The organism is Geodermatophilus sp. SYSU D00663 (genome assembly GCF_054050655.1).
Map to the genome: position 1 here is coordinate 1 of NZ_JBJGZT010000006.1, position 55710 is coordinate 55710.

A 55710-nucleotide genomic window follows, 5' to 3' on the forward strand; every position below is an offset into this window, starting at 1 on the left:
GGTTGCCCACGTGTTACTCACCCGTTCGCCACTCATCCCCCCGCAAGCAGGGTTCAGCGTTCGACTTGCATGTGTTAAGCACGCCGCCAGCGTTCGTCCTGAGCCAGGATCAAACTCTCCGTAGATGCATTCAATCGCCGGCCGAGAACCGAGAGCTAGCACTCTCGATGTCATCAACCAAAGGAATCCCTGCGCTCCACCACACGGTGCAGCGCCGGGGGTTTGTTACTTGGCACTGACTTTCGGCACGCTGTTGAGTTCTCAAGGAGCGGACGCGCTCGAACCCGGCCTTTCCAGGCCTTCGTTCGAGGCGGTGTCCCCACTGTAACACCGGCTCCGCAACGGTCCGGCCCCACGGGCCCTCCCGGCGGTTTCCCAGGCCTTCCGGCCCGGTCCGTTCTCGCTCGGTGCGGAGAGAACATTACACGGCCTCTGAGGGGTCGTGCACGGGGGGTCCCCGTGTCGCTCGCCACGCTGTCGGCAGGCGAGCGGACACGAGGTGCAACGACGCGCAGCGCGCCCGTCTTCCCGGCCTCGGCCGTGCTGCTGGACGCCCGCGTCAGGCCACGCCGGCGGGACGGAACTGCACGCTCACCCGCGGTCCGACCGGCCGAGTCGTCTTCGGGATGCAGTGCTCCCAGGTGCGCTGGCACGAGCCGCCCATGACCACCAGGTCCCCGTGCCCCAGCGGGAAGCGCAGGGTCTCGCCGCCCCCGCCCGCCGGACGGAGCAGCAGCGGCCGCGGCGACCCGAAGGAGACGATCGCGACCATCGTGTCCTGCGTGCGGCTGCGCCCCAGCCGGTCGCCGTGCCAGGCCACGCTGTCCCGGCCGTCCCGGTAGAGGCACATGCCGGCGGTGACGAACGGCTCGCCGAGCTCTGGTGCGTAGTGCGCGTCGAGCGCGGCGCGGGTCTCGGTCAGGAGCGGGTGCGGCAGCGTCTCGCCGCGCCCGTACCAGCGGAGCAGCCGCGGGACGGCGACCTCGCGGTCGTACATCTGCCGCCGGTCGGCCCGCCAGCCGATGTCGCCGAGCAGGACCTCGAGGACCTCGTCGGAGCCCGCGACCCAGCCGGGGAGGTGGTCGACCCACGCCCCGCGGCTGAGCACGTGCCGCCGCACCCGGCCCCGGAGCGGGGTGAGCGCGGCTTCCTCGGCGACGTCGAACATCGACGGCTGGTGCGCGAGCGTCATGCCGAGCAGGCTAGCGGCGCTCGAACGTGTGTACGAGTCCCTAGGCGGTGAGCGCCAGCGCGAAGGGCAGGACGCGGGAGGCCCCCGCGAGCCGCAGCTCCCGCCCGGCGACGGTCATCGTCCAACGCGAGTCGGCGAGGTCGTCGACGAGCAGCACCGGCACCGGCCCCAGCTCGTCCAGCCGCGACCGCAGCTCCGGCCCGACGACGACCCGCTGCCACACCCCGGCCAGCCGGAAGGCGCTGTTCCCGCCCGGGCCACCGGTCGGGCCACCGTGCGCGAGCGACAGCTCACCCAGGTACGGCAGCCGCCCCAGCCGGGCCAGGCCCTGCGCCGCCCCGGTCACGAGCCGCGGACGGCGGCGCGAGGGGACGGCGACCACCGCCGCCGGTCGCTCGGCCCAGTCCCAGGCGCCCAGCACGCGGGCGCAGGCGCGCAGCAGGTCCTCGTCCGGCGGGACGTCGGACACCGAGCGCTGCACCGGCACGTCGAAGGCGGCGTCCGGGTCCTCCTCGATGCCGGGCGCCTCGAGGTCGAGGGTCACCGTGCCACCGACGCCGTCGTCACCGAGCAGGGTGCGCAGCCGCTGGCCCCAGCCCAGGTCGGTGAGCCGGGCGACCGCCCGGCCCGGGTCGACCTGCTCGGCCGGCGCGATCTTCCCCTTCACCGCGACGCCGAGCCGGTCGGCGCCGGTGGGCCACTGGGCGCGCGGGGCGAGCTCGACGCCCGGGCGGTCCAGCGCCGCGGAGGCCGCCTCGGCCGCGCCGGCGGGGACGTCGGTCGGGTACCAGGGGCCGGCGCAGACGTCGCAGCGGCCGCAGGGAGCCGCGGTCGGGTCGTCGAGCGCCTCCTGGAGGAACGCCATGCGGCAACGTGCCTCGTCGACGGGCTTCGCGTAGGCGATCATCGCGCGCTGCTCGGCCTCCCGGGTGCGGGCGACGCGGGCGTAGCGGTCGGCGTCGTAGACCCACGGGCGGCCCGTGGACCGCCAGCCGCCCTGCACCCGCTCCACCGCGCCGTCGACGGCGAGCACCTTCAGCAGCAGCTCCAGCCGCGAGCGGCGGACGTCGGCCACGGTCTCCAGCCGGGCCACCGACCACGCCTTCCCGTCGGCCATCGCCGAGAGCACCGCCGCGGCGTGGTCCTCCCGCGGCATGGACGAGGTGGCGAACCACTGCCAGATGGCGAGGTCCTCGGGGCCGGGCAGCAGCAGCACGTCGGCGGAGTCGACGGCGCGGCCGGCGCGGCCCACCTGCTGGTAGTAGCTGACCGGCGACGACGGCGCCCCGAGGTGGACGACGAAGCCCAGGTCGGGCTTGTCGAAGCCCATGCCCAGCGCCGAGGTGGCGACCAGCGCCTTCACCCGGTTCTCCCGCAGCGCCTCCTCGGCCTCCTTGCGGTCGGCGTCGTCGAGGCGGCCGGTGTAGGCGCGCACGTCGTGCCCGGCGTCGCGCAGCAGCCCCGCCGTCTCCTCGGCCGCGGCGACGGTGAGCGTGTAGACGATGCCGCTGCCCGGCAGGTCGCCGAGGTGGGCGGCCAGCCAGGCGAGCCGCGCGCGGTCGGTGGGCAGCCGCAGCACGCCCAGGCGCAGCGAGTCGCGCGCCAGCGGGCCGCGGACCGTCGTCACCCCGGCACCGCCGGCGCCCAGCTGCTCGGCGACGTCGGCGACGACGCGCTCGTTGGCCGTGGCGGTGGTGGCGAGGACGGGCGTGCCGGCGGGCAGGGTGCCGAGCAGGTCGCGGATGCGGCGGTAGTCGGGACGGAAGTCGTGGCCCCAGTCGGAGACGCAGTGCGCCTCGTCGACGACGAGCAGGCCGCAGCGGGCGACCAGGCCGGGCAGCTGCTCCTCGCGGAAGCGCGGGTTGGTCAGCCGCTCCGGGGAGACGAGCAGGACGTCGACGTCGTCGGCGGCCAGGCGCGCGGCGACGTCGTCCCACTCGGTGGCGTTGGCGCTGGAGATCTCCACCGCGCGGATGCCGGCGCGGGCCGCGGCGGCCACCTGGTCGCGCATCAGCGCGAGCAGCGGGCTGACCAGCAGGGTGGGCCCGGCGCCGCGGCGGCGCAGCAGCGCGGTGGACACGAAGTACACCGCCGACTTGCCCCAGCCGGTGCGCTGCACGACCAGCGCCCGCTCCGACCGCTCGACCAGCGCGGCGACGGCGGCGTCCTGCCCCTCGCGGAACACCGCGTCGGGCCGGCCGGTCAGCTCGCGGAGGACGCCGAGGGCCTCGGCGGCCAGATCGGACGGGGGCGCGGCGGTGCTCATGGCCCCCGACAGTAGGTGGGTCCCCCGACAGCGGGACCGTGCGAGCGGGACCGGGGGACGACGGGCAGGATGGGGACGATGCGACCGCCGGACAACCACGTGCACACCGGGTGGTCGTGGGACACCCCGAGCAGCGTGACGATGGCGCGTGCCTGCGAGCAGGCCGTGGCGCAGGGGTTGCCGGCGATCGCCTTCACCGAGCACCTCGACTTCACCGTGTGGGGCCCCGACGACCGGGCCACCACCCTCGGCCTGGTCGACCGGCACGCCTCGCGGCACGAGCCGATCGACACCGAGGGCTACTGGGCCGAGCTGACCGAGGTCCGCGAGCGGTTCCCCGAGCTGCGCATCTGGTCCGGCGTCGAGGCCGGCGAGCCGCACCTGTTCGAGTCCAGCGTCGCCGCCCACCTGTCCGGCGCGCCGGTCGACCGGATCCTGGGGTCGCTGCACTCGCTGCACCACGAGGGCCGGCTGTACGGGGTGGGGCAACTGCTCTACTCCGACGCCGACGGGACGATGCGCCGCTACCTGGCCGAGGTCGTCGACATGGTGGAGAGCAGCGACGTCTTCCAGGTGCTCGCGCACGTGGACTTCCCGCGGCGGTACTGGCCCGGCGGGGCGCACCGGTACGTGGAGAAGGACTACGAGGAGGAGTACCGGGCGGTGTTCCGGGCGCTGGCCGGGACCGGTCGGGCGCTCGAGGTGAACACGAGCAGCCCGCTGGCGTCGGTCGACCAGCTGCGCTGGTTCCGCGAGGAGGGCGGCGAGGCGGTCAGCTTCGGCAGCGACGCCCACCAGCCCGGCGCGGTGGGCCAGCGCTTCGACCTCGCCGTCGACGTCGTCGAGGCCGCCGGGTTCCGGCCCGGGCGGGACCGCTTCGACTTCTGGCGCCGCTGAGGCTCAGCCGGCCGCCCGGTCGAGGGCGGCGCGATAGACCCGGGGGAGCGCGACAGGGGCGATCAGGCCCTGGGCCAGCAGCACCGCCCGCCCGCGCAGCCCGCGGCCGCCGCTGTGGCGCCACGTCACGTCGACGTGGCTGCCGCCGTCGTCCCGCGGGGTGATCCGGACCTCGCCGGTGCCGCGGTCGCAGTGGTCGCTGTCCAGCAGCGTCCAGGTGACCCGGTCCGGGTCCGGCCACTCGTAGCGCAGCAGCACCCAGAACGGGACGCCCGCGCTGCCCTCGCGCAGCACGGCCCAGCCCTCGCCCTGCTCGCGGACCTCGTACCTCGCCGGGTCGAGGGTCTTCGACCACACCTCCAGCCGCCGGTCGCCGACGTCGGTGAACGCCTCGCGGACCTGGGCCGGGGTGGCGCGGGTGTCGAAGCCGAAGTGGACCCGCATCGCCGTCTCCCTCCTGGCGGCCCCCGCTCCTGCCCGGATGGTCCCGCGATCGGGGACCGCGCGAGGGGTAGGAGGTCCCGGCAACTACTTCACCGCTAAGAGAAACGCCGCTAGGGTCGCCGGGGTGACGTCCCGCCGCGTGGTGATCGCCCTCGGGGGCAACGCCATGACCGGTGCCGACGGCTCGGCCACCCCGGAGGCCCAGCGGAACGCGATCCGCGAGGCGGCCGGCCACGTCGCCGAGGTGGTGGCCGCCGGGGTCGAGGTGGTGCTCACCCACGGCAACGGCCCGCAGGTGGGCAACCTGCTGGTCAAGAACGAGCTCGCCGCGCACGTCGTGCCGCCGGTGCCGCTGGACTGGAACGTCGCGCAGACCCAGGCCACCATCGCCTTCACCGTCGCCGACGAGCTGGACGCGGCCCTGGCCGCCCGGGGGCTGCCCCAGCGCACCGCCGGGCTGGTCACGCGCACCCTGGTCGACGCGGACGACCCGCACTTCCGCGAGCCGTCGAAGCCGGTCGGCCGCTTCCTCCCGCGCGAGGAGGCCGAGCGGTTCGTCTCCCTCGGCCAGGTCTGGGAGGACCGCGGCCCGCGGGGCTGGCGGCGGGTGGTCGCCTCGCCCGAGCCGCGGTCGGTCGTCGACTCCCCCGCGATCCACGCCCTCGCCGCGGCCGGCTTCGTCGTCGTCTGCGCCGGTGGCGGGGGCATCCCGGTGACCGACGACGGTGGGGACGGCGCCGCCCTGCGGGGCGTCGAGGCCGTCATCGACAAGGACCTCACCGCCGCCGTCCTGGCGCGCGACCTGGAGGCCGACACCCTGGTGATCGCCACCGACGTCGCGAACGTGATGGTCGACTTCGGGACGCCGTCCCAGCGCCCGCTCGGCCGGGTCACGGTGGCCGAGCTCCGCGCGCACGCCGGGGAGGGCCAGTTCGCCCGGGGCTCCATGGGCCCCAAGGTCGAGGCCGTCCTGCGCTTCGTGGAGGGCGGCGGCCAGCGCGCCGTCGTCACCTCGCTCGAGAACATCGCCGACGCCGTCACCGGGGACGCCGTCGGCACCGTGGTCACCGCTGCATAGAGACCGCTGCACAGAGAACGTGCTCACCGCCGCACAGAGAAGCAGAAGGACCCTCCTGCCCCCACCGCTCGCACGCTCGCGGCGGGACCCTGCAGGAGGGCCGAACCCCGACAACGAAGGAGTAGTGGTCCCGTGCCCGCACCGATCGAGGTCCGCAAGGTCCCGCTGCACAACGTGAGCGACGCCAGCGAGCTGGCCAAGCTCATCGACGACGGCGTCATGGAGGCCGACCGGGTCGTCGCCGTCATCGGCAAGACCGAGGGCAACGGCGGCGTCAACGACTACACCCGGATCATCGCCGACCGCGCCTTCCGCGAGGTGCTGCTGGAGAAGGGCAGCCGGTCGAAGGAGGAGGTCGCCGAGATCCCGATCGTGTGGTCCGGCGGCACCGACGGCGTGATCAGCCCGCACGCGACGATCTTCGCGACGCTGCCCGAGGACGCCGTCGAGAAGACCGACGAGCCGCGGCTGACCGTGGGCTACGCGATGAGCGACGTCATCCTCCCCGAGGACATCGGCCGCATCGCGATGGTGGAGAAGGTCGCCGAGGGCGTGCGCCGCGCGATGGAGGCCGCCGGGATCACCGACCCGGCCGACGTCCACTACGTGCAGACCAAGACGCCGCTGCTCACCATCGAGACCATCCGCGACGCGAAGAACCGCGGCAAGGACACCTACTACGACGAGCCGCACGGCTCGATGGACCTGTCCAACGGCACGACGGCGCTGGGCATCGCGGTGGCGCTCGGCGAGATCGAGATGCCCGAGCAGGAGCAGGTCATGCGCGACCTGTCCCTGTACAGCGCCGTCGCCTCGTGCTCGTCGGGCGTGGAGCTCGACCGGGCGCAGATCGTCGTCGTCGGCAACGCGCGCGGGCACGGCGGGAACTACCGCATCGGCCACTCGGTGATGAAGGACGCCCTGGACCAGGACGGCATCTGGGACGCCATCCGCCAGGCCGGCCTCGACCTGCCCGAGCGCCCGCACGTCAGCGACCTCGGCGACCGGCTGGTCAACGTCTTCCTCAAGTGCGAGGCCGACCCGACCGGCTACGTCCGCGGCCGGCGCAACGCGATGCTCGACGACTCCGACGTCTTCTGGCACCGGCAGATCAAGGCGACCGTCGGGGGCGTCGCGGCGTCGGTGACCGGCGACCCGGCGGTGTTCGTGTCCGTGGCAGCGGTGCACCAGGGCCCGTCGGGCGGCGGCCCGGTCGCGGCGATCGTCAGGGCCTGAGGCCGGCGCGGGACCCGCGGGGCGCTCCCCCGCGGGTCCCGCTCACGGCAGGATCGCGTCGACGCAACCGCCGTCGACGCGCAGCGCGCCGCCCGTGGTGGCCGAGGCCGGCGGCGAGGCGTGAACCGCCCCTGCGCCTCCTTCCAGGGCAGGTCGCGGCCGACCGGCGACGATGCCCCGGGACGAGCCGGTGACGACCGCGGTGCGGCCGGAGAGGTCGATGCGCACGGGACTCCCCGGATCTCGGCGTCGGCCCACCCGCCGGGGGACGGCTCCCCGACGACGACGTCGCGGATCACCGCCCGTCCTCGGCCGCACCGACCCCGGCGGCGGTCCGGGGACGGCAGCCGGGGTCATCCGTCGAGGACGGCCAGGAAGGCCGGCGGGACGGCGTCGACCAGCCACACGCCGTTGGCCGACCGGGTGAACACCGCCCCGGTGGCGGCCAGCCCCGCCGCGTCGACGCGGAGGACGGCGGCGCGGCCCCGGCGCTCCCCGACCGTCCGGGCGGTCGCCTCGTCGGGGCTCAGGTGCACCGCGTGCCGGCGGCCCGGCCGCAGCCCCTCGGTGAGGATCGACGGCAGGTGGCGCACCGGGGTGCCGTGGAACAGCACGGCCGGCGGCGACTCGGCCGCGTACCCGAGCGCGACCGGCACGCTGTGCCCCTGGCTGGCGCGGATGCGGGTGCCGCCCGGGTCGTAGGCGAACCGCCGCTTGTCGTTCCCGGCGACGACGCGGTCGAGGTCCCCGCGGGTCAGCGGCGTGCCGTGCGCGGCGAGAGCGGCCAGCAGCACGTCGACGTCGACCCAGCCGGCCTCGTCGAGGGAGATGCCGACGCTGTCGGGCCGGTGCCGCAGGACGTAGGACAACCGCTTGCTCACCCCGACGACGTCCACGGGTCAGCGGTGCCCCGGGACCGGCCCCGGTGCACCGTGACCGGCCCGTGATCTACCCGTTTCCCCTGGAAGGGGGCAGGGTAGAGGCGCATCCTGATCATTCGACGAGTGAAGTGGGCCTTCCATGGACACGGATCATCGCGAGGGTCACGGGGGACTCGTGGGCGCCGTCCGGGGCGCGTTGGAGCAGTTCATGGCTCTGACGGGCCTCGAACCCGTCGCCACCACCGGCGTGCGCCGGGACGGCGACGGGTGGTCCGTGCTGGTCGACGTCGTCGAGCTCGAGCGCATCCCCACCACGACGAGCGTCATGGCGACCTACCGGGTCGACATGGACGGCTCCGGCACGCTGACCGGGTTCGAGCGGCTGCGCCGCTTCAGCCGGGGCCAGGTGGACCAGGCATGAGCGGCCCCGTCGCCCGCCGGCAGGTCGGCGTCGGCAGCGGAGCGCTCGGCCGGCAGCCCGACTCACTGGCCGACGTGCTCGAGCGGGTGCTCGACAAGGGCATCGTCATCGCCGGCGACATCGTCGTGAACATCCTCGACATCGAGCTGCTGACCCTGAAGCTGCGCCTGTTCGTGTCCTCCGCGGAGACCGCCCGCGAGATGGGCCTGGACTGGTGGAGCCACGACCCGTTCTTCTCCGGCCGGCCCGCGCCGGCCGTCGAGGGCGGCGAGCGCGACGACGGCGAGCGCGACGACGGCGAGCGCGAGGACGGCGAGGTCGCCGCGCTGCGGGCGCGCGTCGCCGAGCTGGAGGACCTGGTCCGCCGGCAGGGCCTCGAGGCCGGCCCGGCGGCCTCGGACGAGGCGACGGACGGGGCGCCGGAGCGGCGGGGAGCCGAGCAGCCGTGACCGGCCCCGACGTCCCCGACCGCCTCACCCGGGTGGCCCGCGAGCTGGGCCCCGACGTGCTGGCGGACGCGGTCGTCCGGGGCCGTGAACTGGCGGTCGAGCGGCTGGCCGGCCTGGTCGCCGACGCCCTGGTGGCGGAGGTCCTCGCCGGCCGGGCCGCGGGTGCGGCCCCCGCGCCGGCCCCGGCCGCACGCCCGGAGCCCGCCGCGCCGCCCGAGCCGGCCCCGCCTCCCGTGCCCCCGCCCCGGACCGACGCGGCCCCGCTGCCGGGCGAGGTGCTGTACGCCTTCGCGCTGGCCCCCGCCGACCTCCCGGTGCCCGCGGACCCGCCCGGCGCCCCCCACGGCGGGCGTCCCCTCGAACTGGTCACCGACGGCGACCTCGGCCTGCTCGTGCGCCGCGTGCCGCGGGCCGACCTGGAGGTCGACCCCGACGACCTGTCCGAGGGCGGGCGGCTGGCGCTGCTGGCCCGCGGCCACGACGCCGTCGTCCGGGCCGCCGTCGCCGCCGGTCCGGTGCTGCCGCTGCGGCTCGGCACCGCCGTCCCCGACGAGACGGCCGCCCGCCGCCTCCTGGCCGAGCACGCCGCCGTGGCCCGCGAGCAGCTGACCCGCATCGGCGACGCCCGCGAGTGGGGTGTCCGGCTGGTCCGCCCGGCCGGCGGCGAGGAGGCCGCCGACGGCGGGTCCCGGCCCGACCGGGAGGAGCTGACCGGCACCGCGTACCTGGCCCGGCGCCGGCAGGCGCTGCGCGAGCGGGAGGAGGCCGCCCGCGACGCCGCCCGGGCGGCCGACCGGCTCGAGCAGGCGCTGGACCCGCACGTCCGGGAGTGCCTGCACCGCGGCGCCGCGCCGGCATCCGGGCTGCTGCTCGACCTCGCCTGCCTGGTGGTGCCGGACGCGGAGGAGGCGTTCCTCGCCGCGGTCGGGGACCTCCGGACCGAGCTCGAGGACGACGGACTCGCGCTGGAGGTCAGCGGCCCCTGGCCGCCGTACTCCTTCGCCGCGCTGACCGCGGAGGGCCACGGTGGCTGAGCGGACCGGCATCCTCGGCGGGGACACCCGGGGCACGAGCCTGGTCGAGCTGCTCGACCGGGTGCTGCAGCGCGGCGCCTACGTCGGCGGGGACGTCGTCATCACCCTGGCCGGCATCGACCTGGTCCGGCTGGACCTGCGCCTGCTGCTCACCGCCGTCCAGCCCCGGGAGCCGCAGCCGGCCGGCACGGAGGCCCTCCGGTGACCGGCCCCGACCTCCCGCCACCGCGGCGGAGGGGACCGTCCGGCGCCGCCCGCCGCCTCGAGGGCAGCGGCGAGGAGGTCGGCCGCTCGCTGGGGCGGCTGGTCGTGTCCCTGCTGGAGGTCGTCCGCCAGGTCGTCGAGCGCCAGGCGCTGCGGCGGGTGGACGCCGGCGACCTCACCGACGCCCAGGTCGAGCAGCTCGGCCGGGCGCTGATCGACCTGGAGGCCACCTTCGACGAGCTGATCGACGCGTTCGGCGTCGTCCCCGAGGACCTGTACCTGCCCCTCGACCTCACCGCGCTGGCGCGCGGTGGCACCACGGGCACCCGAGCACGGCCCCCTGACCCCGACCCGAGCAGGAGACAGCCATGACCATGTCCACGTCCTCCGTCAACCGCGCCCCCCGGCCCAGCGGCCTCGCGGACGTCCTCGACGTCGTCCTCGACAAGGGCATCGTCATCGACGCGTACGTGCGCGTGGCGCTGGTGGGCATCGAGTTGCTCACCATCGACGCGCGGATCGTCATCGCCAGCGTCGACACCTACCTGCGCTTCGCCGAGGCGGTCAACCGGCTGGACCTGCAGCCGCAGGACCAGGTCGCGGGCCTGCCGGGCCTCATCCGCGAGGTCACCCAGGGCGGGTCCCGGGCGAAGACGAAAGGAGCCCTGAGCGGAGCGCGGGAGACCGCCCAGGACGTCATCGGCTCCCTCACCGGCCGCGACCGCGACCGCGAGGAGGGCGACGGCGGCTCGCGCGGCGGCGGCGAGCGCGGTGCCCCGGCGTCGCGGCGGCCGCAGAACCGGAGCTGACGGTGCTGCTCGTCCACGGCGTCGTCCGCGAGTCCGACGCCCCCGCCGTCGGCCGGGTGCCGCCCGGCCGGCTGCAGCAGCCGCGCGCCGTCGTCGCCGGTCCGCTGGCGGCGGTGGTGTCCGACGCGCCGGACGGCGACCTGGTGGGCGACGACGCCGTCGCGCACCTCGACCTGCTGGTGGCCCTGGTCGTGACCGTCCCGGTGCTGCCGCTGCCGTTCGGGACCGTCGCGCCCGACGAGGACGCCGTCCGGGCCGAGGTGCTCGAGCCGTCGGCGGACGAGCTGGCCCAGCGCCTGGCCGCCGTGGCCGACCTGGTCGAGCTGCGGCTGGACCTCGACTTCGACACCGACGCCTCGGTCGCCGCGGTGAGCCGCGACGACCCGGACATCGCGCGGCTCGCCGCGCGCGCCCGGGTGCCGGGGGCCTCGCTGGCCGACCGGATGGCGGTGGGCGAGGCCGTGGCCGCGCGCGTCGCCGACCTGCAGGCCGAGCTCGCCGCCACCTGGACGCAGGAGCTGTCCGGGGTGGCCGAGCAGTCGCGCGAACTGCACGTCGACGACCAGGTGTCGCGGACGGCGTACCTGGTCCGGCGCGACCGGCTCGACGACGCCGACGCCGCGGTCGCCCGGCTGCGGGAGGCCGCCGCCGGCAGCGCGAGCGTCGAGTACGTGGGCCCGATGCCCGTCTACAGCTTCCTGGACGACGTGGTCGTGGGTTCGCAGCCCGCACCCCGTTCGCGATGGGGGTGGTGAGGGAAAGCAGCACACCGTCGGTACGGGGGCCGGCGGCAGTCGATCGACCATGTGCACCGGGGACCGGGTCCCTGGTGGGAGAAGAGGACCACTGTGACCGAGAGTCCCACCCCGTCCGTGCTCAAGCTGGGGGCCGCCACGCTCGGTGGCTACCTGCTGGGCCGCATGAAGAAGGGCCGGGCCGCACTCAGTTTCGCCATGTGGGTCGCCGGCTCGCAGTCCGCCCTGGACCCCAAGCGCCTCCTGCGTGAGGCACTCCTGTCCGTCGCCAGCAGCAACGAGGCCAAGGAGCTGCTGACCCAGCTGCGCGGTCCCCTGCTCCAGGCCGGCAGGAGCGCGGCGACGGCCACCTTCGACACCCAGCTCGCGGCGCTGACCAAGGCGCTGGAGCAGCGCACGGCCGCCCTGAACGAGAAGGCCGGGAAGGCCGCCGACACCGTGGGCGAGGCGGCGCTCAAGGCCACCGACACCGCCGGCGAGGCCGCTTCCACGGCCACCGACACCGCCGGCAAGGCGGCCGGCGCCGCGGGCGGCGCCGCGGGCGGCGCGGCCGAGTCGGGCACCGGCGTGCTGCGCCGTGGCCTCCGGGCGATCACCGGCAAGGGCAAGGGCCAGGAGGAGGACACCGCCGAGGACTCCGGCAAGGCCGGTGACGAGGACACCGCCGGGTCCGCGGACCAGGACACCGAGGACCAGGACACCGCGGACCAGGACACCGAGGACCAGGACACCGAGGACCAGGACACCGAGGACCAGGACACCGAGGCGGACGAGTCCGAGGACGCCGGGGTCGCGGAGGACACCGGCGAGTCCGAGACCGCGTCCGACGAGGACCAGGCGGAGTCCGACGAGGACGAGGCCGACGAGGACGAGGACGAGGCGGAGGACGAGGCGGAGGACGAGGCGGACGAGGACCTCACCGCCGAGGACGACACCGCCGACGAGGACGCCGAGTCCGACGAGGACGACTACGAGGACGACGAGGACGCCTACGACGACGAGGAGGGCGACGAGGACGAGGCGGAGGACGAGGCGGAGGACGAGGCGGACGAGGACCTCACCGCCGAGGACGACACCTCCGACGAGGACGAGGAGTCCGACGAGGACGAGGCCGAGGGCGACACCGGCCTCACCGCGGAGGGCGACAGCTCCGACGAGGACGAGGAGTCCGACGAGGCCACGGCCGAGGACGCCACGTCCACGGAGGACGAGGGCGAGGACGAGGGCGAGGACGAGGGCGACAGCGAGGACCGCACCCCCGACCCCGGCCACGCCGACGTCGACGTCGACCCGGGCCAGGCCGGTGGCTCGCCGGGTGATGACACCGCCGAGTCGGACAGCACCGAGTCGGACGACGCCGATTCGGACGACGCCGAGTCGGACGACGCCGGCACCGGCGAGGACGAGGCCCCGCAGGAGACCCCGCTGCCGCCGCGCCGTGGGGCCCGGCGTCCGCAGAGCCGCCAGGAGGGTGGCCGGGCCCGCGGGGCCAAGGGCGACCGGGGGCAGCAGCCCGCCGATGCCCCCCGCCGACGGTCCCGGCAGACCGGCGAGGCCGCGTCCGGCGGCGGCCAGGAGGCCGCCGGCCGTGACGAGGGCCGCCAGAACGAGGCCGAGCCGGCACGCCGCGCCCGGCCGCAGGGCCGCTCACCCCGTCGTCCGCGCACGGAAGGAACCCGGGCATGACCAGCACGGAGAACCAGGAGAACCAGGACACCGGCGGCGGCGGTGGCGGAGGTGGCGGGGGCCTGCTCGGCGGGCTCGCCAGCAACCCCGTGATCGGCCGCCTCGGTGACGCGGCGAAGGACTACGCCAAGGCCCGCGCCACCGACGCGGTGAAGTCGCTCGGCAGCAAGGTCGGCGGCGTCACCGACAACCTCAAGGAGAAGGCCGAGGGCGGCGGCTTCGTCGCCCCCGCCGCCACCGGGGCCATCTCCCGGCTGGCCGAGGGCGACAGCCCGGTCAAGGCGGTGCTCGGCGGCGTGGGCTCCGGCATCAAGGAGAAGATCAAGGGCGTCTTCCGCAAGGGCGGCGGGGCCGGCGGCAACAAGAAGTTCGTCAACATCGTCGAGGACGTCTACGTCGGCGTCCCGGTGAACGTCGCCTACGACCAGTGGACGCAGTACCAGGAGTTCGCCAGCTTCATGAAGGGCGTCGACTCGGTCGACCAGGCCGACGAGGTGTCCAGCAACTGGCGGGTGAAGGTGTTCAAGTCCCGGCGGAACTGGAAGGCCACCGTCACCGAGCAGATCCCGGACCGGCGGATCGTCTGGACCACCGAGGGCGCCAAGGGCACGACCAAGGGCGTCATCACGTTCCACCCGCTCGCCGACGACCTCACGCAGGTCCTGCTGGTCATGGAGTACTACCCGCAGGGCCTGTTCGAGAAGACCGGCAACATCTGGCGGGCCCAGGGTCGCCGCGCCCGGCTGGACCTCAAGCACTTCCGGCGCTTCATCATGATGCGCGGCGAGGCCACCGGCAGCTGGCGTGGCGAGATCCGGGACGGCGAGGTGGTCCGCGGACCCGACGAGCCGGAGCCGGACGAGACCGGTGCCGAGTCCCCGGAAGAGGCCGAGGACCAGGACGAGACCGGCTACGACGAGGAAGCCGGGTACGACGAGGAGGAAGCCGGCGAGGAGGAGGCCGGCGAGGAGGGCGCTGAGGAGGAGCCCGAGGAGGAGGAGGCTCCCGAGGAGGCCCCGGAGGAGGCTCCCGAGGAGGAGCCGGTCCCCGCGGGGGCATCCTCCGGCGACGGATCCGGGGGCGGCGCGCCCCCGCGGCGACGGGCGCGGCGGGCAGCACCCGCCGGGACCCGCTGAGAGAAGGCGACGGTGTCGCAGACCGAGAACGGCGAGGTCCCCGCGTCCCTGCGTGAGGCGGCGATCTCGCTCAGCGTCCGGGAGGAGGTCCTCGACGTCCTCCTGGAGAAGATCGAGACCGACCACTACCCGTCGGCGACGATGATGGACGACGTCGAGGCGCTCCTCACGCCGTGGCGCAAGCAGGAGTACGCGGAGATCCTGCTGGACAAGATCCGCCAGGACCGGTTCCCCAGCCGGTCGCTGATCCAGCGGCTGGTCCGCCTGTCCAGCTGAACCGACCGTCACCGGCCGGCGTCGGGGCCCTCACGGCACCCGGCGCCGGCCGGTGGCGTCTCCGCGCTCAGGAGGGTCCGCGGAACCACGACCCCGGCGGGTGGAGCCGGGCGCGCGCCGGCCGGTTAGCGTCGGGGCACGCCGACGGACCGGAGAGGTGCGGATGATCGACAAACGGGTCGGGTCACTGGCCGACGCCGTCGCGGGCATCGAGGACGGCGCGACCGTGCTCATCGGCGGGTTCGGCGCCTCCGGCGTCCCGGTGGAGCTGGTGCACGCGCTGCTCGACCAGGGGACCACCGACCTCACCGTCGTCACCAACAACGCCGGCTCCGGCGAGACCGACGTCGCGGCGCTGCTGCGCGAGGGGCGGGTGCGCAAGATCGTCTGCTCCTACCCGCGCTCGGCCGGCTCGGTCTGGTTCGAGGAGCGCTGGCGCGCCGGCGAGGTGGAGCTCGAGCTGGTCCCGCAGGGCACGCTCAGCGAGCGGATGCGCGCGGCGGCCGCGGGCCTCGGCGGGTTCTTCACCCCGACCGGTGCCGACACCCGCCTCGCCGAGGGCAAGGAGGTGCGGGTGATCGACGGCCGCCGGCACGTCTTCGAGGAGCCCCTGCCCGGCGACGTCGCCCTGGTCCGGGCCGCGCGCGCCGACCGCTGGGGCAACCTCGTCTACCGCACCGCCGCGCGGAACTTCGGCCCGACGATGGCCGCGGCGGCCGCGCTGACCGTCGTCCAGGTGGACGAGTTCGTGGAGCTGGGTGCGCTGGACCCGGAGGTGATCGTGACGCCGGGGATCTTCGTGGACCGCGTCGTGGAGGTGGGCAGGGCGTGAGGCTGGACACGCGGGACGTCGCACGGCGGATCGCCCGGGACATCCCCGACGGCGCCTACGTGAACCTCGGCATCGGCCTGCCCACGCTGGTCGCCGACTGCGTCGGGGACGACCGGGAGGTCGTCTACCACTCGGAGAACGGGATCCTCGGCATGGGTCCCGCCCCGGCACCGGGCGAGGAGGACCCCGAGCTGATCAACGCCGGCAAGCAGCCGGTGACCCTCCTGCCCGGCGGGGCGTTCTTCCACCACACCGACGCGTTCCTCATGATGCGCGGCGGCCACGTCGACCTGACCGTGCTCGGCGCCTTCCAGGTCTCCGAGCACGGCGACCTCGCCAACTGGGCCACCGACGACGCCTCGCACCCGCCGGCGGTCGGCGGCGCGATGGACCTCGCCGTCGGCGCGAAGCGGGTGCTGGTGATGACGACGCACACGACGAAGGCCGGCGAGCCCAAGCTCGTGCCGCGCTGCACCTACCCGCTCACCGCCGCCGGCGTGGTCGACCGCGTCTACACCGACCTCGCCGTCCTCGACGTCACCGCCGAGGGGTTCCTCGTGCGCGAGATGGTGGCCGGGCTCGGCCGCGACGACCTGCAGGGCGCCACGGCCGCCCGGCTGTCCTTCGCCGACGACGTCGGGGTGCTGGTGCCGGGTCAGCGGGAGTAGTACTCCACGACCAGCTGCTCCTCGCACACCACCGGGACCTCCTCGCGGGCGGGCACGCGCTCCACCCGGGCGGTGAGGTCGGCCAGCCGCACCTCGAGGTAGGCCGGGGCGGTGGCGTGCGCGCCGGACGCGGCGACCTGGAACGGCTCCCGGGTCCGCGACCCCTCGGCGATCGAGATCCAGTCGCCCGGGCGCAGCCGGTAGGACGGGCGGTCCACCCGGCGGCCGTTGACCAGCACGTGCCGGTGGGTGACGAACTGGCGGGCCTGGTAGATGGTCCGCGCGAACCCGGCCCGCAGCACCGTGGCGTCCAGCCGCGACTCGAGGTCCTGGATCAGCGCCTCGCCGGTCTTGCCGCCGGTGCGCCGGGCCCGGTCGAACGCCCGGCGCAGCTGGGTCTCGCTGACGTCGTACTGCGCCCGCAGCCGCTGCTTCTCCAGCAGCCGGGTCGAGTAGTCGCTCTGCTGCTTGCGCTTGCGGCCGTGCTCGCCCGGCGGGTACGGGCGGCGCTCGAAGTAGCTCACGGCCTTCGGGGTGAGCGGCAGGCCGAGCCGGCGGCTGAGCCGGACCTTGGGGCGCGGGGTGTTCAACGGGACCTCCGTCGTCGAGTTAGGTTAGGTTCACCTTACCCCCATCCCGACACCCGAGGTGATCGATGACCGCCGGCCCCTCCTCCCGCGCCGGTTCGGGCACCACCGGCATCCCGCAGCCCTCCCCCGCCGAGCGCGCCCGCACGGTGGCCGCCCGGGCCTCGGCGGCGCTGCACGCGGTCGGCGTCGGCGCGGTCGAGGTCACGGTCACCGGGACGACGGCGTCCGGGCAGGTGCTCGTCGTCGTCCCCGCGGACGGGCGCCTGGCGACGGCGCTGCGGACCTCGCCCCTGGGCGACCTGCCGGCGCGGCTGACCGTCACCGACCGCACGCCCTTCCCGGTGCAGCACCCGGTGCGCGGGCAGGTGGAGCTGTCCGGCTGGCTGACCCCGGTGCACCCGGCCGGCGTGCAGGCGGCCCTGCTCGACCTCGCCGACGTCCGCCCCTCGGACGCGCTGCTCGACGTCGGCCTGGGCGCGGTGCTGCTGCGCCTGGACCTCGCCGAGGTGCTGCTCACCGACGCCGGGACGTCGTCGGAGGTCGAGCCCGAGGAGTTCGCGGACGCGCGGCCGGACCCGGTGAGCGCCGACGAGTCCGGCCTCGCCACCGTGCACGCCGGTGCGCTGGACACCCTGCGCGGCCGGGTGCGGGCCTGGGCCGGCCCGCGCGACGACGTCCGCCTGCTCGGGCTGGACCGGCACGGGGTGCGGTTCCGCGTCGAGGCGCGGCACTCCTGCCACGACCTGCGCGTGCCGTTCCGGGCCCCGCTGACCGGCGGGGAGGGCCTGGCCGCCGCGCTGGACACCCTGCTCGCCTGCGGCCCGGCCTAGCGGTCCCGCGGGATCTCCGGTCAGCGGCGGGCGAACCAGCTGTCCTCCGGGATCTCCGGTGGGGAGGGCGGCAGGTCGGGGCCGCGCCGTCGAGGGGGCTCCCAGGGCCACAGCGTGACCGCCCGGTCGGCGGCCTCGCGGATCGCCGTCCCGTCGAGCACCGTGCTGGTCTCCGGGACACCGAGCTCCGGGCACCGCACGACCACCGTCAGCGGCCCGGCCGGCGGCGGCGGGGACAACCACCAGGAGTGGTCGACGGAGTTCTCACTGCCCGAGCCGCTCCCCTGGGTGAGGACGACGTCCCCGCCCTGCCCGGGCTCGCCGACGTTGTCCACCCGCGTGCCGTCGGCCAGCTCGAGCCCCAGGAGCAGCGGTGGTACGCCGGGCCGCCAGAGCACCTCGTGGAGCTCGGCCCCGGACAGGCTCCCCGGCCGGATCCGGACGCCGAGGTCGAACGCCAGGCCCGTCGAGTAGACCTGCATCCCCAACAGGGCCACCACGGCGTCGTCGGTGCGGGCGAGCAGCACGTTCTGCGGCAGGGCCACCGGCAGCTCGTTCTGCGGCGCACCCGTCCGTCGCAGGGCGTCGTCGTCCGGTCCGTCGTCCGGCCGGGCGCTGGTCCCCATGCGCCGCAGCCTGGCCGGTCCCCGCCGGGCCCGGCACGCGGGACCCGGGTCAGGCCGCGGTCGCGGCGCGGGCCTCCTCGGCGAGGGCGGCCAGTGCCTGCTCGAAGCACTCCCGCGGCGGCTGCACGAGGCCCGCGCCCACCTGACCCGTGCCGGCCACCCGCCCGGCCATGCCGGTGTTGATCTGCGGCAGCCAGCCGGTGCGGGCCACGGCGAGGACGTCGATGCCGGTCGGGGCGCCGCGGAAGCCGAGGATGGGGATGGCCATCGCCGGGTTCTCGGCCAGGGTGAGCTGGTACATCCGCTCGGTGGTGGCCAGCGCGTCGGGCACGGTGCCCCCGACGAACCGCACGATCGCCGGCGCGGCGGCCATCGAGAACCCGCCGACGCCGTAGGTCTCCATGATCGCGGAGTCGCCGATGTCGGGGTTGGCGTCCTCGGGGCCGTAGTCGCCGAGGAACAGGCCGACCGGCGTCTGCGCGGGGCCGGTGAACCAGCGGTCGCCGGTGCCGGCGGTCTGCACGCCGAACTCGGTGCCGTTGCGCGCCATGACGGTGACCAGCGTCGAGCCCGGGACGTCGCGGGCGGCGTCCATCGCCAGCTTCGCCGCCGGCATGCCGAGGTTGAGGAAGAAGTGCTCGTTGCCGCCGATGAAGCGCAGCGCCGCCGCGACGTCGTCCGACGGTGCGTCGAGGGCGACCAGCGCCGGGGACAGCTCGCGCAGGGTCATCAGCGATCCGGCGCGGTTGCGGTTGTGCCCCTCGTCGCCCATCTGCAGCATCTGCGCGAGCACGGCCTTGACGTCCAGCGGCTCGGCCATCGAGCGCACCGCGCGGGCCAGCAGCGGGCCGAGGACGTCGCGCATCCAGGCCAGCCGGGTGAGCACCTCCTCGCCGAAGGCGCCCATCCGCAGCACCTTGCCCAGGCCCTCGTTGAGGTTGCAGTAGGCCCAGCCGCCGCCCACCGGGTCCTCCAGGCACCACGCCCACATCGACGGCGAGGTCACCCCGGCCATCGGGCCGACGGCGGAGCGGTGGTGGCACGGCTCGAGCTCCACGCCGCCGGACGCGAGCAGCGCCTCGGCGTCGGCCACCGTGGACGCCCAGCCCTCGAACAGGCAGGCGCCGATCAGCGCCCCGCGCATCGGCCCCGACGCCGCCTCCCAGGTCAGCGGCGGGCCGGAGTGGAGCAGCGTGCGCCCCTCGAGGCCGAGCACCTCCCGGGCCGGGCGGACGTCGACCAGCACCGACCCGGCGGCGAGCACCCGCTCGACCGCCGTCCGGTTGGCCGCCGCCCGTCGCGGGTCCAGCGCCAGCGCGGCGAGGTCGCCGGCGTCGCCGAAGCCGGGTGGCCGCCAGTCGACGTCGGCCACCGACGCCCCCTGGGCGCGCAGCGCGCCGGAGAAGACGTCGACACCCGCGGCCACCACCGCCGGCGGGCCGTCCAGCAGACCACCCAGGCTCATCGCTGCGCTCCCAGCAGGTCGAGGGCGTACCGCGTGGCCGCGGCGTTGGAGGCGAAGACCGCGGCACCGGCCGCGGCGAGGGCGTCGGCCTGCCGGCTCCAGCCCTGGGGGTCGGCCTCGGTGCCGACCAGCGCGACCACCACCGGCAGGTGCGCGCGCTCGCGCGCGGCGGCCAGCGCCGGGGCGAGGGCCGCCGCCGGGTCGGCGTCGGCGCCGTGGCCGAGGACGACGTCGAGCAGCAGCACGGCGGGCTCGCCCGAGGCGGCCAGCCGCTCGATCGCCTCCAGCCGCAGCGTCGGGTCGATCATCGGGTGGGCGCGGCCGACGGTGAGGGCGTCGTCGCCGAAGTCGACGACGACGTGGCCGCGGGCGGACAGGTCCGTCCCGAGGTCCAGCTCGGGCCGCAGCGGGGTGTTGGACCGGACGTCGCCGAGCACGGGGGCGGCGAGGAGCATCGCCTCGTCGGCCAGCGTGCCGCCGGAGTAGAGGCCCTTGAGCACCGCCCCGGGCAGCGCGGCCTCCGCCGGGCCGGGCCGCGAGGGCCAGACGGGGACGTCGAGGCCCATGTCGGTCAGCAGCGCCTCGACGGCGGCGGTGAGGTCCGGCGTCTCCGGCGACAGGGCGGCCGACCGGACCGGCGTGGACAGCCCCGCGGCGGCCCGCTCCACGGCCTCGGCCACCGACGGCGCCGGCGGCTTGGAGACCACGAGCACCCGCTCGGTGGCCGGGTCGGCGTCCAGCGCCGCCAGCGCGTCGAGGGTGGCCAGGCCGCCGACGGCCTCGGACAGGTCGCGCCCGCCGACGCCGATCACGTGCGAGACGCCGACGCCGGCCGCGTCGAGCAGGCAGGACACCTGCTGCGCGCCGGTCCCCGACGCCGCGACGACGCCGACCGGCCCGGGGCGCACCACGTTGGCGAAGCCGAGCGCGACGCCGGACACGATCGCGGTGCCGCAGTCGGGGCCCATGACCAGGACGCCGGCGGCGTGCGCGGCGCGCTTGAGCGCGACCTCCTGCTCGACCGGGACGCCGTCGGAGAAGACCAGCACGCTGCGGCCGGCCGCGATCGCGTCGGCGGCCTCGAGCGCGGCGTACTGCCCGGGGACGCTCACGATCGCCAGTGCCGGGGTCCCCGGCTCGAGGTCGTCGAGGCCGGCGCCGATCGTGCGGGCCGGCTGGGCGTCGGCGGTGGCGCGGGAGCGCTCGCGCTCGGCCAGGGCGGCGTCGACGGCGGCCACCGCGGCGGCCAGCGCGTCGTCGTCCACGGCCCGGACGGCGATGAGCAACTGGTCGGGCGCGGGGGTCTCCGCGGGCGCCAGCCCCATGCCCGCGGCGAGCTCGACGTTGAGCGGCGTGGCCATGGCGACGAGGACGGCGGTCACCCCCTCCCGGGCGCCGACGTCGCGGCTGACCTGCATCAACCGCACCGAGTCGGCGTAGACGCCGCTGCGCAGGGAGACGTGCCGGACGCCCTCTCCGGGGCCTGGATCGCTCACCCCGCCGACCGTACCGGGAGATCCCTCAGCGGTGAGATATCGGCGGCGCAACGATCTTGTTTCCGGTCGAACATTTAGCGCTGAGGCACTTTCGCGCCCGCGTGTCGCGTGACACTGTGACGGCCTCCCGGGGGTGGCGGCACCTCCCGGCCCGCATCGGCTGTGCCTCGCGAGGAGGACCCCATGGCGTTCGGTTGGAAGCTCTACGGCGACGGCAAGACGCCGCCGCTGGGCGAGGCCGTCGCGCCCGACGAGCGGCTGTCGTGGCCCCGCACCATCGGCATCGGCGCCCAGCACGTCGTCGCGATGTTCGGGGCGACCTTCGTCTTCCCGATCGTCATGGGGCTCGACCCCAACCTCGCGATCATGATGAGCGGGATCGCGACGATCATCTTCCTGCTCATCGTGAACGGGAAGGTGCCGAGCTACCTGGGCACGAGCGCCTCGTTCGTCGGCGGCGTCGTCGCCGTCCGGGCGCAGGGCGGCGACTCCGGCGACGTCGTCGGCGCGATCCTGGTCTCCGGCGTCGTGCTGGCGCTGGTCGGCGTGCTCATCCACTTCGCCGGGGTCCGGTTCCTGCACGCGATCCTGCCGCCGGCGGTGACCGGCGCGGTCGTGCTCCTGATCGGCTTCAACCTGGCCCCGGTGGTCGCCGGCATCTACTGGCCCCAGGACCAGTGGGTGGCGCTGGCCACGATGGCCTTCGTCATCGTCGCCTCGCTGCTGCTGCGCGGCTTCTGGGCCCGCATCTCGATCCTGCTCGGGCTGGTCTTCGGCTACCTGCTGTCGATCCTGCTCGACGCGACCGCCGGCCAGATCACCTCGCCCGACGGCACCGGCGAGGTCGTCACCCGCGACCGGATCAACTTCGACACCGTCGGCCAGGCCGACTGGTTCGGCCTGCCGGACTTCACCGCGCCCAGCTTCTCCCTGAACTTCAGCCTCCTGGTGCTGCCCGCCGTCATCGCGCTGGTCGCGGAGAACGCCGGCCACGTCAAGGCGGTCGCCGAGATGACCAAGCGCGACCTCGACCCCTACATGGGCCGCGCGATCGCCGCCGACGGTGTCGCCACCGTCGTGGCCTCCTCGGTCGGCGGCTCCCCGACGACCACGTACGCCGAGAACATCGGCGTCATGGCCGCCACCCGCGTCTACTCGACGGCGGCCTACTACGTGGCGGCCCTCGTGGCGATCCTGCTCGGCCTCTGCCCGAAGTTCGGCGCCCTGATCAACATCATCCCGGGCGGCGTGCTCGGCGGGATCACCGTCGTCCTCTACGGGATGATCGGCCTGCTCGGCGCGAAGATCTGGAAGGAGAACCGGGTCGACTTCGCCAACCCGATCAACCTGGTGCCGCTCGCCGCGGGCATCATCATCGCCATCGGCAACGTGAACCTGCAGATCACCGACACCTTCTCGCTGGGCGGCATCGCCCTGGGCACCATCGTGGCGGTGCTCGGGTGGCACGTGGCCCGTGCCCTCGCGCCGGCCGAGATGAAGGCGGCGCTCGTCGCCGAGCGGGAGTACGCCGGCGGCACGGGTCCCGCGCTCGGCCACGCCGGGGCGCACGACTACACCCCCGGGGCCCGCGAGTACAGCGCCGACCCGTCGTCGGTCGACCAGGTGGGCCGCCCCGGCACCGACCGACGCAGGGACATGCTCGAGAAGTGAAGCCCGCACCCTTCCGCTACGCCGACCCCCGGTCCCTCGACGAGGCACTCGACGTCCTGGCCGCCGAACCCGGCGCCAAGGTGCTCGCCGGCGGGCAGTCGCTGCTGCCGCTGCTGGCGATGCGCCTGGCGGCGCCGGCCACGCTGGTCGACGTCAACCGGGTGCCCGGCCTCGACGCCGTCGAGGCGACCGGGGACGGCGTGCGGGTGGGAGCCCTGGTCCGGCACGCGCACCTGCTCCGCGACGGCGCCGCCGCCCGGGTCCAGCCGCTGCTGGCCCGGGCGACGGCGAACGTCGCCCACCCGGCCATCCGCAACCGCGGCACGACGGTCGGCTCGATCGCGCACGCCGACCCCTCCGGCGAGATGACCTCGGTGCTCGCCCTCACCGGCGGCTCGGTGACCGTGGCGACGCCCTCGGGCCGGGAGACCGTCGGCTGGCGGGACCTGTTCGTCGGGCCGCTGGAGACCTCGCTGCCCGGCGGCGCGGTCGTCGTCGACGCCTTCTTCCCCGCCCTGCCCGAGCGCTCGGGCACCGCCTTCGCCGAGATCGCCCGGCGCAAGGGCGACTACGCCGTCTGCGGGGCCGGCGTCGTCGTGACCCTCGACGCGGACCGCCGGGTGGCCGCCGTCCGCGCGTCCTACCTGTCGGTCGGGCTGGTGCCCGAGGTGCACGACCTCACCGAGGCCGTCGCCGGCAAGCCCGTCGACAGCGCCGACTGGGCCGCGGCCGGCGCCCTGGCCCGCACGCTGGTCGACCCCGACACCGACATCCACGCCAGCGCCGACTACCGCCGGCTGCTGGTCGGCGTGCTCACCGAGAGGACGCTGGCCGACGCCGCCCGCGAGGCGGCCGAGAGGACCGCTGCATGACCTCCGTCGACACCCCCCGGATCGACACGGAGCGGACCGTCCGCGTGACGGTGAACGGCGTCCCGCGGGAGGTGACCGTCCCGGTGCGCCGCGTCCTCGCCGACGCGCTGCGCGACGACCTCGGCCTGACCGGCACGCACGTCGGCTGCGCGCACGGCGTCTGCGGCTCGTGCACGGTGCTCGTCGACGGCGACCCCGTGCGCTCCTGCCTGGTGCTCGCCGTGCAGGTCGACGGCGCGGAGGTGACCACCGTCGAGGGCCTGGCCCGCGAGGACCACCAGGGCGGGCAGGTGCTCCACCCGGTGCAGGAGGCCTTCCGCGAGTGCCACGCCCTGCAGTGCGGGTTCTGCACGCCGGGCTTCCTGGTGACGATCGCCGCGGGCCTCGAGGCCCGGGACGCGGGCACGGAGATCACCGAGGAGGAGGTCGACGAGCTCGTCGGCGGCAACCTCTGCCGGTGCACCGGCTACGCCAACATCAAGAAGGCCGTCCGGCACGCCGCCGCCGCGATGCGGGAGGACGCCCGGTGACGACCAAGCTGTTCGGGGAGCCGGTCCGCCGGCGCGAGGACGCCCGCCTCATCACCGGCCGCGGCCGCTACCTCGACGACATCGGCGCCGGCGCCCTGGCCGCTGCGTTCGTGCGCAGCCCGCACGCGCACGCCCGCGTCGTCGACGTCGACGTCGAGGCGGCGCTGGACGTCGAGGGCCTGGTCGCGATCTACACCTACGAGGACCTCACCGGCCCGATGGCCGAGCCGCTGCCGGTGCTCATCCCCCACCCGCAGCTGCACGCGCCGCGCACCGGGTACCCGCTGGCCAACGGCGAGGTCAACCACGTCGGCGAGCCGGTCGTCATGGTCGTGGCCACCGACCGGTACGTGGCCGAGGACGCCGCCGAGCGGATCGTCGTCACCTACGAGGAGCTGCCGGTCGTCGTCGGGGTGGACGCCGCCCGCGAGGCGCGCGCGGCCGTCCACGACGAGATCCCCGACAACGTCGCCGCCCGGCACCACCAGGAGACCGGCGACGTCGAGCCGGCGCTGGCCGCCGCCCCGCACACGCTGTCGTTCACCCAGTACATCGAGCGCAGCGCCTGCACGCCCCTGGAGGGCAAGGGCGTGCACGCCCGCTGGGACGCCGACGACGGCAGCCTGCGCGTGCACTCCAGCACCCAGGCCTCGACGTCGGTGCGCGCGGCGATCGCCGCCAAGCTCGAGCTGTCGCTGGACCGCGTCGAGGTGATCGCGCCCGACGTCGGCGGCGGCTTCGGCGTCAAGATCGTGCACCCGTGGCCCGAGGAGCTGCTGGTGCCGATGGCGGCGATCCGGCTCGGCCGCGAGGTCAAGTGGGCCGAGGACCGGCGCGAGCACTTCGTCTCCAGCGCGCACGAGCGCCAGCAGCGGCAGGAGATCACCGTCGGCTACGACGACGACGGCCGGATCACCGCGCTCGACGTGCACGTCTGGCACGACAACGGCGCCTACACGCCCTACGGGATCATCGTCCCGATCGTGACGGCGACCCAGCTGGTCGGCCCGTACGTGATCCCCGTGTACCGGGTGGTCGTCGAGAGCGTCTACACCAACACCGTCATCGTCACGCCCTACCGCGGGGCCGGGCGGCCGCAGGGCTGCTACGCGATGGAGCGGACGATGGACCGCATCGCCGACGCGCTCGGCCTCGACCGCGCCGAGGTGCGCCGCCGGAACCTGATCACGCCCGACCAGTTCCCCTACGACCACCGCCTGACGTTCCAGGACGGCCGGCCGGTGATCTACGACTCCGGCGACTACCCGGGGCTGCTGGACAAGCTGGTCGCGCTGGTCGGCTGGGACGAGGCCGCCGCCCTGCGCGCGGACGCGCAGGCGCGCGGGAGGCTGCTCGGCATCGGCATGGCGCTGTACGTGGAGGGCACCGGGCCCGGGCCCTACGAGGGCGGGCACGTCCAGGTGCTCGGCAGCGGCAAGGTGCTGGTCTCCACCGGGCTCACCTCGCAGGGCCAGGGCCACGAGACGGTGTTCGCGCAGATCGTCGCCTCCGAGCTCGGGGTGCCGATCGAGGACGTCGAGGTGCACACCGGCGACACCCGCCGCTTCGGGTACGCCGTCGGCACCTTCGCCTCGCGCGCCGCGGTGATGAGCGGCAACGCCGTCGCGCTGGCCGCCCGCGGGGTGCGGGAGAAGGCGCTGCGCATCGCCGCCGAGGTGCTCGAGGCCAACCCGGAGGACCTGGAGATCGACGAGGGCCTGGTGCAGGTCAGGGGGACGCCGGGGGCATCGGTCCCGCTGCGGACGGTCGCCGTCCTGTCCAACCCGCTGCGCTACGCCTTCGACGAGGCGGCCAAGCAGGCCACCCAGTTCGCCACGCACGACGACAGCAAGCCGCCGGTCGCGCCCGGGGACGCACCGGGCCTGGAGCACCGCGACTACTACTCGCCGATCCGCTCGACGTTCGCCTCCGGCGCGCACGCCGCCGTGGTGGAGATCGACCCGCAGACCTGGGAGATCGACGTCGTCCGGTACGCGGTCGTGCACGACTGCGGCAACGTGGTGAACCCGATGATCGTCGAGGGCCAGGTGCACGGCGGCGTCGCCCAGGGCGTGGGCGGGGCGCTGTACGAGCGGATGGCCTACGACGGCGACGGGCAGCTGCAGAACGCGTCGTTCATGGACTTCCTCATGCCCTACGCCTCCGAGGTGCCCGACGTGGTCATCGACCACCAGGAGACCCCGTCGCCGCTGAACCCGCTGGGGATCAAGGGCGCCGGCGAGGCGGGGGTCATCCCGGGGACGGCCGCGATCGCCTCGGCGATCGAGGACGCCACCGGACGGCGGATCGCGTCGATGCCGATCTCGCCGACCGAGCTGTACGACCTGATGAGAGACGAGACGGCGGAGCGGACCCGGGCGTCCCTCCAGACGGGAGTGCCCGCGTGAACCTCGACGGCTCGGCGGTGCTGCACGGCACGCCCGAGGAGGTCTGGAGGGTCGTCACCGACCCGGCCGTGCTCGCGCGGACCATCCCCGGCTGCGAGTCGCTGCAGCGCACCGGCGAGGACGAGTACCGGATGGACGTCTCGGTCGGCGTGGGCGCCATCCGCGGCACCTACGCCGGCGAGGTCCGGCTGACCGACCAGCAGCCACACTCGTCCTACGTCATGCACGCCTCCGGCGCCGGCGCCCCGGGCAACGTGCGGGCGAAGGTGACCATCGACCTGGAGCCGCACGAGGAGGGGACGACGCTCAGCTACTCGGCCGACGCCGTCGTCGGCGGGCCGGTGGCCGGGGTGGGGCAGCGGATGATCTCCGGCGTCGCCAAGCGGATGGCCGGGCAGTTCTTCGCCGCGATCGACCGCGAGCTCACCGAGGGCGCCCCCGTGGCCGCCGCGCCCGCCGCCGCCCGCGCGACCTCGGCGGCGGTGAGCTCCACCGAGGCGCCCGCGGCCGTCCCCGCGGGGACGCCGGCCGCCCCGGAGCCGCAGGTCTTCCGGCGCGCCGAGGCCCCGGCCGCGGCGCCGTCGTCGGACGTGCAGACCCTCGCCGTCGGCGCGCTCGGCGGTGCCGGGCTCACCCTGCTCGGCGTCCTCGTGGGCTGGCTGCTGGGCCGCCGGACCCGCTGACGGGGGCCGTGGCGCCGGGGGCGCCGGCCACGGGTCAGACCGGGTAGGGCTCGCCACAGATGTCCGCCGGGAGGCCCGTGTCGCAGCGGTTGCCCTGGAACTCCAGCCCCCCACCGGGCGGGAGCGACGGCAGGGCGGAGGGGTCGCCGACGAAGACGTCCATGTCGACGGCGACCGACCCGGTCGGCGGCGTGCCGACGGGCAGGAGGGCGTGGTTGTCCCCGAAGTAGTTGTTGGACACCCGGACGTCCTCCACGGGTCCGGCGTCGGACCCGGGCAGCGTGGTCAGCACCAGTCCGGCGGCCGGGTGCGTCGGCGACGGCACCCCCGCCGGCAGGTCGGCCGTGTTGTCGGCGATGACGTTGCCCGCGACCGTGACGTCGTCCGCGTCCACCACCTGCACGCCGATGCCGGAGACGTAGGACTCGACCTCCCTGCCCTGGAGGCAGTACCGGTCGTTGTCCGTCGAGGTGTTCCCGGTGATGCCGAACCCGCCGCTCGGGACCTCCGTCGCGACGTCGTCGGCGAGCAGCAGGCCGATGCAGTTGCCCGTCAGGGTGTTCCCGGTGACGCGGCCGCCGCGCGCCTCCCGCAGCGAGATCCCGACGTCGTAGCCCTCGACGTGGTTGCCGGAGACCGTCGCGTCGGCACGGGCGGAGTCGACGACCGCGACACCGGCGGTGCCGGAGTCCGGCACCCTCGCCGTGCCGCGGTCGAGGCCGACCTCGCGGTTGTCCGTGATCCGGACCGCCGTCGAGTCGACGGCGACGACGCCGTAGCGGTCGTGGGCGGAGCCCGACGTGCCGGCCACCCGGAAGCCGTCGGCTCCCCGCGCGACGATCCCGCTGGCGGGGTGGTGGTGGGTCGACAGGCCACCGACCAGGACCGGCCCGTCCGGATCGAGGAAGAACAGACCGGAGACGTCGTCGGCGAGCGTGTCCGGGTCGCCCTCGGCGTCGGCGCGCTCCTGCGCCTCCCAGCAGGGGGTCGAGGGGACCGCGGGCAGGTCCCGGACGGTCCGCCACTCGGGCCACACGACGTTGGTCACCCCCGCGCCGGCGCCGCGGACGGTCAGGCCCTTGCCCTGGACGCAGACGGCCTCGTGGTAGTCCCCGGGTGCGATCCGGATGGTGTCGCCCGAGCGTGCCGCGTCGACGGCGTCCTGGATCCGGGTGTACTGCTGCCCCGGCCCGACGTGGAGCGTGTGGGGGCCGACGTGGGCCGAGGCGGCCCCGGCCGGGAGCGCCGCGACGAGCAGGACCCCCGTGGCGGCGACGGCCGCGAGACGGGCGGCACCGGAGCGGGTCCGCCTCCTCGTGGAGGGGTCCATGCGGTGGCCTCCCTGGTCTGCGGGCGCCGGGCGCAGCGCCGCAGGTCGCCCACCCGCGGCGGGGACGGGACGGCGGGCTCCGCCGTCGTCGTCCGCGCTCACGCCGCCGGCGAGCGGTCCCGGTTCACGAGGATGGCCAGCTGGGTCCGGCCGCGGACGCCCAGCCGCCGCATGGAGGCGGTGAGGTGGCTCTTCACCGTCGCGAGGCTCAGGAACAGCCGCCGCGCGATCTCCTCGTTGCTCAGCCCCTGCGCCACCAGCTCGGCGACCTCGCGCTGCCGGTCGGTGAGCCGGTCCAACGGGCGGCAGGGGACCTCGGCCGGTGGCGTGGGGTCGGTCAGGTAGCGCACCAGCTGGGTGGTCGCCGAGGAGTCGATGGCCGGCTCGTGCCGGGCCAGCGCGCGCACGGCCTCGACCAGTCGCGCGGCGGCCGAGCAGCGCGGCAGGTAACCCCGGACGCCGGCCCGCAGCACCTGCACGAGCTCGGGACCGGCCTCCTCACGCGGCTCGGCGAGCACGAGCACCGCGGTCCCCCGGCGGCAGAGCTCACGCAGCAGCGGCAGCGTGGCCCCCTGCACCAGACCCTGGCGGGCGACGACGACCTGGGCGGGCACGTCCTCGATGGCGGCGAGCGCCCCGGGCAGGTGGTGGGTCTCGGCGACGACGGCCATGTCCGGCTGCGCCTCGAGGACCTCGCGCAGCCCCAGCCGGAAGACCTCCCGGTCCTCGCAGAGCAGCACACGGACCAGGCTGGACGGCGGCCGGATGGCCAGCGGGCGCGCGGGCCGCAGGACCGGGCGCGGACGCGGCTGCGTGCTCCGTCCCCTGACCGGCACGCCCGGTGCCGGGCCGACCGGTCGCCATGTCCCGCGTGCCGCGGGGCCCGGGCCCTGCAGGACGTCGTCGGAACTCATGCGTTCCTCCTGTCCGGGTGGCGCTGACGGGGCTCCGGGCGGGATCTCCGCCCGGGGGGACCCGTCCGTCTCAGTCGGACGCGCCGAACGGTAGCGCGCAACCGTCCGGCGTTGCCAGGTAATGTGCACGCCCTTCACAGGTCCCGTCCAGGTTCGTGTGCGCAGGGCGCGGGAGTCCCCCGGCGTGTACGCCGGGCCTGCACGGAGAGTGGCGAACCGGGTACGGAGGTCAGCCGCCGACGGGGCCGGCCTCCCAGCCGGGGCCCGGCCGGGCCGTGCGGTTGACGTGGATGGCCAGCTGCGTCCGGTCGCGCAGACCCAGCCGGCGCAGGGCGACGGTGATGTGGCCCTTGACGGTCGCGCGGCTGACCTGGAGCCGCGCCGCGATCTCCGCGTTGGTCAGGCCCTCGGCCACCAGCTCGGACACCGCCTGCTGCCGGGCGGTGAGCGGGTTGCGCCCGCCGGTCTCGTCGGTCCCCGCCGAGCTCCGTACGCCGTCGAGGTGGTGCAGCAGCTCGCCGGTGACGGCGGCGTCGAGCAGCGTCTCGCCGCGGACCACGGAGCGCACGCCCTCGACCAGCCGGTCGGAGCTGACGGTGGTGTACACGTAGCCGCGGGCGCCGGCGCGCAGGGCCTCGACCAGGTCGCCGCCGTTGCCGGCCTCGCCGAGCAGGACCACCCGGGTGCCGGTCGCGGTCAGCGCCCGCACCAGCTCGGTCATCGCCGGCCCCTGGGCGCCCAGGCCGAGCAGGGTCACGTCGGGGTGCAGCTCGGTGGCGAGCTCGAGCGCCCGTGCCGCGTCGGCCGCCTCGGCGACGACGAGGAGGTCGGGCGCCCAGCGCAGCACCGCGCGCAGCCCGTGCCGGAGCACCTCGTGGTCGTCGCAGATCAGGACGCGGGCCGGGGGCCCGGGAGGCCGGAGACCGTCGTGAGGCGGTGGAGGTCGGAGACCGTCGTGAGGCGGCGGGACGGTTCCCTCCAGCTCGCCACCCATGCGTCTGCTCCGCTCAGGTCCGATGCACGGCGCCCGGCGCCGCTGGTCCCAGGACCCGGAAGTTAGCGACGGACGGTCACCCGCCGCCACCGATCAACGACGCGGTGAGCGTGATCGGCCTCCGGTTTCATACCCGAGTCGCGGTCTCCCGGTCCGGAAGGTGGGCGTTGCCCCCGTCCCCGGGCGCTGGACCCCGGGACGGGCCACCCATCCCGCCGGTGCGCACCCTCGCGACCGGGCGTCCCCTCCCCGGGACGGGCGCGACGGATCCGACCCGTGGCGCTGTCGGACGGCCGTCCCGCCGCCCTAGCGTCCTCGGGCATCCGTCCCGGCCCGCCGGCCGCACCGGTCCGCCGGCTCCCTGCCGGCCCACAGCGACGCTGGAGTGCCCGTGCACCAGACGATGATCATCGCGAGGATGACCCCCGCCGACGCGGACAAGGTCGCCGACGTCTTCGCCCGCTCCGACGCGACGTCGATGCCGTACGAGATCGGGGTGCGGCGCCGGCAGCTGTTCACCTTCCACGACCTCTACGTGCACCTGATCGAGTTCGACCGCCCCGAGCAGGAGGCCATGGCGGTCGCCCAGTCGCTGCCGGCGTTCCGGGCGGTCAGCGAGGAGCTGCGGCCCTACATCGTCGCCTACGACCCGAACTGGCGGTCGCCGCGGGACGCCATGGCGCGCCGGTTCTACGAGTGGTCGGCGGAGCGGTCGTGACCGCGACGACGCCGGCCCGGCCGCACGCCGCGGCGCCCGGGTCGGTCGACTGGGTGAGCTGCCCCAGCTGCGGCTGGCTGCTCTACCGCAAGCGCCTGGACCGCAACCTGTCGGTCTGCCCCGAGTGCGACCACCACCTGCGGCTGGGCGCCCGCGCGAGGATCGCGCTGCTGGCCGACGACGGCAGCTTCGACGAGCACGCCTGCCCGCCCGGGCCCGCCGACCCGCTGGACTTCACCGACCTGCGCGACTACCGCGACCGGCTGCACGAGGCCGCCGCCCGCTCCGGCGAGAGCGAGGCCGTCGTCCTCGGCACCGCCCGCATCGGCGGCACCCCGGTGGTCCTCGCCGCGATGGACTTCGGCTTCCTCGGCGGCAGCATGGGCATCGAGGTGGGCCGCCGCGTCAGCGCGGCCGCGGACCTCGCCCTGCAGCGCGGCCTGCCCCTGGTGACCGTCTGCGCCAGCGGCGGCGCCCGCATGCAGGAGGGCGTGTTCTCGCTGTTCCAGATGGCGCGGGTCAGCCACGCCTTCGCCCAGCTGCACGAGTCCGGCCTCCTGTCGGTCTGCGTGCTCACCGACCCCACCTACGGCGGGGTGTCGGCGTCGTTCGCCACCCTGGCCGCCGTCCTGGTCGGGGAGCGGGGCGCGCACGTCGGCTTCGCCGGCCCGCGGGTGGTGCAGGAGACCATCCGGGCCGAGCTGCCCAGCGACTTCCAGACGGCGGAGTTCCTGCTGGCCCACGGCCTGGTCGACCGGGTGGAGAGCCGCGCGGAGCTGCGCCCGCTGCTGGTGCGGCTGCTCGAGCTGCACGGCCGCCGTCCCGCTCCTCCCCCGGCCGCCGCCCCGGTGCCGGCGCCGCCGGTGCCCCGGGACGACGCACCGGCGGGCGACGGCGCCGAGGACGCGGACGCCTGGGACGTCGTCCAGCGGGCCCGGGTCGCGGGCCGGCCCACGACGCTGGACTACCTGCACACCGTCTTCGACGACTTCGTCGAGCTGCACGGCGACCGCGCGTTCGCCGACGACCCGGCCGTCGTCGGCGGGGTCGCCGTCCTCGACGGGCGCCCGGTCGTGGTGATCGGCCACGAGAAGGGCCACTCGGTGCGCGAGCGGGTGGCGCGCAACTTCGGCATGCCGCACCCCGAGGGCTACCGCAAGGCGATGCGGCTCATGGCGCACGCCGAGACCTTCGGCCTGCCGGTGGTCACGCTGGTCGACACCCCCGGCGCGCACCCCGGGCCGGCGGCCGAGGAGCGCGGCCAGGCGCACGCGATCGCCGAGACCATCATGCGCAGCAGCCGGCTGCGGGTGCCCGTGGTCGCGGTGCTGACCGGCGAGGGCGGCAGCGGCGGGGCGCTGGCGCTGTGCACCTCCGACCGGCTGCTGGTCCTGGAGAACGCCTACCTGTCGGTGATCAGCCCGGAGGGCTGCGCCGCGATCCTCTGGCGGACGGCGACCGCCGCGCCCACCGCCGCACGGGCCATGCGCCTGGGCGCGGCGCACCTGCGGGCCAGCGGCATCGCCACCTCGGTGGTGCCCGAGCCACCTGGCGGCGCGGACGCCGACCCGCTCGCGGCCGCCGGCCTGGTCCGCGCCGCGCTCGTGCGCGAGCTCGACGAGCTCGCCCGGCTCGACGTCGGCACCCTGCTCGGCACCCGGGCCGCCCGGCTGGCCCGCATCGGCGGCGACGGCGACCGGCCGCTGCGCGTCGTCGGGCCCGCGCCCGAGGGAGGTGGCGGGGATGCGGCCCGCTGAGCTGCCGGCGCGGCCGGGACAGGCGGCGGAGGAGCCCGTGGCCGGGGACGAGACCAGTGGCCTGCACCACGAGGTGGTCGAGCTCGCCCGCGCCCTGCCCGGGCCGCTGCGCCGGCTGACCGTCCGCAGCGGCGACCGCGCCGTCGAGGTGGAGTGGGCGGCCGACGCCGTCCCCGCGGCCGCCGCGCCGGCCCCGGTGCCCGGCGGGCTGCAGGCCGTCGCCGCGCCCTCCGGGCCGGCCGCGGTCCCGGAGCCGGCGGGCGAGGAGCCGGAGGTCCCCGAGGGCACGATCGCCGTCCGGGCGCCGCTGGTGGGCACCTTCTACGCCGCGCCCTCCCCCGGCGCGGAGCCGTTCGTGCGGGTCGGCGACGAGGTCGAGGCCGGCCAGACGCTCGGGATCGTCGAGGCGATGAAGCTGATGAACCCGATCGTGGCCGACGCCGCGGGCGCGGTGGCGGAGATCCGGGTCGGCGACGCCGAGTCGGTCGAGTACGACCAGGTCCTGGTGCTGCTGCGCCCGTCCGGGGGACCGAGGTGATCGGCCGGCTGCTGGTCGCCAACCGCGGCGAGATCGCCGTCCGGGTCGCCCGCGCCTGCCGGGAGCTCGGCATCGAGGTCGTCGCCGTGTACTCCACGGCCGACCGGCGCTCCGCCGTCGTCGAGATGGCCGACGAGGCCGTGCACATCGGCCCGCCGGCGCCGCGGGCCAGCTACCTGCACGTGCCCAACGTCGTCGAGGCGGCGCTGCGCAGCGGCGCCGACGCGGTGCACCCCGGCTACGGCTTCCTCTCCGAGGACCCCGACTTCGCCGAGATCTGCGAGGCCGAGGGGCTGACCTTCGTCGGCCCGCCGCCGGAGGTCATGCAGCAGATGGGCAACAAGGCCACCGCGCGGCGGCTGATGGCCGCGGCCGGCCTGCCGCTGCTGCCCGGCGTGGTGGACCCGGTGCGCACCGCCGAGGAGGGCCTGGCCGTCGCCGCGGAGATCGGCTACCCGGTGATCATCAAGGCCGCGGCCGGCGGCGGCGGCCGGGGGATGACGGTGGTGCACGACCCCGCCGACTTCGCCGAGGCGTTCGCCACCACCCGCACCGTCGCCCGGGCGGTGTTCCGCGACCCCACCGTCTACGTCGAGCGCTACCTGTCCGGCGCCCGGCACGTCGAGGTCCAGGTGCTCTGCGACGCCCACGGCAACGGCGTGTACCTCGGCGAGCGCGACTGCTCGCTGCAGCGGCGGCACCAGAAGCTGCTGGAGGAGGGCCCGGCCGGGCACCTCACGCCCGAGCAGCGGGCCGGGCTCGGCGAGATGGCGGTCCGCGGCGCGCTGTCGGTCGGCTACAGCGGCGCCGGGACCGTGGAGTTCCTCGTCGACGACGCCGGGCGCGCCTACTTCATGGAGATGAACGCCCGCATCCAGGTCGAGCACCCGGTCACCGAGCTGCTGACCGGCGTGGACCTGGTCCGCGAGCAGCTGCTGGTGGCCGGCGGGGAGCGGCTGGGGCTGCGGCAGGAGGACGTCGTCGTGCGCGGCGCGGCGATCGAGTGCCGGATCAACGCCGAGGACCCCGCCCGCGGGTTCGCCCCCGCACCCGGCCGGCTCGACGTGCTGCGCGTCCCCGACGGCCCGTGGACCCGCTTCGACACCGGCTACCGCCAGGGCGACGAGGTCAGCCCGCACTACGACTCGCTGCTGGGCAAGCTCGTCGTCTGGGCGCCCGACCGCGAGCAGGCCGTGCGGCGGATGGACCGGGCGCTGGCCGAGCTGCGCGTCGAGGGCCCCGGCGTGCACACCACCGCCGCCCTGCACCGCGCGCTGCTGCGCGACCCCGACGTGCGCGCCGACCGGCACGACGTCCAGTTCCTCGACCGCCGGCTGCCCGACCTCGTGGCCCGCGCCGCGGCCATCGCCGCGTCCCGGGAGCCGGCCCTGCCCGCCGCGCGCGGCGCGCTGCACCTCGTCCCGGCCGGCGACCCCGCCGGTCCGGTGCCCGTCCCCCACTCCCGTCCCGAGGAGGACCCTCCCATGTCCGCTGCCCCGTTCACCCAGGCCGACCTCATGCAGCTGCTCACCGAGAAGGCGGGCCTACCGGCCGAGGCGCACACCGACGACCCCGACGCCCGCTTCGCCGACGTCGGCCTGGACTCGCTGGCCTTCCTGTCCATGCAGACCGAGCTGCAGGACCGCTTCGGCACCGCGATGCCCGACGACAGCCCCGACAACTACACGTTCGGCGAGATCGTCCGGGCCGTGTCCGCGGCCCAGGCGCAGCCGGCCTGATCCCCCGTCCCGAACGGAGCGCCCCCATGAGCAGCACCGTCGAGCCCGGCCTGACCGTGGGCCACACCGACAACTCGATCCTCATCCACGCCGACCTCGACCACGTCTGGTCGATGACCAACGACCTGCGGTCCTGGCCGGACCTGTTCACCGAGTACCGCAGCGTCGAGATCCTGGAGTCCACCGACACCTGGTTCCGGTTCCGGCTGACCATGCACCCGGACGAGTCCGGGCGGGTGTGGAGCTGGGTGTCCGAGCGGACCCTCGACCCGGCCACCCACGAGGTGCGCGCGCGCCGCGTGGAGCCCGGCCCGTTCGAGTTCATGGACATCCACTGGAGCTACACGGCCGAGGACGGCGGCACCCGGATGCGCTGGGTGCAGGACTTCCGGATGCGGCCGGAGGCACCGGTCGACACCGAGACGATGACCCGGCGGATCGACGCGAACAGCAAGGTCCAGATGGGGATCATCCGGGACAAGGTCGAGGCGGCCGCGACCCGGGGAGCGGTGGGGTGACCGCGCCGCGGGGTCCCGCGGTCGTCCTGCCCGGGGAGGAGGGCTCCCGCCCGGGCATGGTCGACCCGTGGCTGGCCGACCCGGTGGCCGCGGCCACCGTGTCCGAGGTCGACGCCGTCGTCGGCCGCGACGTCGCCGCCTGGTGGCGGGACCCCGCGACCGCCCCCGACCCCGTCGCGGCGCACCTCGAGGTCGTCGTGACCGGGGTGGCCGGCTTCCGCAGCCTGACCGCCCGCGGGCTGTTCCCGGCGGTCGTCGCCGGGCACGGCGTGGGCGAGTTCGCCGCCCTCGTCGCCGCCGGCGCCCTCGAGCTCGACCAGGTCGTCGAGCTGGTGCACTGGCGCGCCGAGCTGCTGTGCCTGGCACCCCGGCCCTCCTGCGCGGGCCTGGCCGCCGTCCTCGGCCCCGGCGCCGAGCAGGTGGCCCGCGCCGCCGTCGCGGCGGTCGGCGACGACGGCCCGCTGTGCGTCGCCGCCCTCGACGCCCCGCAGCGCACGGTGCTCTCCGGCGGCCGCACCGAGCTCGCCCGCGCGGCCGAGGTCGTCCGCGCGGCGGGCCTGGAACTGGTCCGGCTGCCCGGCCGGGCGCCGTGCCACGGGCCGCTGATGGAGCCGGTCGCCGCGCACCTGGCGACCGCGCTGGCCGACCTGGACTGGTCGGCCCCGCTGGTGCCCGTCGTCCCCAACGCCGACGGCGAGCCGACCCGTGACCCCGGTCGGCTGCGCTCGGCGCTGCGCCGCCACCTCACCGCACCGGTGCTCTGGGAGGCCACCTCCCGGGCGCTGGCCGGTGCCGGCGCGACGTCCGTCGTCGAGATCGGCGCCGTCCCGGTGCTCGGGCCGCTGGTCGCCCAGGTGCACCCGCACCTGCCCGTCCACCTGGCGGCGGGGCCGGGCACCCCCGTCCCCACCGCCGTCCCGGGTCCCGCGCTCGCGGGCTCGGTCCCCACCTGACCCGCTCCCGAGGAGAGACATGACGACGATCCAGCACGCGCCGGCCACCCCGACGCGCTGCGGCCCCACCGTCCACCGCGCCGACACCGCGCCCAACCGCCGCCGCGGCGGGGACATCCGGGTGCTGCTGTCCCCGGCCAGCGTCGGCTCGACCGCCGGCTTCATGGGCACGCTCACCCTCGAGCCCGGCGAGGTCGTGACCGAGCACTGGCACCCGTACTCGGAGGAGTTCCTCTACTGCCAGGAGGGCGACGTCCTGATCACCCTCGACGGCGAGGAGCGCCGCCTGGTCGGCGAGTCCGCCGTCCACATCCCGATCGGCGTGCGGCACCGGATCGTCAACGACACGGGCACGACGGCGACGTTCGTCTTCCTGTGCGGTCCGCTGGCCCCGCGGCCGGAGCTGGGCCACGTGGACACCGAGCTGCCCCCGGGCGTGCGGTGAGCGCCGACCGGCGCCGGGTCGTCGTCACCGGCATCGGGGTGGTCGCCCCCGGGTCGATGGGCCGCGAGGGCTTCTGGGACATGCTCACCGAGGGGCGGACGGCGACCCGTCGGATCACCTTCTTCGACCCGTCCCGGTTCCGCTCCCAGGTGGCCGCCGAGGTGGACTTCGACGGCCGCAAGCTCGGCCTGACCGCCCACGAGGTGTACCGCAACGACCGCTTCGTCCAGATGGCGATGGTCGCCGCCGACGAGGCGGTCGCCGACAGCGGGCTGCGCTTCGGCGCCGACGACGGCCCGGACGGCGACCGCGTCGGCGTGACGCTGGGCAGCGCGGTCGGCGCGACGATGCGCCTGGAGCAGGAGTACGTGCAGGTCAGCGACTCGGGACGGCTGTGGGAGGTCGACCCGCGGTACGCCTCGCGGTTCCTCGCCTCCGCGCTGGTGCCGAGCTGCGGCGCCACCGAGCTCGCCGTCCGGTTCGGCGCGCACGGGCCGGCGACCGTCGTCTCCACCGGCTGCACGTCGGGCATCGACGCGGTCGGCTACGGCGCGCAGCTGGTCGAGGACGGCGACGCCGACGTCGTCATCGCGGGGGCCAGCGACGCCCCGATCTCGCCGATCTCGATGGCCTGCTTCGACACCATCCGGGCGACCACCGACAGCAATGACGACCCCGAGCACGCCTCCAAGCCCTTCGACGCCCGCCGCAACGGGTTCGTCATGGGCGAGGGCGCGGCGGTGCTCGTGCTCGAGGAGTTCGGGCACGCCCGCCGCCGCGGCGCGGAGGTGTACTGCGAGATCACCGGCTACGCCAACCGCTGCAACGCCTTCCACATGACCGGGCTCAAGCCCGACGGCACCGAGATGGCCGAGGCCATCACCCGGGCGCTGGACCAGGGCCGCATCGCCCCGGACGAGGTCGGCTACGTCAACGCGCACGGCTCGGGGACCAAGCAGAACGACCGGCACGAGACGGCGGCGGTCAAGAAGAGCCTCGGCGCCGCCGCCGGCAGCGTGGCGATGAGCTCGATCAAGTCGATGGTCGGGCACTCGCTGGGCGCGATCGGGTCCATCGAGATCGCCGCGACCGCGCTGGCGGTGCAGCGCGGCGTGCTCCCGCCCACGGCCAACTACGAGGTGCCCGACCCCGAGTGCGACCTCGACTACGTGCCGAAGGTGGCGCGGGAGCAGAAGGTCGACGTCGCCATCTCCGTGGGCAGCGGCTTCGGCGGGTTCCAGTCGGCGATCGTGCTGGCCGGCCCCACGCGGAGGGAGTCGTGACCGGGCTGCTCGTCACCGGGATCGGCGTCGTCGCCCCCACCGGCGTCGGCGTCGAGGAGCACTGGGCTTCGCTGGTCCGCGGGGAGCCGGCGATCCGGCCGCTGGAGGGCTTCGACGCCGCCCGCTACGGGGTCCCGCTGGCCGGGCAGGTGCGCGACTTCGTGCCCGCCGACCACGTCTCGCCGCAGCTGATGGTGCAGACCGACCGGTGGACGTGGATGTCGCTGGCGGCGGCCACCCTCGCGGCGCAGGACGCGGACTACACCGCCCCCGAGGACGACGTCTACGCCACGTCGGTGTTCCTGGCCTCGGGCTCGGGCGGCAACGAGTTCAGCCAGCACGAGATCCAGGGGCTGTGGGCCAAGGGCCCCCGGTCGGTGGGCGCCTACCAGTCGATCGCCTGGTTCTACGCGGCCTCCACCGGCCAGGTCTCCATCCGCGACGGCTTCAAGGGCCCCTCGGGCGTCGTCGTCACCGAGGGCGCGGGCGGGCTGGACAGCATCGGCTGGGCGCGGCGGGTGGTCCGCCGCGGCACCCCGGCGGTGCTGGTCGGTGGCACCGAGGCCGGGCTGTGCCCGTACGCGGTGCTGTGCCAGGCCACCGGCGGCCGGCTGTCGGGCGCCGGGCGCCCGGAGGACGCCTACAAGCCCTTCGACCGGCGGGCCAACGGGCACGTCGTCGGCGAGGGCGGGGCGATCCTGCTGCTGGAGGAGCCCGGCGCGGCCGCGGCCCGCGGCGCCCCGAAGGTGTGGGGCGAGGTCGCCGGCTACGGCGCCACCCACGACGCCCACCACCACGAGGACCCGGCGCCCGACGCGACGCAGTACGCCCGGGCGATCCGGCTGTCGCTGGCCGACGCCGGCGTCTCCCCGGACGAGGTCGACCTGGTGGTGGCCGACGGCGCCGGCGTCCCGGAGCTGGACCGGCTGGAGCTGGAGGCGATCGGCGCGGTGTTCGGCGGGCGGGCGGCCCCGGTGCCGGTGACCGCGCCGTCGTCGTGGACCGGCCGGCTCATGGCCGGCGGGTCGGCGCTGAACGTGGCGACGGCGCTGCTGGCGATGCGGGACGGGATCGTGCCCGGCACCGCCTTCCTCGACGACCCGGTCGAGACGCCGCCGGGGGTCGACCTGGTCCGCGCCGGCCGCGTGCAGGACCTGGCCACCGTGGTGGTCCTCGCCCGCGGCGCCGGCGGCTTCAACAGCAGCCTGGTGCTGCGCCGGCACCGCGCGGAGGAGGCCGCGTGACCGCCGCGGGGGAGCGGGCCGGCATCCGCACGATGCTGCGGATGCGGACGCGCGAGGGCTGCGAGGCCGCCTTCGAGGCGGCCTGGCGGCGGGCGGCCGCCGAGATCGCCCGGGTGCCGGGCAACCTGCGCCAGGAGCTGGTGCGCGACGCCGACGACCCGCGCACGTTCGTCATCACCAGCGACTGGACCGACCGCGCCAGCGTCGACGCGTTCGGCCGCAGCAGCGCCCGGGAGACGCTCACCGAGGCGCTGCGCGACCTGCGCGAGGACGCCGCCCGCAACACCTACGAGGTGCTGGCCGTCGTCCCCGGCGCGGGGCGGCCGGTGGAGGCCCCGGCATGACGGCACCGGGGACCGGGGGGAGGGCGGCCGCCCCCGGGGTGCGGACGGTCCTGCGGGTGCGCGCCCGGGAGGGCTGCGAGGACGCCTTCGCGGCGGCCTGGCAGCGGGCGGCGGCCGCGGTGGCCCGGGTGCCGGGCAACCTGCGCCAGGAGCTGGTGCGCGACGCCGACGACCCCCGCTGGTTCGGGTTCGTCAGCGACTGGACCGACCGGGCGGCGGCGGACGCCTTCGAGGGCAGCGCCGCGCGGGAGGACCTCACCGCGGCGCTGCGCGACCTGCGCGAGGACACCGCCCGCGAGACGTCCACGGTGCTGGCCGTGCGGCCGGCCGAGCCGCGCCGGCCGGTGCGCATCGACTTCTCCACCAGCGTCGCGCCCGGCGAGCAGGTGGCCTTCGAGCGCGCCTACACCACGGTCACCCAGCGGATCGGCGACTCGCGCGGCTACGTGCGCGAGGAGCTGCTGCGCGACGCGAGCGGGCTGCGCTACCACATCTTCGCCGAGTGGGAGTCCGAGGACGACTTCGTGCAGTGGGTCGAGGACCCCTCGCACATGGCGGCCGGCGCGCCGCTGGCCCGCTGGCACTCGGTGGAGTTCCGGCGCGAGGTGCTCGAGATCCGCCAGCGGACCGATCCGGACGCGGACTTCCCGCCGCTGCCCCCGCCCGGTGGGGACGTCGAGGTGGCGCGGGTGCGCGTCGACTCCGCCGTGGCCGTCGAGCCCTGGGAGCAGGAGGCCTTCGAGCTGGCCTACCTCGCCGCCGCGCAGCTGGCCCGCAGCGCCCCCGGCCACGCCCGCGAGGAGCTGCTGCGCGAGTCCGACGGCCGGCGCTACCACGTCGTCGCCGAGTGGGAGTCCGAGCAGCACTTCACCGACTGGGCGGCGGAGCCGGGCAACTGGGCCGCCGGGCCGCTGGGCCGCTGGCTGGCCCGCGGCGAGGACCGCCGGGTGTTCGCGCTGCGCGTGCGCCCGGAGCCACCGTCGGCGACCCCCGTCCCCGCCCCCGTCCCCGCCGCCGTCCCCGCCGCGGTCCCCGTGGCGCCGGAGCCGGACCTGGAGGCGGTGGCCGGGCCGCCGGTCACCACGGTGCCCAGCGCCAGCGTGCAGGAGTTCGTCGAGAAGCCCGACGACGAGCACGCGGCCGCCGCGGCGGCGCTGCCGGTGCCGGCCGACCTCGGGGACGCCTCGCGCACCCCCGGACGCGCGGTCGAGGTGCTCGTCGTCGGCGCCGGGCCGGCCGGTCTCACCCACGCCATCGAGCTTGCCCGCCGCGGCGTCGCCGTCCGGGTCGTGGACAAGCGCCCCGAGGCCTCCACCCAGGCGGACAAGGCGATCGGCATCCACTGCCGGACGATGGAGATCTGGGAGGACCAGGGCATCGTCACCGAGGCGATGGACGCCGGGATCTGGCTGCACGGCCAGACCGTGTTCGTCAACGGCGTGCAGACCCACCAGGTCGACTGGGCCGGCCTCGACGAGCTGCCCTACGCCCACCTCGGGCTGCCGCAGTACGAGACCGAGCGGCTCCTCGGCGCGCGGCTGACCTCCCTCGGGGTGGTCGTCGAGCGCGGCGTCGAGCTGGTGGCCTTCTCCCAGGACGACGAGGGCGTCACCGCGCGGCTGCGGCACGCCTCGGGCGAGGAGGAGACCACCCGGGCGCAGTACCTGGTCGGCTGCGACGGGGCGCACAGCGCCGTCCGCTCGGGGCTGGGGCTGGCCTTCGAGGGCGGGCTGTCGATGTTCCCGCAGCTGTTCATGCTCGGGGACGTCGACGTCGACTGGGACCTGCCCGCCGGGCACCTGGTGCGGTTCGTGCGCATCGAGAACGAGGACGACTTCACCGGCATGCTCGTCTGCGTCCCGCTCAAGGGCCGCAACCGCTACCGGATCGCCACCCTGGCCCCGCAGCGGTGGCAGGACGCGGTCGGCTCCGGCGTCGTCCCGCCCGGCTTCTGGCAGGAGTACGAGCCGCCGACGCTGGCAGACATGCAGGCCGCCATCGACGACCTGGGCCCGCCCGGGACGACGGCGAGCAACCTGCGCTGGTCGTCGATCTTCCGGATCAAGCACGGCATCGTCGACCGCTACCGCGAGGGGCGGGTCTTCGTCGCCGGCGACGCCGCGCACCTGCACCCGCCGGCCGGCGGGCAGGGCATGAACACCGGCATCCAGGACGCCTGGAACCTCGGCTGGAAGCTGGCCCTCGCCGTCCGCGGGCTGGCCGCGCCGGGGCTGCTCGACAGCTACGAGGGCGAGCGCCGTCCCGCCGGGAAGATGATCGTCGACAGGGCCGTGGCCATCGCGTTCACCGACGAGATGGACATGGAGGACGAGAAGGCGCAGTTCCTGCTCGAGATGCAGATGACCATGAACTACGCCGGCAGCCCGCTGGTGGGCGAGGCGGCCCCGGGCGGCTTCCCCGCCGGGCCCGAGCCCGGGCACCGCGCGCCGGACGTGCACGGGCTGCGGCGCTTCGGCGTCGCCCACCCGCTGCGGCTGTTCGACCTCACCCGCGGCACCCGCTCCACGCTGCTGCTGTCGGTCGACGCCGGCGCGTCGGAGGAGCAGGTGTCGGACCTGGAGAAGCTGGCCGTCGGCGTGCGGCAGCAGACCCGGGGCGAGGTGGGCGCCTACCTCGTGGCCGCTCCCGACGCCCGGGTGCCGTTCCTCGTCGACCTGCCCGTCGTCCGCGACGCCGAGGGTTCCTTCGCCGCCGCCTACGGCACCGCGGGCGCGGGGACGGCGGCCTACCTGGTCCGTCCCGACGGCCACGTCGGCTTCCGCTGCCGCCCGCTGGACGAGGCCGCCCTGCTCGACCACCTCGCCGGCGTCTTCGCCCCCTGACCGCCACCCCCAGGAGCCGACATGACCCAGACCGCGCAGCCCCGACCGGCCGCACCCCCGGACACCGCGCCCCCGGACGACGTCGTCCCGGGCCAGGAGATCTACACCCCGGAGTTCCGCGCCGACCCCTACCCGGTCTACGCCCGGCTGCGCGCCGAGCGCCCGGTGGTCAAGGTGCGCACCCCCCGCTTCGACTCGTTCCTGGTCACCCGGTACGCCGACGCCCGCCAGGCGCTGTCGGACCCGCGGCTGTCCAAGGACCTGTACCGGGCCGGCGACACCTACCTCGCGGTGTTCGGCGAGAAGGCCCGGCAGATCAACACCAACATGCTCAACTCCGACCCACCCGAGCACACCCGGCTGCGCCGCCTGGTGACCCAGGCGTTCACCCCGAAGCGGATCGAGGCGATGCGCCCGCGGGTCGAGCAGATCGTCGCCGGGCTGCTCGACCGGATCGCGCCGCGCGGGTCCACCGAGTTCGTCGACGAGTTCGCCCTGCGGCTGCCGCTGGCGGTCATCGGCGACCTGCTCGGCATCCCCGAGGCCGACCACGAGGAGATCCTCGCCGGCACGCAGGTGATCCGGACCGTGGGCACCGGCGGGCGGAGTCCGCAGGAGGACCGGGCGGCGATCGGCGCGGCCCAGGAGCGGCTGCACGCCTACTTCACCGGCCTGGTGGCGGCCAAACGCGCCCGGCCCGGCGACGACCTGGTCAGCGGTCTGATCGCCGCCCGCGACGGCGACGGCCGGCTGTCCGAGGCGGAGCTGGTCTCCACCTGCTTCCTGCTGCTGTTCGCGGGCTACCAGACGACGTCGGACTTCCTCGGCAACGCCGTCGTCGCGCTGCTGACCCACCCCGAGGAGCTGGCCGCGCTGCTCGCCGACCTCGACCGGGTGCCCGACGCCGTGGAGGAGCTCCTGCGCTTCGACGGGTCGGTGCCGGTGTCGAGCTTCCGGTTCGCCACCGAGGACCTCGAGATCGGCGGCGTGACCATCCCGCAGGGCTCGATCGTGACCGTCGTCCTCAGCTCGGCCGACCACGACCCGGCGCTCACGGAGGACCCCGACCGCCTCGACCTGGGGCGCGGTCCCACCCAGCACCTGGCCTTCGGCCACGGCATCCACTACTGCCTGGGCACCGCGCTGGCCCGGCTGGAGGCGACGACGGCGTTGCGGCAGGTGCTGCTGCGGCTGCCCGACCTGCGCCTCGACGTCCCCGTGGAGGAGCTGCAGTGGCTGCCTGCCGCCTCGGCCTTCCGCGGTCTGCTCGCACTGCCGCTGCGCTTCACCCCCACACCCACCCCAGGAGGCACCCGATGACCCAGACCACGCCGCCGGCGACGCCCTCGGCAGACCCCGCCGCCGACGCCACCTCGACGCCCACGGAACCGCCGTGGGCGAACGACACGGTCGAGTTCGCGACCACGGCCACGGCCCCCGCGAGCTGGTCCTCCGGCTCCTGGCGGCCGTTCCGCAACGTCATCGTCTGCCGGATGGTCCCCGGCAGCGAGGACAAGGTGGGGCCGGTGTTCGCCTACTACGACCGGACGACCCGGCCGCAGGACCTCGGCGTCGTCGGGCGGATCCTGCTCTCGTACGAGGGCCTGTACCTGCACGTCATCGAGCGCAAGGAGGACCCGGAGGTCTCCGGCCAGCGCCGCGGTCTGCCGGCGTTCCAGCAGATCGCCGAGGTCATCGCGCCCTACGTGACGCCCTACCCCAGCTACTGGCAGAACCCGTCGCACTCGGTGGCCAAGCACTTCTACACCTGGCTGCCCGAGGGCGAGGTCTCCCCCGACCGGGAGATGACCGTGATCGTCCAGCGGATGCGGCCGGGCACCGAGGAGGACATCGCCCGCGTGTTCGCCGCGTCCGACGCGGGTGGGCTGCCGACGGAGACCGGCGTCACCGGTCGCTGGCTCTACTCGATGGAGGACGTCTTCGTGCACCTCCTGGAGCAGGACCGGGTCAAGGCCGCGGCCGTGCGGGAGAACCACGAGTCGATGCGGCCCGCCTTCGCCAAGGTCATGCAGGACCTCGCCCCCTACGTCAGCCCGTACCGCCCGGAGACGTGGCAGAGCCCGCGCGACTCGGTGGCCCGGGTGTTCCACCGCTGGACGGCACCGGACTGGGCGCCCGGGGACCCGGTGCCCACGCCGCGGGAGGGGACGGCGTGAGCCTGCGCGGGATCGCCACGCTCACCTACTGGGCCGAGGACGTGGCCGCGGCCGTCGCCTGGTACACGGAGCTGCTGGGCTCGGGGCCCCGCTTCACCCGGCCCGGCCCCAGCGGGCGGCCCAGCTACGCGACGTTCACCGTCGACGGGGGGACGTCGCTGGCGATCGCCGACCTCGCCTTCGCGCCGCCGGGCATGACGCCGGGCACCGGCGGCGCGGTCGGGTACTGGCGGGTCGACGACCTCGAGGCCGTCCTCGACCGGCTCACCGCGATGGGCGCCAAGGAGTACATCCCGCTCACGCCGCACGGACCGATCGTCAGCGTGGCCGTCGTCGACCCGTTCGGCAACGTGCTCGGCATCAGCTCCGACCGGCACCCCGCCGCCGACTTCCCGTCCGGGGGTGCGCGGCGGCCCGGCTGACACCCGGCGCGAGCAGCACGGTCCGGGACCCCGGGTCCCCTCCCAGGAGCGGAGGGGGACCCGGGGTCCCGGTCCGTGCGGCGTCTCAGCCGGCGCGCAGCGCCGGGTAGTCGGTGTAGCCCTCGGCGCCGGACGCGTAGAACAGGTGCGGCCGGATCTCGTTCTCCGGGTGCTCGCCGGCCCAGCGCTCGACCAGGTCGGGGTTGGCGATGACCGCCCGGCCCACGGCGACGACGTCGGCGTGGGCGGCCTCGATGAGCGCGAGCGCCTCCTCGCGGGTGGTGACCGAACCGAAGCCGCTGTTGGCCATCAGGTGCCCGCCGAACCGGCTGCGCAGCTGCTGGACCAGGTCGCCGGCCGGCTCGCGGTGCAGCACGGAGAGGTAGGCCAGGCCCAGCGGGCGCAGCTGGTCGACCAGCGTGCCGTAGGTCGCGCGCACGTCCTCGCGGTCGGTCTCGAGGGCGTCCTGGATGTCGTGCTCCGGCGAGATGCGCAGCCCCACGCGGCCCGCGCCGATCGCCTCGGACACCGCGGTGACGACCTCCACCACCAGGCGGGCGCGGTTCTCGGGGGAGCCGCCGTACTCGTCGTCGCGGACGTTGGACGCCGGGGACAGGAACTCGTGCAGCAGGTAGCCGTTGGCGCCGTGGATCTCGACGCCGTCGAGGCCGGCCTCGACGGCGCGCTCGGCGGCGCGGACGAAGTCGCGGACGACCTGGCGCACCTCGTCGGTGGTCAGCGCGTGCGGCACCGGGTAGGGCTGCTTGCCCTTCTCGGTGTGCCCCTCGCCCTGGATGGCGATGGCGCTGGGGGCGACGACGCGGCGGCCGCCGTTGACGTCGGGGTGGGTCACGCGGCCGCCGTGCATCACCTGCACGACGATCCGGCCGCCGCGGGCGTGCACGGCGTCGGCGACGCGGCGCCAGCCGGCCACCTGCTCGTCGGTGACGATGCCGGGCTGGCCGACGAACGCCTGGCCCTCGTGGGTCGGGTAGGTGCCCTCGGTGACGATGAGGCCGATCGAGGCGCGCTGCGCGTAGTGCTCGACGACGAGGTCGCCGGGGACACCCTCCTTGCCGGAGCGCATGCGGGTCAGCGGCGCCATGGCCACGCGGTTGGCGAGCTCGAGGTCGCCGAGCTTCACGGGAGAGAACAGGTCCACGGGTGTTCCGACACCCCGCGGGACCGGGCCATTCCGGGATGCGGGCGGCGTCACAGGCGGCGCTGTGCCCTCGGCCGGTGACCCGGCACGATGACGCCGTGTCCCTCCTGTCCGACGCCGTCGCGGGCTGGTCCCCGGGCCCGCTGACCGACGCCGCGCCGGTCCTGCCCGGACCCGCGGCCGCGTTCGCCGCCGTCCTCGACCGGGCCGCGCCGCCCCTCGCCGACGGCGACCCGCTGCCGCCGGGCTGGCACTGGTTCACCTTCCTCGACCGGCCGGCCACCGCCGACCTCGGCGACGACGGCCACCCCCGCGACGGGCACTTCCTCCCGCCGCTGCCGCAGCGGCGCCGGATGATCGCCGGCGGGCGGATGGAGGTCGCCGCGCCGCTGCGGGTGGGCGCCGTCGTCGAGCGGACGTCGTCCCTGGCCCGGTGCGAGGTCAAGGCCGGCCGGAGCGGGGAGGTGCTGCTGGTCACCGTGCGCAGCGAGTACCGGGCGGACGGCGCGTTGCTGGTCACCGAGGAGCAGGACGTCGTCTACCGCTCCCAGGAGGCCGGCGCGTCCCCCGCCCCGGCGGGCGCCGGGTCGCCCGCCGTCGACGGCGACCACGTGGTCGAGGTGCTGCCCGACCCGCCGCTGCTGTTCCGGTTCAGCGCGCTGACCTACAACGCGCACCGCATCCACTACGACCAGCCCTACGCCACCGGCGTCGAGGGCCACCCCGGCCTCGTGGTGCACGGGCCGCTGCTCGCCCTGCTGCTGCTCGAGGTGCCGCGCCGGCACACCCCGGACCGGTCCGTCACGTCGTTCGGCCACCGGCTCACCCGGCCGGCGTACGCGGGCACGCCGGTGCGGGCGACCGGCCGGCTCGACGGCGACCGGTTCGCGCTCACCGCGGCGGCGGTGGGGCAGCCGGCGTCGGTCACCGGGACCGCGGTGCTCGCGGAGGCCCGCCGGTGACCGCGCTGAGCCCGGAGGAGCGGGACGTCGTCGCCACCGTGCGCGCCTTCGTCGACCGCGAGGTCCGGCCGGTGGCGCGCGAGCTGGAGCACGCGGACGAGTACCCGGAGGCCCTGATCGGGCGGATGAAGGAGCTCGGCGTCTTCGGCCTGGCGATCCCGGAGCCGTGGGGCGGGGCGCCGGTGTCGATGCCCTGCTACGCGCTGGTCACCGCGGAGCTCGCGCGCGGGTGGATGTCGCTGGCCGGGGCGATGGGCGGGCACACCGTCGTCGCCGGGCTGCTGCGGGCGTTCGGGACGCGGGAGCAGCAGGACCGCTGGCTGCCGCGGATGGCCACCGGCGAGGTGCGCGCGACGATGGCGCTCACCGAGCCCGGCGGCGGGTCGGACCTGCAGGCGATGCGCACCGTCGCGCGGCGGGACGGCGAGGGCTGGGTCGTCGACGGCGCGAAGACGTGGATCACCAACGCGCGCCGGTCGCAGCTGGTGGCGCTGCTGTGCAAGACCGACCCGCAGGCGCAGCCGCGGCACCGCGGGGTGTCGGTGCTGCTGGTCGAGCACGGGCCCGGCCTGACCGTGTCGCGGGACCTGCCCAAGCTCGGCTACAAGGGCGTGGAGAGCTGCGAGCTCGTCTTCGACGGGTACCGGGCACCGGCCGACGCCGTCCTCGGCGGGGTGGAGGGCCGCGGGTTCGCGCAGATGATGACCGGGCTGGAGACCGGCCGGATCCAGGTGGCGGCGCGGGCGCTCGGCGTCGGGCAGGCGGCCTTCGACGACGCGCTGCGCTACGCCCAGGAGCGGGAGAGCTTCGGGCGCCCGATCTGGCGGCACCAGGCGGTGGGCAACCTGCTCGCCGACATGGCCACCTCGCTCACCGCCGCCCGCCAGCTGGTCCTGTACGCGGCCGAGCGCCACGAGTCGGGGCAGCGGTCGGACATGGAGGCCGGCATGGCCAAGCTGTTCGCGTCCGAGACGGCGATGAAGGTGGCGCTGGACGCCATCCGGGTGCACGGCGGGCACGGCTACTCCACCGAGTTCGACGTCGAGCGCTACTTCCGCGACGCCCCGCTCATGATCGTCGGCGAGGGCACCAACGAGATCCAGCGCGACGTCATCGCCCGCCAGCTCGTGGCCCGCGGCGGCCTGGACTGACGGCGCTCCCGCGGGACGCGAGCCGCGCCCGCTCAGCGCGCGAGCAGGCGGCGGGTCTGGCGGGCCCGGGCGACCAGGGAGCCGTCGACGGCGCGCAGCTCGGCGTCGTCGACCGCGACGTCGGCGTCGGCCCAGGTGGTGACCTGGTCGATCCGCACCCACGCGCCGGTCCCCGGCGGCGGGCCGGCCAGGTGCGCGGTGAGCTCGACGGTCGGCATCACCGCCGGCGTGGTGCGGACGGCGAACAGCGACGGCGGCAGCGCGTCGAGCAGCACGCCGAGCTGGACCAGCGGCTCGAGGTCGCCGTCGATGCGCACCCACGCGGACAGCCGCGGCTCGGGCCCGCCGGCCAGCGGTCGGGAGGTGCCGAGCGCGCGGATCTCGGTGTGGTCGGCGATCGGCACGAACTCCCGCGGCAGCCGGAACGGGACGCCCTCGCGCACGGTCGGCCCGGGCGCCGGCGGGGCGCTCTCGGAGACCGGGGAGGCCGGGCGGGCCAGCGTGAGCACCTGGGCGACGGCGAGCACCCGGCCCCGCTGGCTCATCGTGGCCCGCACGCTGCCGGTGGTGCCGGTGCGGTCGGGGACGGCGTCGACCGCCGTCTCCACCCCCGGCTCCACCCCGGCGAGCAGGTGGGCGGTGACCGCCCGCGGCGCGGCGCCGGTGCGGTCCGCGGCGGCGGCCATCAGGTGCCCGGCCACCAGGCCGCCCTGCACGTGGGTGAACGACCGCCAGGACGGGTCGAAGACGAGCGGCGCCTCGAGAGCGACGACGGTCACGGGTCCCTCCTCCCGTCCCGGTTGGACTGTCCAACCGAGACGGGAGAACCGTACACCTGTGAGTACGGATGTCAAACCGTGGTGTCCGCGTCCTCCAGCGCGAAGGAGCCGGTGGCCACCTCGCCGGTGCACCGGTGGGCGGTCATCACCGCGCCGGTCGAGGTGGTCGTCGAGGAGACCAGCTCCCAGGTGCGCGGCGCGGCGCCGCCCTCGAACAGCCGCTTGCCCGTGCCGAGGACCACCGGGAAGACGATGGTGCGCAGCTCGTCGACCAGGTCCTCCGCCAGCAGCGTCTGCACGAGCCCGATCGAGCCGTGCACCTGGAGCTCACCGCCGTCGGCGGCCTTGAGCTCCCGGACGGCGGCCGGCACGTCGGTGCCGAGCAGCCGGGCGGTGGACCACTCCAGCGAGGTCAGCGTCCGGGACGCGACGTGCTTGGTCTTCGTCTGCAGCGCCTGGGCCACCGGGTCACCGGTCGCGTCCACGTGCGGCCAGTGCGCGGCGAAGATCTCGTACGTCGTCCGGCCCAGGAGGAAGTCCTCGGCCGGACGGAACCAGGCGTCCATCTGCTCCCCCATCGCCTCGTCGGCGAAGGGCACCAGCCAGCCGCCGTAGGGGAAGCCGCCGGACGGGTCCTCCTGCGGCCCGCCGGGGGCCTGGGCGACGCCGTCGAGGGTCAGGAACGTGGTGACGGTGAGCGGGCGCATCGGTCTCTCCTCCGGGGTGGTGCGGTCGGAGGTGCAGACGGCGGGCGGCGCCGGGACTCATCGGTCCGGGTGAGTCCCGTCGGGCCCGCTCCAGTTGTGCACGACCGGCGCCGATGGGAGGTCGTCACCCCCACCGGACGAGGAGCACCCGATGACCCGTCAGCGCACCGACGCCGAGCAGCAGATCGCCGACCTGCTGCGGACGGCTCGCACGTCGCTGCACATGAGCGTGGCGTTCCTCAGCCGCCTGGACGGCACCACCCAGCACCTGGAGGTGGTCGACACCCGGGTGCCGGTGCTCGTGCGGGAGAAGGCGCAGATCGCCCAGGACACCTCGTTCTGCCAGGCGATCCTCGACGGGGAGCTGCCCGCCGTCATCGACGACGTGACGCGCTACCCGCTGGCGATGTCGCTGCCCGCGGCGCGCATCCCCCGCATCCGCAGTTACGTCTCGACGCCGGTCACGCTCTCCGACGGCAGCCTCTACGGCACCTTCTGCGCCTTCGGCTTCACCTCGGACAAGGAGCTCACCCGCCGCGACGAGGCGCTGATGCAGGTGCTCGCGTCGGCGGCGTCGGTGATCATCGAGCCCGAGGTCCGCGAGCGGCAGCGCCGCGACGACATCGACGGCCGGCTCGACCCGCTGGTCGCCGCGGGCGGCCCGGACGTCGTCCTGCAGCCGATCGTCGACCTGGTCACCGGCGCCCGCGTCGGCGCCGAGGCGCTCAGCCGCTTCCCCCGCGAGTGGGGCAAGGGGCCCGACGTCGTCTTCGAGGAGGCCCACAGCGTCGGCCGCGGCTCCGAGGTGGAGCTGCTCGCCCTCCGCGGCGCGGCCGCCCACCTGGACCGGGTCGGCGGCTACGTGGCGATGAACGTGTCCCCGCAGACCCTGCTCACCCCGGGGTTCGCCACGCTGCTCGGCGACCTGCCCCACGACCGCGTCCTGCTCGAGCTCTCCGAGCACGACCCGGTCGAGGACTACGACGCGCTCACCACCGCGCTGGTGCCCTTCCGCGCGGCCGGCATGCGGCTGGCCATCGACGACGTCGGCGCCGGCTTCTCCTCGCTCCGGCACATCGTGGTGACCGACCCCGACGTCATCAAGATGGACCGCAGCATCGTCAGCGGCCTGGACACCGACCCGGTGCTGTCCAAGCTGGTCGAGTCGCTGGTGACCTTCGGGCACGGCTGCGGCGTGACGGTGGTCGCCGAGGGCATCGAGACGGCGGAGGAGGCCGTCCGGCTGCGCGACCTGGGCGTCGACCTCGGCCAGGGCTGGTACTACGGCCGCCCCGGCCCGCCGGAGGCGCTGTCCCCGGTGGGCCCCGCCGTCCCCGCGCCCCGGGCCGCGGAGCACCAGCCCGCCTGACCCTCAGGCGCCGGGCGGCCGGCGCAGCGGGTGCGGCCGTCGAGCACGCCACCACCAAGGGCGCGGGCACCCCCGACGGGGGATGCGCGCGCGAGCAACCGGTCCCCCGAGCCGATGAAGAGGGGACAGAACCCTCCCGAGGAGATCGACCGTGCACGCATCCCGACAGCCGTCCCCGTCCGGCGGCACCCCGCGGACGGCGACGGTCTCCGTCACCCCCACCGCCCTCGACGGCCTGGCCCGCGCGGCCGTGCAGGCGACGGCGGCCCTCGTGCTCGTCTGCGACGGCGACGGGCGGGTCCTGCTGGCCAACCCCGCCTTCGAGCGCTTCACCGGCCGCAGCGCCGCCGAGCTGGTCGGCGTCCCGTTCTGGGAGGTGGTGACCCTCCCGGAGGAGGTCGAGCTGGCCCGCGCCGCGGTGGCGATGGTCCTGTCCGGCCGGCCGGCGATCCCCGGCGAGGTCGACTGGCGCACCGGCGACGGCCGGCAGCGCCGCGTCGAGCTGCAGACCAGCGTGCTGACCCGCGCCGACGGCACCCCCTACGCCGTCGCCTTCATCGGCATCGACGTCACCGCGCACCGCGAGCGGGAGGCGCAGGTGCGGCAGCAGGCGGTCACCGACCCGCTGACCGGCCTGGCCAACCGCAGCGCGCTGTTCGCCGTCCTCGCCGCCCGCCTGCACGTCGAGACCGGCGACGGGTGCAGCCTGGTCTTCTGCGACCTCGACGGCTTCAAGGCGGTCAACGACCGCTTCGGGCACGCGGCCGGTGACCGGCTGCTGGTCGCCGTCGCCGGGCGGCTGCGCGCGCTCGCCGGCCCGGACGACGTCGTCGCGCGCCTCGGCGGCGACGAGTTCGTCGTCGTCTCCCGGGGCATCGACCCCGGCGCGGCCGCCGCCCGGGCCCACCGGATCGAGGCGGCGGTGCGGGAGCCGTTCGACGTCGCCGACGGCGAGGTCCGGGTGGGCGTGAGCACCGGGACGGCGACCGGCGGCCCCGGCGACGACCCCGACACCGTCATGAACCGCGCCGACATGGCCATGTACGGCGTGAAGAGCGTCCGCCGCGGCCGGCGCTGACCTCCCGGCCGGGAACACCCCGTCCCGCGGCGGCGCTGTCGCCGGCATGCCCAGGACCTGGTTCATCACCGGCGCGTCCCGCGGCTTCGGCCGCGAGTGGGCGATCGCCGCCCTCGAGCGCGGCGACTCCGTCGCGGCCACCGCGCGGGACACCGCCGCCCTCGACGACCTCGTCGAGCGCTTCGGCGACGCCGTCCTGCCGCTGCGGCTCGACGTCACCGACCGCGAGGCCGGCGTCGCCGCCGTCCGGCAGGCCGCCGAGCGGTTCGGCCGCCTCGACGTCGTCGTGAACAACGCCGGCTACGGCCAGTTCGGGATGATCGAGGAGGTCTCCGAGGCCGAGGCCCGCGCCCAGTTCGAGACCAACCTGTTCGGCGCGCTGTGGATCACCCAGGCCGCGCTGCCGGTCATGCGGGCACAGGGCTCCGGGCACGTCCTGCAGGTCTCCTCGATCGGCGGCATCAGCGCCTTCCCGAACATCGGCGTCTACAACGCCTCCAAGTGGGCGCTCGAGGCGTTCAGCCAGTCGCTGGCCGCCGAGGTCGCCGACTTCGGGATCAGGGTGACGATCATCGAGCCGGGCGCCTACGGCACCGACTGGGGCGGCTCGTCGGCGAGGCACGCCGAGCCCCTCCCCGCCTACGACGCCTTCCGCGAGAAGGCCGCCGAGCAGCGGAGGGCCCGCGCCGGGAACCCGGGTGACCCCGTCGCCACCCGCGACGCCGTCCTGCAGCTCGTCGACGCCGACGAGCCGCCGCTGCGGGTGTTCCTCGGCGACGGCCCGCTCGCCATCGCCACCCGCGACTACGAGTCCCGGCTCGCCGAGTGGCGGCGCTGGGAGCCGCTGTCGGTCGCCGCGCACGGCCGGCGCGACTGACCTCCCCGGCCGGGGACGGACCGTCCGTCCCCGGCCGGCCCTAGGGTCCGCGGCGTGCCGACCGCGACCGCCGACGACGTCCTCGCGTACCGCGTCACCACCCAGCAGCTCGACCGCGACGCCGGGACGGCCGCCGACACCGCCGTCCTCGACCTCGGCGTCCAGGACACCGGGCCCGACGGCGGCCTGTGGGCGCTGGCGATCCGCGGCGTCGTGCCGGACGACGCGGAGCTGGCCACCGCGTGGACGCTGCGCGGCGCCCCGCACCTGTACCGCCGCGCCGACCTGCCCGCCGTCGCCGCGGCCACCGCGCCGTTCTCCGAGGCCGACGCCGCCAAGCGCGTCCACGACGCCGCGAGGCCGCTCAAGGCGGCCGGCATCCCCGTGCTCACCGCCCTGGACACCATCGCCGGGCGGATGCGCGAGATCGTGACCGCGCCGACGGTCAAGGGCGAGGTGTCGCGGGCGGTGTCCGACGCCCTGGCCCGCGACGGCGACCCCGGCCCCTACAACCGGTACTGCCGCCCCTGCGACGCGGTACACCTCTACGAGCAGCCGTTCCGCCTGGCCGCGCTGCGGGCCGGCCTGGAGCTGCAGCCGGGCACCTCCCCGCCGGTGCTGCAGCCGGTGCCCGGCCTCGCGCCGCAGGACACCGTCCCCGACCGGCTCGACGTCGTCCGCGCGTACCTGCACCTGCTCGGGCCGGCGACGCCACAGCACGTGGCCGGCTACCTCGACGCGCCGGTCGAGGACGTGAAGGCGCACTGGCCGGACGACGTCGTCGAGGTGGAGGTGGACGGGCAGCGCCGCTGGCTGCCGGCCGACGACGCCGGCCGGCTGGGTGCGCCGGCGCCCCGGGGCGTGCGCCTGCTCGGCCCCTTCGACCTGTTCCTGCAGGCCCGCGACCGCGGGACGCTGGTCCCCGACGCCGGCCACCGGAAGGCGATGTGGCCGGTGCTCGGCCGGCCCGGCGCGGTGCTCGCGGACGGCGGGATCGCCGGCGTCTGGCGGCCACGGACGGCCGGGAGGACGCTGACCGTCGCCGTCGAGCCGTGGACCCGCCTCTCCCCCGCCGCCCGGGCCGGGATCGAGGAGCAGGCGGAGCGGCTGGCCGCCTTCCGCGGCGTCCCGCTGAAGGCGGTGGAGACCGCCTGAGTCAGGCGGCGAGCAGGTCGTCGGCGGCGTCGCCGGCGGCGACCAGCCCCGCGTAGCGGCCACCGCGGGCCACGAGCTCCGCGTGCGTGCCGGACTCCACCACCCGGCCGGCCTCGAGGACGACGATCCGGTCGGCGCGCCGCACCGTGGACAGCCGGTGCGCGATCGTGATCGTCGTCCGGCCACGGCGCGCCTCGTCCAGCGCCGCCTGCACCGCCCGCTCGGTGGCGGTGTCCAGGGCGCTGGTGGCCTCGTCGAGCACCAGGACCCGCGGGTCGCGCAGCAGCGTGCGGGCGATGGCCAGCCGCTGCTTCTCCCCGCCGGAGAACCGGTGCCCGCGGGCGCCGACGACGGTGTCGTAGCCGTCGGGCAGCGCGGCGATCACGTCGTGCACCTGGGCGCGGCGGGCGGCGGCCTTGATCTCGGCGTCGGTCGCGGTGGGCCGGGCGTGCCGCAGGTTCTCCCGCACCGTGGCGTGCAGCAGGTACGTCTCCTGCGAGACGACGCCGACCACCTGCGCGAGCGTGGCCAGCCGCAGGTCGCGCAGGTCGACGCCGTCGATCGTCACGCGGCCGGCGGTCGGGTCGGCCAGCCGGGCGACCAGCGAGGCCATCGTCGACTTCCCCGAGCCGGTCTCGCCCACCAGCGCCAGCGTCGTGCCCGCGGGGACGGCGACGTCGACGCCGGCCAGCGCCGGGCGGGCGCCGTCGGGGTAGGTGAAGTCCACGCCCTCCCAGCGGACCTCGCCGCGCACCGCCGCCGGGTCCAGCTCGACCGGGGACGCCGGGTCGTCGATCTCCACCGGCAGGTCCAGGT

57 protein-coding genes and 1 rRNA gene (1 of these 58 only partly in view) are annotated in these 55710 nt (G+C 75.6%); 41 read left to right on the forward strand and 17 right to left on the reverse strand.

The window, feature by feature from the left end; genetic code table 11:
• The 3 genes from ACI79Z_RS05950 to ACI79Z_RS05960 form a co-directional block, all read right to left on the reverse strand.
• A 16S ribosomal RNA gene (locus tag ACI79Z_RS05950) occupies positions 1-125 on the reverse strand; the annotation flags it as partial.
• Between the two features lie 434 nt (positions 126-559).
• The gene (locus ACI79Z_RS05955; protein WP_456902033.1) at positions 560-1192 is read right to left on the reverse strand and encodes an alpha-ketoglutarate-dependent dioxygenase AlkB; all 633 of its coding nucleotides are present in this window, start codon (positions 1190-1192) and stop codon (positions 560-562) included.
• Positions 1193-1232: 40 nt separating this feature from the next.
• On the reverse strand, positions 1233-3458 hold the full coding sequence (locus tag ACI79Z_RS05960; protein WP_387991044.1) for a RecQ family ATP-dependent DNA helicase: 2226 nt from the start codon (positions 3456-3458) through the stop codon (positions 1233-1235).
• A 78-nt stretch (positions 3459-3536) separates the two neighbouring features.
• Between ACI79Z_RS05960 and ACI79Z_RS05965 the strand changes: the two genes are divergently transcribed.
• Positions 3537-4355: a PHP domain-containing protein gene (locus ACI79Z_RS05965; protein WP_456902034.1), complete on the forward strand. Its 819-nt coding sequence runs from the start codon at positions 3537-3539 to the stop codon at positions 4353-4355.
• Positions 4356-4358: 3 nt separating this feature from the next.
• Here the strand turns inward: ACI79Z_RS05965 and ACI79Z_RS05970 are convergent, their stop codons facing one another.
• Positions 4359-4799 (reverse strand): SRPBCC family protein, encoded by a 441-nt coding sequence (locus ACI79Z_RS05970; RefSeq protein ID WP_387991050.1) that lies wholly within the window; start codon positions 4797-4799, stop codon positions 4359-4361.
• A gap of 124 nt (positions 4800-4923) precedes the next feature.
• Here ACI79Z_RS05970 and ACI79Z_RS05975 point away from each other — a divergent pair, with 124 nt between their 5' ends.
• Together ACI79Z_RS05975 and bar are read left to right on the forward strand one after the other, a co-directional pair.
• Entirely contained in the window at positions 4924-5877 is a 954-nt protein-coding gene (locus tag ACI79Z_RS05975) for a carbamate kinase (RefSeq protein WP_387991053.1), read from the forward strand.
• Between the two features lie 132 nt (positions 5878-6009).
• Positions 6010-7113: a barbiturase gene (gene bar / locus ACI79Z_RS05980; protein WP_387991056.1), complete on the forward strand. Its 1104-nt coding sequence runs from the start codon at positions 6010-6012 to the stop codon at positions 7111-7113.
• Between the two features lie 42 nt (positions 7114-7155).
• Here bar and ACI79Z_RS05985 read toward each other — a convergent pair whose 3' ends face one another.
• Together ACI79Z_RS05985 and ACI79Z_RS05990 are read right to left on the reverse strand one after the other, a co-directional pair.
• Complete coding sequence (locus ACI79Z_RS05985) at positions 7156-7341, reverse strand: hypothetical protein (protein ID WP_456902035.1); 186 nt, start codon at positions 7339-7341, stop codon at positions 7156-7158.
• 125 nt (positions 7342-7466) lie between these two features.
• Complete coding sequence (locus ACI79Z_RS05990) at positions 7467-8009, reverse strand: RNA 2'-phosphotransferase (protein ID WP_456902036.1); 543 nt, start codon at positions 8007-8009, stop codon at positions 7467-7469.
• A 124-nt stretch (positions 8010-8133) separates the two neighbouring features.
• Between ACI79Z_RS05990 and ACI79Z_RS05995 the strand changes: the two genes are divergently transcribed.
• From ACI79Z_RS05995 to ACI79Z_RS06050, 12 genes are all read left to right on the forward strand, one after another.
• The gene (locus ACI79Z_RS05995; RefSeq protein ID WP_387991065.1) at positions 8134-8415 is read left to right on the forward strand and encodes a gas vesicle protein GvpO; all 282 of its coding nucleotides are present in this window, start codon (positions 8134-8136) and stop codon (positions 8413-8415) included.
• Positions 8412-8864 (forward strand): gas vesicle protein, encoded by a 453-nt coding sequence (locus ACI79Z_RS06000; RefSeq protein ID WP_456902037.1) that lies wholly within the window; start codon positions 8412-8414, stop codon positions 8862-8864. The genes ACI79Z_RS05995 and ACI79Z_RS06000 overlap by 4 nt, the downstream gene beginning before the upstream one ends.
• Complete coding sequence (locus ACI79Z_RS06005; protein WP_456902038.1) at positions 8861-9898, forward strand: GvpL/GvpF family gas vesicle protein; 1038 nt, start codon at positions 8861-8863, stop codon at positions 9896-9898. Before ACI79Z_RS06000 ends, ACI79Z_RS06005 begins: the two co-directional genes overlap by 4 nt.
• Positions 9891-10103: a gas vesicle protein GvpJ gene (gvpJ, locus tag ACI79Z_RS06010; protein WP_387991074.1), complete on the forward strand. Its 213-nt coding sequence runs from the start codon at positions 9891-9893 to the stop codon at positions 10101-10103. The genes ACI79Z_RS06005 and gvpJ overlap by 8 nt, the downstream gene beginning before the upstream one ends.
• The gene (locus ACI79Z_RS06015) at positions 10100-10474 is read left to right on the forward strand and encodes a gas vesicle protein K (RefSeq protein ID WP_387991077.1); all 375 of its coding nucleotides are present in this window, start codon (positions 10100-10102) and stop codon (positions 10472-10474) included. The genes gvpJ and ACI79Z_RS06015 overlap by 4 nt, the downstream gene beginning before the upstream one ends.
• On the forward strand, positions 10471-10911 hold the full coding sequence (locus ACI79Z_RS06020) for a gas vesicle structural protein GvpA (protein WP_456902039.1): 441 nt from the start codon (positions 10471-10473) through the stop codon (positions 10909-10911). The genes ACI79Z_RS06015 and ACI79Z_RS06020 overlap by 4 nt, the downstream gene beginning before the upstream one ends.
• 2 nt (positions 10912-10913) lie before the next feature.
• Positions 10914-11666 carry a GvpL/GvpF family gas vesicle protein gene (locus ACI79Z_RS06025; protein WP_456902040.1) on the forward strand — a complete coding sequence of 251 codons (753 nt, stop codon included), beginning with the start codon at positions 10914-10916 and terminating at the stop codon, positions 11664-11666.
• A 93-nt stretch (positions 11667-11759) separates the two neighbouring features.
• A complete protein-coding gene (locus tag ACI79Z_RS06030; protein WP_456902041.1) occupies positions 11760-13352 on the forward strand; it encodes a hypothetical protein in 1593 nt (530 codons plus the stop codon).
• A complete protein-coding gene (locus tag ACI79Z_RS06035) occupies positions 13349-14488 on the forward strand; it encodes an SRPBCC family protein (protein WP_456902042.1) in 1140 nt (379 codons plus the stop codon). Before ACI79Z_RS06030 ends, ACI79Z_RS06035 begins: the two co-directional genes overlap by 4 nt.
• 12 nt (positions 14489-14500) lie before the next feature.
• The gene (locus ACI79Z_RS06040) at positions 14501-14764 is read left to right on the forward strand and encodes a hypothetical protein (RefSeq protein WP_387991089.1); all 264 of its coding nucleotides are present in this window, start codon (positions 14501-14503) and stop codon (positions 14762-14764) included.
• 163 nt (positions 14765-14927) lie between these two features.
• Complete coding sequence (locus ACI79Z_RS06045) at positions 14928-15596, forward strand: 3-oxoacid CoA-transferase subunit A (protein ID WP_456902043.1); 669 nt, start codon at positions 14928-14930, stop codon at positions 15594-15596.
• Positions 15593-16264: a 3-oxoacid CoA-transferase subunit B gene (locus ACI79Z_RS06050; RefSeq protein ID WP_387991095.1), complete on the forward strand. Its 672-nt coding sequence runs from the start codon at positions 15593-15595 to the stop codon at positions 16262-16264. Before ACI79Z_RS06045 ends, ACI79Z_RS06050 begins: the two co-directional genes overlap by 4 nt.
• On the opposite strand, the gene rpsD is transcribed toward ACI79Z_RS06050, so the two are convergent.
• On the reverse strand, positions 16252-16854 hold the full coding sequence (rpsD, locus tag ACI79Z_RS06055; protein ID WP_387991098.1) for a 30S ribosomal protein S4: 603 nt from the start codon (positions 16852-16854) through the stop codon (positions 16252-16254). The genes ACI79Z_RS06050 and rpsD overlap by 13 nt on opposite strands.
• 65 nt (positions 16855-16919) lie before the next feature.
• On the opposite strand from rpsD, the gene ACI79Z_RS06060 reads away from it, so the two are divergent.
• A complete protein-coding gene (locus tag ACI79Z_RS06060) occupies positions 16920-17684 on the forward strand; it encodes a DUF2470 domain-containing protein (protein WP_387991101.1) in 765 nt (254 codons plus the stop codon).
• A 20-nt stretch (positions 17685-17704) separates the two neighbouring features.
• Here the strand turns inward: ACI79Z_RS06060 and ACI79Z_RS06065 are convergent, their stop codons facing one another.
• From ACI79Z_RS06065 to ACI79Z_RS06075, 3 genes are read right to left on the reverse strand one after another with little or no spacing between them, the layout of a single operon-like run.
• Positions 17705-18310, reverse strand: a complete 606-nt coding sequence (locus tag ACI79Z_RS06065; protein ID WP_456902044.1) for a hypothetical protein — start codon at positions 18308-18310, stop codon at positions 17705-17707.
• Between the two features lie 49 nt (positions 18311-18359).
• Positions 18360-19775, reverse strand: coding sequence for a DUF1116 domain-containing protein (locus tag ACI79Z_RS06070; RefSeq protein ID WP_456902045.1), 1416 nt, complete (start codon positions 19773-19775; stop codon positions 18360-18362).
• Positions 19772-21271 carry an FdrA family protein gene (locus ACI79Z_RS06075; protein ID WP_456902046.1) on the reverse strand — a complete coding sequence of 500 codons (1500 nt, stop codon included), beginning with the start codon at positions 21269-21271 and terminating at the stop codon, positions 19772-19774. The genes ACI79Z_RS06070 and ACI79Z_RS06075 overlap by 4 nt, the downstream gene beginning before the upstream one ends.
• Before the next feature lie 183 nt (positions 21272-21454).
• Here ACI79Z_RS06075 and ACI79Z_RS06080 point away from each other — a divergent pair, with 183 nt between their 5' ends.
• The 5 genes from ACI79Z_RS06080 to ACI79Z_RS06100 are packed head-to-tail and all read left to right on the forward strand — an operon-like array spanning position 21455 to position 27435.
• Complete coding sequence (locus ACI79Z_RS06080; RefSeq protein WP_387991113.1) at positions 21455-22942, forward strand: uracil-xanthine permease family protein; 1488 nt, start codon at positions 21455-21457, stop codon at positions 22940-22942.
• Complete coding sequence (locus ACI79Z_RS06085; RefSeq protein ID WP_387991115.1) at positions 22939-23814, forward strand: FAD binding domain-containing protein; 876 nt, start codon at positions 22939-22941, stop codon at positions 23812-23814. The genes ACI79Z_RS06080 and ACI79Z_RS06085 overlap by 4 nt, the downstream gene beginning before the upstream one ends.
• Positions 23811-24344 (forward strand): (2Fe-2S)-binding protein, encoded by a 534-nt coding sequence (locus ACI79Z_RS06090; RefSeq protein ID WP_456902047.1) that lies wholly within the window; start codon positions 23811-23813, stop codon positions 24342-24344. Before ACI79Z_RS06085 ends, ACI79Z_RS06090 begins: the two co-directional genes overlap by 4 nt.
• Entirely contained in the window at positions 24341-26752 is a 2412-nt protein-coding gene (gene cutA, locus ACI79Z_RS06095) for an aerobic carbon-monoxide dehydrogenase large subunit (protein ID WP_456902048.1), read from the forward strand. Before ACI79Z_RS06090 ends, cutA begins: the two co-directional genes overlap by 4 nt.
• Complete coding sequence (locus ACI79Z_RS06100; RefSeq protein WP_387991124.1) at positions 26749-27435, forward strand: SRPBCC family protein; 687 nt, start codon at positions 26749-26751, stop codon at positions 27433-27435. The genes cutA and ACI79Z_RS06100 overlap by 4 nt, the downstream gene beginning before the upstream one ends.
• Positions 27436-27469: 34 nt before the next feature.
• On the opposite strand, the gene ACI79Z_RS06105 is transcribed toward ACI79Z_RS06100, so the two are convergent.
• The 3 genes from ACI79Z_RS06105 to ACI79Z_RS06115 form a co-directional block, all read right to left on the reverse strand.
• Complete coding sequence (locus ACI79Z_RS06105) at positions 27470-28765, reverse strand: right-handed parallel beta-helix repeat-containing protein (protein ID WP_456902049.1); 1296 nt, start codon at positions 28763-28765, stop codon at positions 27470-27472.
• Positions 28766-28863: 98 nt separating this feature from the next.
• Positions 28864-29505 (reverse strand): response regulator transcription factor, encoded by a 642-nt coding sequence (locus tag ACI79Z_RS06110; protein ID WP_387991130.1) that lies wholly within the window; start codon positions 29503-29505, stop codon positions 28864-28866.
• Positions 29506-29908: 403 nt separating this feature from the next.
• Positions 29909-30673: a LuxR C-terminal-related transcriptional regulator gene (locus tag ACI79Z_RS06115; RefSeq protein ID WP_456902050.1), complete on the reverse strand. Its 765-nt coding sequence runs from the start codon at positions 30671-30673 to the stop codon at positions 29909-29911.
• Between the two features lie 403 nt (positions 30674-31076).
• Here ACI79Z_RS06115 and ACI79Z_RS06120 point away from each other — a divergent pair, with 403 nt between their 5' ends.
• The 14 genes from ACI79Z_RS06120 to ACI79Z_RS06185 are packed head-to-tail and all read left to right on the forward strand — an operon-like array spanning position 31077 to position 45654.
• Entirely contained in the window at positions 31077-31391 is a 315-nt protein-coding gene (locus tag ACI79Z_RS06120) for a TcmI family type II polyketide cyclase (RefSeq protein WP_387991358.1), read from the forward strand.
• Positions 31388-33148 (forward strand): acetyl-CoA carboxylase carboxyltransferase subunit alpha, encoded by a 1761-nt coding sequence (locus tag ACI79Z_RS06125; protein WP_456902051.1) that lies wholly within the window; start codon positions 31388-31390, stop codon positions 33146-33148. The genes ACI79Z_RS06120 and ACI79Z_RS06125 overlap by 4 nt, the downstream gene beginning before the upstream one ends.
• Positions 33135-33686: an acetyl-CoA carboxylase biotin carboxyl carrier protein gene (gene accB / locus ACI79Z_RS06130; RefSeq protein WP_387991139.1), complete on the forward strand. Its 552-nt coding sequence runs from the start codon at positions 33135-33137 to the stop codon at positions 33684-33686. The genes ACI79Z_RS06125 and accB overlap by 14 nt, the downstream gene beginning before the upstream one ends.
• Positions 33683-35425: an acetyl-CoA carboxylase biotin carboxylase subunit gene (locus ACI79Z_RS06135; protein ID WP_456902052.1), complete on the forward strand. Its 1743-nt coding sequence runs from the start codon at positions 33683-33685 to the stop codon at positions 35423-35425. The genes accB and ACI79Z_RS06135 overlap by 4 nt, the downstream gene beginning before the upstream one ends.
• A gap of 26 nt (positions 35426-35451) precedes the next feature.
• On the forward strand, positions 35452-35943 hold the full coding sequence (locus ACI79Z_RS06140; protein WP_387991144.1) for an SRPBCC family protein: 492 nt from the start codon (positions 35452-35454) through the stop codon (positions 35941-35943).
• Complete coding sequence (locus tag ACI79Z_RS06145) at positions 35940-36896, forward strand: ACP S-malonyltransferase (protein ID WP_456902053.1); 957 nt, start codon at positions 35940-35942, stop codon at positions 36894-36896. The genes ACI79Z_RS06140 and ACI79Z_RS06145 overlap by 4 nt, the downstream gene beginning before the upstream one ends.
• A 19-nt stretch (positions 36897-36915) precedes the next feature.
• Positions 36916-37341, forward strand: coding sequence for a cupin domain-containing protein (locus tag ACI79Z_RS06150; protein ID WP_456902054.1), 426 nt, complete (start codon positions 36916-36918; stop codon positions 37339-37341).
• Positions 37338-38624 (forward strand): beta-ketoacyl-[acyl-carrier-protein] synthase family protein, encoded by a 1287-nt coding sequence (locus ACI79Z_RS06155; protein WP_456902055.1) that lies wholly within the window; start codon positions 37338-37340, stop codon positions 38622-38624. Before ACI79Z_RS06150 ends, ACI79Z_RS06155 begins: the two co-directional genes overlap by 4 nt.
• A complete protein-coding gene (locus ACI79Z_RS06160; RefSeq protein WP_387991156.1) occupies positions 38621-39868 on the forward strand; it encodes a beta-ketoacyl synthase N-terminal-like domain-containing protein in 1248 nt (415 codons plus the stop codon). The genes ACI79Z_RS06155 and ACI79Z_RS06160 overlap by 4 nt, the downstream gene beginning before the upstream one ends.
• Positions 39865-40212, forward strand: coding sequence for a putative quinol monooxygenase (locus ACI79Z_RS06165; RefSeq protein ID WP_387991159.1), 348 nt, complete (start codon positions 39865-39867; stop codon positions 40210-40212). The genes ACI79Z_RS06160 and ACI79Z_RS06165 overlap by 4 nt, the downstream gene beginning before the upstream one ends.
• Positions 40209-43055: an FAD-dependent monooxygenase gene (locus ACI79Z_RS06170; protein WP_456902056.1), complete on the forward strand. Its 2847-nt coding sequence runs from the start codon at positions 40209-40211 to the stop codon at positions 43053-43055. The genes ACI79Z_RS06165 and ACI79Z_RS06170 overlap by 4 nt, the downstream gene beginning before the upstream one ends.
• Before the next feature lie 21 nt (positions 43056-43076).
• A complete protein-coding gene (locus ACI79Z_RS06175) occupies positions 43077-44375 on the forward strand; it encodes a cytochrome P450 family protein (protein ID WP_387991163.1) in 1299 nt (432 codons plus the stop codon).
• Entirely contained in the window at positions 44372-45232 is an 861-nt protein-coding gene (locus tag ACI79Z_RS06180) for a TcmI family type II polyketide cyclase (protein WP_387991166.1), read from the forward strand. The genes ACI79Z_RS06175 and ACI79Z_RS06180 overlap by 4 nt, the downstream gene beginning before the upstream one ends.
• The gene (locus tag ACI79Z_RS06185) at positions 45229-45654 is read left to right on the forward strand and encodes a VOC family protein (RefSeq protein WP_387991168.1); all 426 of its coding nucleotides are present in this window, start codon (positions 45229-45231) and stop codon (positions 45652-45654) included. The genes ACI79Z_RS06180 and ACI79Z_RS06185 overlap by 4 nt, the downstream gene beginning before the upstream one ends.
• An 85-nt stretch (positions 45655-45739) precedes the next feature.
• On the opposite strand, the gene ACI79Z_RS06190 is transcribed toward ACI79Z_RS06185, so the two are convergent.
• Positions 45740-46816, reverse strand: coding sequence for an alkene reductase (locus tag ACI79Z_RS06190; RefSeq protein WP_456902057.1), 1077 nt, complete (start codon positions 46814-46816; stop codon positions 45740-45742).
• Positions 46817-46914: 98 nt separating this feature from the next.
• Here ACI79Z_RS06190 and ACI79Z_RS06195 point away from each other — a divergent pair, with 98 nt between their 5' ends.
• Together ACI79Z_RS06195 and ACI79Z_RS06200 are read left to right on the forward strand one after the other, a co-directional pair.
• Positions 46915-47778 (forward strand): hypothetical protein, encoded by an 864-nt coding sequence (locus tag ACI79Z_RS06195; protein ID WP_456902058.1) that lies wholly within the window; start codon positions 46915-46917, stop codon positions 47776-47778.
• On the forward strand, positions 47775-48929 hold the full coding sequence (locus tag ACI79Z_RS06200) for an acyl-CoA dehydrogenase family protein (protein WP_387991176.1): 1155 nt from the start codon (positions 47775-47777) through the stop codon (positions 48927-48929). Before ACI79Z_RS06195 ends, ACI79Z_RS06200 begins: the two co-directional genes overlap by 4 nt.
• A 32-nt stretch (positions 48930-48961) precedes the next feature.
• Here the strand turns inward: ACI79Z_RS06200 and ACI79Z_RS06205 are convergent, their stop codons facing one another.
• Together ACI79Z_RS06205 and ACI79Z_RS06210 are read right to left on the reverse strand one after the other, a co-directional pair.
• Positions 48962-49708, reverse strand: coding sequence for a thioesterase family protein (locus ACI79Z_RS06205; RefSeq protein ID WP_387991179.1), 747 nt, complete (start codon positions 49706-49708; stop codon positions 48962-48964).
• Between the two features lie 71 nt (positions 49709-49779).
• The gene (locus ACI79Z_RS06210) at positions 49780-50415 is read right to left on the reverse strand and encodes a dihydrofolate reductase family protein (protein WP_456902059.1); all 636 of its coding nucleotides are present in this window, start codon (positions 50413-50415) and stop codon (positions 49780-49782) included.
• A gap of 151 nt (positions 50416-50566) precedes the next feature.
• Here ACI79Z_RS06210 and ACI79Z_RS06215 point away from each other — a divergent pair, with 151 nt between their 5' ends.
• The 4 genes from ACI79Z_RS06215 (at position 50567) to ACI79Z_RS06230 (ending at position 54894) form a co-directional block, all read left to right on the forward strand.
• Positions 50567-51784 carry an EAL domain-containing protein gene (locus tag ACI79Z_RS06215; protein WP_456902060.1) on the forward strand — a complete coding sequence of 406 codons (1218 nt, stop codon included), beginning with the start codon at positions 50567-50569 and terminating at the stop codon, positions 51782-51784.
• Between the two features lie 151 nt (positions 51785-51935).
• A complete protein-coding gene (locus ACI79Z_RS06220) occupies positions 51936-52862 on the forward strand; it encodes a diguanylate cyclase domain-containing protein (protein ID WP_456902061.1) in 927 nt (308 codons plus the stop codon).
• Between the two features lie 46 nt (positions 52863-52908).
• Positions 52909-53739 (forward strand): SDR family oxidoreductase, encoded by an 831-nt coding sequence (locus ACI79Z_RS06225; protein WP_456902062.1) that lies wholly within the window; start codon positions 52909-52911, stop codon positions 53737-53739.
• 54 nt (positions 53740-53793) lie between these two features.
• Positions 53794-54894: a winged helix DNA-binding domain-containing protein gene (locus ACI79Z_RS06230; protein WP_456902063.1), complete on the forward strand. Its 1101-nt coding sequence runs from the start codon at positions 53794-53796 to the stop codon at positions 54892-54894.
• A 1-nt stretch (position 54895) separates the two neighbouring features.
• Here the strand turns inward: ACI79Z_RS06230 and ACI79Z_RS06235 are convergent, their stop codons facing one another.
• Positions 54896-55710: the final stretch of an ABC transporter ATP-binding protein gene (locus tag ACI79Z_RS06235; RefSeq protein ID WP_456902064.1), read on the reverse strand. Its footprint extends 1033 nt past the window's final position; the window shows 815 of its 1848 coding nt (coding positions 1034-1848); its start codon lies off the right edge, out of view; the stop codon is at positions 54896-54898.

What these genes read in the sequence shown, in the direction of transcription:
- ACI79Z_RS05955 (WP_456902033.1), bottom strand. Translation starts at nt 1,192, where the DNA reads ATGACGCTCGCGCACCAGCCGTCGATGTTCGACGTCGCCGAGGAAGCC.
- ACI79Z_RS05960 (WP_387991044.1), bottom strand. Translation starts at nt 3,458, where the DNA reads ATGAGCACCGCCGCGCCCCCGTCCGATCTGGCCGCCGAGGCCCTCGGC.
- ACI79Z_RS05965 (WP_456902034.1), top strand. Translation starts at nt 3,537, where the DNA reads ATGCGACCGCCGGACAACCACGTGCACACCGGGTGGTCGTGGGACACC.
- ACI79Z_RS05970 (WP_387991050.1), bottom strand. Translation starts at nt 4,799, where the DNA reads ATGCGGGTCCACTTCGGCTTCGACACCCGCGCCACCCCGGCCCAGGTC.
- ACI79Z_RS05995 (WP_387991065.1), top strand. Translation starts at nt 8,134, where the DNA reads ATGGACACGGATCATCGCGAGGGTCACGGGGGACTCGTGGGCGCCGTC.
- ACI79Z_RS06000 (WP_456902037.1), top strand. Translation starts at nt 8,412, where the DNA reads ATGAGCGGCCCCGTCGCCCGCCGGCAGGTCGGCGTCGGCAGCGGAGCG.
- ACI79Z_RS06020 (WP_456902039.1), top strand. Translation starts at nt 10,471, where the DNA reads ATGACCATGTCCACGTCCTCCGTCAACCGCGCCCCCCGGCCCAGCGGC.
- ACI79Z_RS06035 (WP_456902042.1), top strand. Translation starts at nt 13,349, where the DNA reads ATGACCAGCACGGAGAACCAGGAGAACCAGGACACCGGCGGCGGCGGT.
- ACI79Z_RS06045 (WP_456902043.1), top strand. Translation starts at nt 14,928, where the DNA reads ATGATCGACAAACGGGTCGGGTCACTGGCCGACGCCGTCGCGGGCATC.
- ACI79Z_RS06060 (WP_387991101.1), top strand. Translation starts at nt 16,920, where the DNA reads ATGACCGCCGGCCCCTCCTCCCGCGCCGGTTCGGGCACCACCGGCATC.
- ACI79Z_RS06065 (WP_456902044.1), bottom strand. Translation starts at nt 18,310, where the DNA reads ATGGGGACCAGCGCCCGGCCGGACGACGGACCGGACGACGACGCCCTG.
- ACI79Z_RS06070 (WP_456902045.1), bottom strand. Translation starts at nt 19,775, where the DNA reads ATGAGCCTGGGTGGTCTGCTGGACGGCCCGCCGGCGGTGGTGGCCGCG.
- ACI79Z_RS06080 (WP_387991113.1), top strand. Translation starts at nt 21,455, where the DNA reads ATGGCGTTCGGTTGGAAGCTCTACGGCGACGGCAAGACGCCGCCGCTG.
- ACI79Z_RS06090 (WP_456902047.1), top strand. Translation starts at nt 23,811, where the DNA reads ATGACCTCCGTCGACACCCCCCGGATCGACACGGAGCGGACCGTCCGC.
- ACI79Z_RS06105 (WP_456902049.1), bottom strand. Translation starts at nt 28,765, where the DNA reads ATGGACCCCTCCACGAGGAGGCGGACCCGCTCCGGTGCCGCCCGTCTC.
- ACI79Z_RS06115 (WP_456902050.1), bottom strand. Translation starts at nt 30,673, where the DNA reads ATGGGTGGCGAGCTGGAGGGAACCGTCCCGCCGCCTCACGACGGTCTC.
- ACI79Z_RS06120 (WP_387991358.1), top strand. Translation starts at nt 31,077, where the DNA reads ATGATCATCGCGAGGATGACCCCCGCCGACGCGGACAAGGTCGCCGAC.
- accB (WP_387991139.1), top strand. Translation starts at nt 33,135, where the DNA reads ATGCGGCCCGCTGAGCTGCCGGCGCGGCCGGGACAGGCGGCGGAGGAG.
- ACI79Z_RS06140 (WP_387991144.1), top strand. Translation starts at nt 35,452, where the DNA reads ATGAGCAGCACCGTCGAGCCCGGCCTGACCGTGGGCCACACCGACAAC.
- ACI79Z_RS06150 (WP_456902054.1), top strand. Translation starts at nt 36,916, where the DNA reads ATGACGACGATCCAGCACGCGCCGGCCACCCCGACGCGCTGCGGCCCC.
- ACI79Z_RS06170 (WP_456902056.1), top strand. Translation starts at nt 40,209, where the DNA reads ATGACGGCACCGGGGACCGGGGGGAGGGCGGCCGCCCCCGGGGTGCGG.
- ACI79Z_RS06175 (WP_387991163.1), top strand. Translation starts at nt 43,077, where the DNA reads ATGACCCAGACCGCGCAGCCCCGACCGGCCGCACCCCCGGACACCGCG.
- ACI79Z_RS06180 (WP_387991166.1), top strand. Translation starts at nt 44,372, where the DNA reads ATGACCCAGACCACGCCGCCGGCGACGCCCTCGGCAGACCCCGCCGCC.
- ACI79Z_RS06210 (WP_456902059.1), bottom strand. Translation starts at nt 50,415, where the DNA reads ATGCGCCCGCTCACCGTCACCACGTTCCTGACCCTCGACGGCGTCGCC.
- ACI79Z_RS06215 (WP_456902060.1), top strand. Translation starts at nt 50,567, where the DNA reads ATGACCCGTCAGCGCACCGACGCCGAGCAGCAGATCGCCGACCTGCTG.
- ACI79Z_RS06225 (WP_456902062.1), top strand. Translation starts at nt 52,909, where the DNA reads ATGCCCAGGACCTGGTTCATCACCGGCGCGTCCCGCGGCTTCGGCCGC.